Below are 57,671 nucleotides of genomic sequence, written 5' to 3' on the forward strand. Positions count from 1 at the left end.
CGGCCCTGTTCAACCTCAACTTGCTCCAGCGCATCAACCGCGAGCTGGGCGGCTCGATCCCGGTCGGGGAATTCCGCCATGTCTCGCGCTGGAATCCGCTGGCCAGCCGTGTCGAGATGCATCTGGAAGCCCGCCGCGCGATCCGCTTCGAGGTGGACGGCCAGCCCTTCCGCATGGAAGGCGGCGAAACCATCCACACCGAGAATTGCCACAAGTACCGCCCCGGGGAAATGCGCGTACTGCTGGCCGCCAGCGGTTGGCGCGAACTGGAGCACTGGACCGACCCGCAAGGCGATTTCTCGCTGATCCTGGCCAAGGCCGACGGAGCCCGTCAGGAACCCTGACGGCCATCATGCAGGACGGCGTGCGCGGTGGTTCCGCGCACGTCCGTCGCTCCTGCGACCCCTTGCGCAGTCCTGATCCCTCTCAGCCCCGCCGCGCGCCGCGCGCCGCCGTCGGCACCGGGTGGAAGCGCATGCGGAACACGGTGCCGCGCGGGCGGTTTTCGGCGGCCTCCAGATTGCCGCCGGTCCGCGCCATGAGTTCGCTGGCGATGGCCAGCCCCAGCCCCGACCCGCTCTTGAAGTCGCGCCGCGCCGAGGAGAAGCGCGCGAAGAGTTCGTCACCGGCGGCGACGGGCGGCAGGCCCGGTCCGTCATCGGCCACGCGGATTTCGGCGGCGGGGTCCACGGTCACCACCACATGCGTTCCGGCCGGCGTGTGCTTCATGGCGTTTTCCAGCAGGGAATCGAGCGCACGCGCGGCCAGGTGGTGCGCGGCGAAGACGGGCACGCTTTCGGCGCCGACGATCTCGATCTCCTGCCCGCGGGCGATGAACAGCGGCGCAATTCCCGCCACGCGTTCTTCCGCCAAAACGCGCAGATCCGTCACTTCGCCGGGGTCGCAGGCCATGGCGTCCACTTCCGCCAGCAGCAGCAGCCGCTCCACCATGGCCTCCAGCGCGTCGATCTGCCGTTGCAGCCGGGGCACCGCCTCGGGCGCTCCGTCCTGCTCCACCAACAAGCGCAGGATCGCCAGCGGGGTGCGCAGTTCATGGGCCGCATCCGCCGCGAAATCGCGTTCGATGCGGTAGGCTTCCTCGACCCTGTCGAGCGCGGCATTGATCGCCTGGAGCAGCGGCACGACTTCCTCGGGCATGCCCGCCGTGTCCACCCGCTGCTGGAGCTGATAGGGCGAGACTTGCCCCACTTGCCGCGAAGCCCGCTTGAGCGGCGCCAGCGACTGACGCACGATATAGGCGTCCACCGCCAGCAGCCCCACCAGGAACACCGCCAGCAGCACCCCGCCCACCACCGCGATATCGGCGCGCAGGTCGTCGAAGATCACGTCCGGATGGTCGAGGTTCTGCACGATCACCAGCCAGCTGCCCCGCTCGCCCATCAGCGGCATGGAGACGCCGGAATAGATCCGCGGCCCGCGCACCCGCTTGAAATAGGCGGCGCCCGCCCGCATCGGCACTGACAGCGAAGGGTCAGAGCGCAAGTTTTCGATGGCGACGGGCCGTCCCTCGTCCTCGATCCAGAAACTGAAGCTGGAGCCGCCGCCGCGCAGGGCCGAGGCGGTTTCCTCCGAGATCGTCCAGCCGCCCCCCTGCCGGTGGAGCCCGTGCTGCATCTTCTGGGCATATTCGTCCAGGATCTGGCGTTGCAGCCGGTCCCCCGTACTGTCGATCAGCAGCATCGCGCCCCAGGCCGCCAGGACCGCCGTGACCAGCGTGGCCGCGGCATGGAGCAACAGGATGCGGCGCAGGATCGAATGGGTGGGCATCAGGGCGCCGGATCGGGGGCCGGATGGGTGGCCGGATCCGGGGACGAGACTTCAGGTGCCGCTTCCGGCAGCCCCACAGGCAACGCTTCCGGCGCGGCGCGCAGCAGGTAGCCCAGGCCGCGCACCGTCACGATCTCCACCCCCGCCTCCAGCGCCGTCAGCCGCTTGCGCAGCCGGTGCACGCTGACTTCGGCGGCATTGGAGGAGAATTCCTCGCCAAGGCCGAAGAACACGGATTCGATCTGGGTCTTGCGCACCACCTTGTCTCGCTGGCGCATCAGCAGGTCGAGCAACTGGACCTCGCGCGGGGCCAGGACGATGCTGGAAACCTCTCCGTTCCGCCCCACCCGCACCGTCTGCGAGGCCACGTCGTAGCGCAAGCGGCCGCAGGCGATCTCGCTGCCGTTCTCGCCCATGGAGCGGCGCAGCAGCGCGGCCACGCGGGCGATCAGTTCCTCCGCGGCAAAGGGCTTGGGCAGGTAATCGTCGGCCCCGGCATTGAGCCCGGCCACCCGGTCGGCAATGGCCGAACGCGCGGTCAGCACCAGCACCGGCAGGTAATGGCCGGCAGCCCGCAGCGAGCGGAGCAGGGCGATGCCGTCCTGGTCGGGCAGCCCAAGGTCGAGAAGCAGCGCGGCGTGGTTGCCCGCCTCCACCAGGATGCGCGCCTCTTCCGCGGTGGCGACGATATCGTTGCCGAAGCCCCCGTCGCGAAGGTGCATGCCGATCAGCTCGGCCAGCTCGGCATTATCCTCGACGATCAGCAGCCGCATGGCGCGCCTTCGGGGAGCCGCGGGGCGGGAGTGATCGGAGTGCCAGTCATCCCCCCATCTATCGCGGGGATGGAACCAGCGCGCAACAGACATGCGCCCCTTCGCACATCCTCCCACGCACCGGCAGGCTGTAAGGTTGCGGTAAGCCAAGGCGGAATAGCGCGGCGCCGAGCGGCGGGCGGAACGGACCGCGCCGCAAATCGAAACCAGGACATGAAGCCGCAAGTCGAAATCGCGCCCGAAGAACGCCCGTCCCTGCCACGCCCCCTTCCCCCCCGCGCGCCCGCTTCCAGCCGGCGCCCGCGCGTCGCGCTCTTTTCGGGAAACTACAACTACGTCCGCGACGGCGCGAACCAGGCGCTCAACCGGCTGGTCGGCTATCTGGAGCGGCGCGGCTGCACCGTGCGCGTCTATTCGCCGACGGCGCCTGCCCCCGCCTTCGCGCCGGAAGGAACGCTGATATCGGTCCCTTCGGTGAGGATCCCGGGGCGCGGCGACTATCGGCTGGGCCTGGGCCTGCCGCGCCGCATCCGCGCCAATCTGGCCGAGTTCGCGCCGGAGATCGTCCATGTCTCCGCGCCCGACTGGACCGGCACCGCTGCCCAGCGCCTGGCGCGGCAGGCCGGCATCCCGGTCGTCTCCAGCCTGCACACCCGCTTCGAGACTTATGCCGCCTTCTACGGCGCGGGCCTCGTGCGCCCGGCGATGGAGCGGCACCTGGCGCGCTTCTACCGCAATTCGGATCGCATCCTGGTGCCCACCCCCGCCATCGCCGCGGAATTTGCCGAGGCCGGGCTGGCCGGCCGCACGCGGCTCTGGGGGCGCGGGGTGGACCGCACGCATTTCACGCCGCATGCCCGCGACCTGGCCTGGCGCCGCGCGATGGGCGTGGCCGAAGGCGAAGTGGCCGTGCTCCATTTCGGCCGCCTGGTGCGCGAAAAGGGCCTGGCCGCCTTCGTCGCGCTCTGCCGCCGCCTGATCGCGGAGGGCCTGCCGGTCCGCCCGCTGATCGTGGGAGACGGCCCCGAGCGCGCCTGGCTGGAGCAGAAGCTGCCCCAGGCCCGTTTCGCCGGCCACCTCATGGGCGCAGAGCTAGGCCGCGCCGTGGCCAGCGCCGACTTGTTCCTCAATCCCAGCACGACCGAGGCTTTCGGCAACGTCACGCTGGAGGCCATGGCCTCGGGCCTGCCCACCGTCTGCGTCGACATGCCGAGCGGGCGCAACCTGCTGGAGGGCGGCTCCGGCCTGCTCTACGCCCCCGGCGACGAGGAGGGCGCTCTGGATGCCCTGCGCCTGCTGGTGAACGACAGCCGCCGCCGTGCCCGGATGGGCGCTTTCGCGCGCGAGGCGAGCAAGGCCTACGACTGGGACGCCGCCTCGCACCAGGTGCTGGCCTGCTACATGGACGTTCTCGGGCGCAGCCTCTCCCCGGCCGACACTTGCCCCGCCGACCCCCGCTCTGCCGAACCGTGCCCCGCCGAAGCCCTGAGCCGCGCCGCGTGAGCGTAGCGCCGAAACTTGTCTCCGGTGGACGTTCTCCCCGCGGTTTCGGCACGCGCCCTGATCCGGGCGGGGCCTGACCCTGCCATGGAAGGCATGATCGCCCAGGCCAGCGCCTTCGTATCGACCCACGGCATCTGGGCCGGGCCGGTGGTAGGTGTGCTCTGCTTCGGGGAGTCGCTGGCTATCGTCGGCCTGTTCGTGCCGGCCACCGCCGTCATGCTGGCGATCGGCGGCCTCATCGGCGCCGATGCGCTGGAAGCCTGGCCTATCTTCCTCTGGGCCGTGGCAGGATCGATCCTGGGGGACTGGGTCTCCTACGCCTTCGGCAACCGCATCGGCCCGCGCGTCTATCGCCGCTGGCCGCTGAACCGCCACCGTCCGGCCGTGGCGCGCACCCGGCTGTTCTTCCGCAAATACGGCTTCGCGGCGATCTTCATGGGCCGCTTCCTCGGCCCGATCCGCGCGACGGTGCCGCTGGTGGCCGGCGTTCTGGCCATGCCCCGGCGGCCTTTCCAGATCGCCAACGTCGCTTCGGCCTGCCTCTGGGTGCCGCTGATGTTCGCCCCCGGCTACCTCGCCGCCGGACCGCTGGGCGCGGCGCTGGCCATCGACGAGGGCAAGCTGCTGCTGGGCGGACTGGCCCTGGCGGCCACGGCAATGGGGCTGACCTTGCTCGGATCGCGGCTGCTGGGACGGCGGCGGCGGCGCAAGGCGTGACAATTCGGCATGAGACCAATGGACGGGGTGATGGAATGGACAGGACGATGACCGCAGCGGTTTCCCGCAAGACTGCAATTCTCGCCGCCGCGGCCGGCACGGCGCTGGCCGCGCTGTTGGCGGGCTGCAGTGCGCCGAAAGTGGCCGAAGTGCCGCCGCCCCCGCCGCCGCCCGTGGTGGTGGTGCCGCCGCGCCCGATGCCGCCGATGGGCGCCTCTCCCAGCATGGCCATTCCCACCCGCGCCGCCGACGGCGCGCGCCATACCGTCAACAGCGCGCTCTCCCCGGCGCAGGCGATCTGGAACTTGCGCTCCGCCTACAACGTGGCGGCGCTCAACTGCACCGGGGCCGATGGTGCGCCGATCCTGGCGGGGTACACCGAGTTCCAGAAGAAGTACGCCAAGTCCCTGGCGGCCACCAACAAGACGCTCGACAAGGAATTTCGCGCCCGCTTCGGCGCCAAGGCCATTCGCGAACGCGAGGCCTACCAGACGCAGGTCTACAACTTCTTCGCGCTGCCGCCGGTGGTGCCCTCGCTTTGCCGCGCCGCGCTGGAGCTGACGGGCACACTTCAAGCCGTGACCCCCGCCCAGCTCGAAGGCTTCGCGCCCTCTGCCCTGGCCAGTGCCGAGGCCCCGTTCCGCGCCTTCTTCGACAGCTATGAGCAATACCGCAGCGATCTGGCCGCGTGGGAAGCGCAATATGGCGCCGCCCGCGCCGAAGGCATCGAGAGCGCCGACGGTGCCCCGGCGGCAACGGAGTCCGCAGACAGGCTTGGCCCGGCAAGTGTTGCCCTAATGAAAATACCTGTGAAAAACTCCCTGTAAGGATGCCGTAAGCGCGGCTAGGATAGGCCTGCGTGGTCGATCCCGTGCAAAGCGCCGGGAACGCCCGCGGGGGCACACTAGGACGAAACGGCGTGGTAGATCACGAGCTTATTTCAACGGCATGCGTGCCGGCAACCGAAGGCTATTACCTCTCCACCGAGACCCGCAAGGGCCGTGAGCGCACGGATTCGGCCGAGATGGACCAGGTCCTGGCCTGGCGGATCGACACCTTCAAGGTGAAGGGCGATACGGTGCCGATGTCCACGATCACGCCGATCACCATCAACGGCAGCATGGATACGGTGGAATTCGCCATGCTTCGTCCGGACGGCGTGGTCGAATATCCCGACGGCGCCTCCATCGCCGTCGGCGCGGGTGCACGCCTGCGGGTGGTGGAAGACAAGCTCTGACTAGCACGCCCCCGATGGACGCCGCCCCGGCGCGCGTCCGGTAGGGCACATACCCGCAATGTCCATAGCGGCGCTGATCGCCCGGTTCGGCCTTCCCGCCGTGGCGCTGGGCGCGGCGGTGGAAGGCGAGACGGTGGTCATGTCCGGCGGTCTCATCGCGCACCAGGGCCTGATGCCGCTTTCGGGCGTCATGGCCGCCGCCGCCATCGGCTCTTTCGTGGCGGACCAGTTCTTCTTCCTGCTCGGCCGCCGCTTCCGCATGCACAGGCTGGTGCGCAAAGTCACCGAACGGAAGGCATTCGCCCGCGTGCTCAAGCTGCTGGAGCGCTATCCCACCGGCTTCATCCTGGCCTTCCGCTTCCTCTACGGCTTGCGCACGATCAGCCCCATCGCCATCGGCACCTCGAACATCCCCGCCCGCCGCTTCGTGGCGCTCAACGCGCTGGCGGCGGCGGTATGGGGCGTGGTGATCGCCGGGATCGGCTACAGCTTCGGACAGGTCGTGGAGCTGGCTTTCGGCCACCTCCGGCGCTTCGGCCACGTCGCGCTCGCTGTCTTCGCGCTTGTGGCCGTCGCTACCGCGCTGACCCTGCTGTTCCGGCGCCGGCTCAGCCGGGCCATCGATACGGACGAGACCTAGGGCCTCACCCGCATTTGCTGAAGCCGCATTGCGGGCAGGTGAGGCAGCCCTCCATCATGATCGCGGAGTGCTCGCCGCAGTTGGGACAGGTCTCTCCGGCAACCCCCGTGTCGTTCGCCGCTGCAGGCGCCCCGACCGGGCCTTCCGCATGTTCGCGCAGGATGCGGCCGATCAGCGCGATCAGGCTGGGGGCGTAGCGCCCCTTTGTATCGTGCTCCAGAGCCACGAAAGCCCCGCCCTTGGCCGAATGGACGCGCTCCAGTTCCTCGAAGATGAACACCGCGTCGCCCCGGCGGCAGACCGCCGAGAGGGTGCGGGTAAGCGCCGCCATCGTCTCGAAATTCTCGGCCGAACTGGTGTTGATGAAGATTTCGAAGGGAATGCGGCGGCCGTCCGGCGCGAGGTAATCGTTGATGGTGAGGTAGTAGTTCTCGCCATCGACCGGCCACTTGATCTTGATCGTGCGGCCCTGAAGCATTTCCGGGCGCCTGGGCACCGGCGCCTCGCTGGGGAAAGTCGGCGCCGGCGCTGCAGGCTTGGCCGTTTCCCCGGCCGTTTCCTTCACCTGTTCCGCCACCGGCTCTGACAGCACGGAACCGCGCACGCCGCTGGGCCGGTACGTGGTGCATCCCTTCATGCCGGTCTCCCAGGCCTTCAGGTAGACCGCGCGAAACGCCGCGTAGGGCATGTCTGCCGGGCAGTTGATCGTCTTGGAGATCGCCGCGTCCACCCATTTCTGCGCGGCGGCGGCCACGGCGATATGATCCTCCACCGAGAGTTCCAGCGCGGTCACCATGTAGGGCGGCAGCGGCGCGGCCGGATCGAAGCCCGGCAGGCGGCTGTAGAGGTACCAGCCGTAGTCCTCGACGGTGAAGCTTTCCGTGCGCTGCTCGGTGGCGGTCTGCTCCACCACGACGGCGCGGTTGTAGCGCCAGGAGAAGCTCGGCTCGATGCCGGAGCTGACATTGCCGTAGAAGATGCTGGTGGTGCCGGTGGGCGCGATGGTGAGCAGCACGCCGTTGCGGATCCCGTGGCTGGCCACGTCGGCGCGGATGTCCGCGGGGAGCTTGTCCAGCATCGGCGCACGGGCGAACTGGTCCCGGTCATAGGCGGGGAACGGCCCGCGCTCCTTCGCCAGCGCGATCGAGGCGCGATAGGCTTCTGCCGCCATCGCCGCGCAGACTTCCTCCACCATCGGCACGGCAGCCTCGCCATAGCGCAGGCCCAGCTGCTGGAGCAGATTGCCCAGGCCGGTGAAGCCCAGCCCGATGCGGCGCTTGGCCTGCGCCTCCAGCCGCTGGTCCTCGGTGGGGAAGGGCGAGGTTTCCAGCACGTTGTCGAGGAAGCGCACGCCGATCCGCACGGTGGTGGCCAGCCGCTCCCAGTCCACCCGCGCAGCGGCAGTGAAGGGATCGAGCACCATGTTGGCCAGGTTGACGTGGCCCAGATCGCAATCGCCGTTGGGCGGCAGGGGCTGCTCGCCGCAAGGGTTGGTGGCCGAGATCGTCTCGCAGTAGGAAAGGTTGTTGAGCCGGTTCACCCGGTCCACGAAGACCACGCCCGGCTCGGCATATTCGTAAGTCGTGCGGGTGATGAGGTCGAACAGTTCCGCCGCGCGCATGCGGCGATAGACGTACCATGGCTTGCCGTCGCGCTCGGTGACGGCGACATGGCTGCCGTCCGCGCGGGGCACGGAGAAGCCCAGGTCCCAGTCCGCATCGGCTTCCAGCGCGGCCATGAAATCGTCAGTGATCGCCACCGAGACGTTGAAGTTCTTCAGCACGTCCTTGCGCGTCTTGGCTTCCACGAAGGCGATCACGTCCGGGTGCCAGACCGGCAGCATGGCCATCATCGCGCCGCGCCGCGATCCGCTGCTGCGGATCGTCACGCACATGCCGTCCCACATGACCATGAACGGGATCACGCCCGAGGAGACCGAGGCCGTGCGGCCCACCACCGCGCCGTCGGGGCGGATCGTGCCGAAGTCCATACCGATGCCGCCGCCCTGCTGCTGGGTGAAGGCGGCCACTTTCAAGGCGTCCATGATGCCCACGCCCGGCAGGTCCGGCTCGGTATCCATCGAATCCTGGATGATCGGACTGACGAAGCAGTTGATCCAGGTCACCCGCTTGCCGGTGCCCGCGCCCGCGAAGATGCGGCCGCCGGGCACCCAGTCGCGCGCCTCCAGCGCCGCCAGCGCCTCGGCCGCATGGGTGGCATCGTCCCGGGCATAGACGCCCGCCACCACGCGCCGGAAGGTGTCGGACGGGCTCTGCTCATCGGCGTGCCGGTACTTCTCCTTCCAGACGTGCAGGGTGACGGGCTGGTCGAGGGGGCCGGAGGAAGTCAGGCCTGAAGAACTGGGAGCGGACGAGGTCGGGGCGGGCATGGCGGTTCCTTGTCGTGATCTGTCGGCCAGAGATCGGTCGGCCAGATCGGTTGGATGGGCGGCGGGCACGCCTGCAGGCGCGCCGAAGCCTCGGCCGTCATCAGGGTAACGGCCGCGGAGCGGTTTTGGTTGTCGGTATCGGGGAGCTTGCGCGTCAGGCGCCGGGCGGAGCGCGCTCGCAGGTCTGCGGAGACCTGGGCGACGTTCGCGCCTTGGGGACGCGTCTCATCGGGGCGCGAAGCGGCGCCTGGGCAGCGATCATGGCGGCAATCTCCGCCGCGCCCGGCCATCCGGACGCGACGGGATTCAGGATACCGGGCGGTTTCCCGATTACAACCCTTGCGGGAAACTTTCGTGGTGGAGCAGGGGCTTCAGCCGGGAAGCAGGGGCGGCAGCGCCAGCCGCACGAGGTCTCCGGCGCGGGGTGCGGACACGAAGGTCAGGGCCGGGGCGAAGGCGATCTCGAACAGCAGCGCGCCAAGCTGCTCCGGCGCGGCCCGGCACCCCGGGAAGCGGCCGAGCAGATAGCTGCCGAGCTTGCGCCACTGCCCGCGCACGATCTCTTCCTGCCGGCGCAGCGAGTCCTTGCCCTGGGCCACGCGGGCATGTTCCAGAATGGTCAGCGACCATCCCCCGAACCGCGAGCGCTCATCGGCCCAGTCTGCCAGAATGGTCACGATTTCCGCCGTTTCCTCGGCCTTTTCCAGCCGTGCCAGCAATTCCCGGAGGTTCTCCTCGCTTTCCGATTCCAGCACGGCCAGGAAGATCGCCTCCTTGCCCTCGAAATTGGAATAGACCGCGCCCTTGCTGTAGCCCGCCGCTTCGGCGATGCGGTCTACCGAGGTCACGGCATAGCCGTCGCGCCGGAACAGCTCGCGCGCCGATTTCAGCAGCCGCAGACGCGTGAGCGCCTGGCTTTCACTCCGCGTCAGCCGCGTCATATGCCCACTTCTCCTGTCGGTCCGCCTCGTTCGGACGGCCTGGCGTTTCTTGCCGAAGCGGGCCGTCTGCGCGGCCCGCTTCGGGATACTAATCGGTATTCAAAAGAGCGCCGCGCCTTGCCCGCAGCGGCGCCCCGGGATCAGCTTTCGAACTTCTCCGTCGTGTCCGCCGCACCCTTCACCCAGTAACCGCTGGCCTTGAGCCACTGCGGCACATGGCCCAGTTCTTCCAGCACATAAGTGCGCAGCGCCCGCGTCACGGCGCCTTCCGCGGCGATCCAGATGAAACCGTCCCCCGCGGGCGGCACGAACTGGCGCAGGGCTTCCAGCAGCGGTTCGGCATCGATGGCCTGCGCGGCCGGGCGGTGCACCCAGATCGCCTCGTGCTGGGCGGCGGTTGCGAATACCTGCTCTTCTTCCGCGCCTGTCACGGCGACGAGGCTGGTGACGGGGGTTCCGGGCGCCAGTTCCTCGATCCGGCGGCCGATGGCGGGYAGTGCGGTCTCGTCTCCCACCAGCAGCCACCAGTCGAAGTCCTGCGGCACCACCAGCGAACCGCGCGGACCGCCGATGCGCGCCTCGTCGCCCACTTTCGCGCCCGAAGCCCAGGCGGTGACCGGCCCTGCCTCGTGAATCGCGAAGTCCACGATCAACGCGTTGTTTTCCGCGTCGTAGCGGCGCGGCGTGTAGTCGCGCATGGCGGTTTCGCCGTTTTCTCCTTCGGGCACGAAGACCTTGATATGATCGTCAGGCGCGAGGCTGGTGAAACCGGCCAGCTCGTCCCCGCTCAGGGTAAGCCGCAACATGTTCGGCGTGACGTTCTCGACCCGGCTGACCACGAGCGTGCGGCGGTGCAGTTCGTGGCGGACGCGGTTGATCTGGTGCTTCATGGGCTCTCCTGCGAGCGGTTGGCGCGAATGGGCGCGCTCCCTTCCCACCTTTCAGATACTCACTGGTATCCCTGTTCGCAAGTGCTCACGGCGTGGGTTCTCGGGGAGCCGCCGCCGCTTTTGCCGGGGATTTTCCCGATGGGCAAAGGGCGCCCGAACGGAACATCCTCCGGAGGTTCGAACGGAAAGGGCCTGTCGATGGAAGAGGTTCTGCATACTATTGCCGAGTATCTGGCGTTGGCGGTCAACCTGCTGGCGATGCTGGCCATCGCCTTCGGTTCGATCCAGGGCGCCATCGGCCTGTCGCGCCTGCTGCTGTTCAACGGCTCGGAAGAGGAACTGCGCCCGGTCTGGCTTTCGCTCGGGCGCTGGCTGGTGGCCGGGCTGACGTTCCAGCTTGCCGCAGACATCGTGGAAACCACGATCGCGCCCAACTGGGACGACATCGGCAAGCTGGCTGCCATCGCCGTTCTCAGGACTTTCCTGAACTACTTCCTCGACCGCGACATGGATTCGCTTCGTGAGCGGGCCGAGCGCAGGGCCGAAGCGGCTGTCGAAACGGCTGAGGCACGCGCAGCGACATTGGGAACCGCGGCCCACTGAGCGGGCCTTGCACGGGAGAATTTTCGATGGCCACCAAGGAACCTGTCCGCGCAGCCAAGCCCGACTTCCCGAAAGACCTGGGGGCGACGCGCACTATCCTGGCGGCGGATCGCACATTGATGGCGTGGATCCGCACGTCGCTGTCCATGCTCAGCTTCGGTTTCACGATCTACAAATTCCTCCAGGGTCTGGCCGACAGCGATCAGATTTCCCGCGCCGATAGCCCCCAGCACGTAGGCATGTTCCTGGCGGCGGCCGGTACCGGCGCCATGCTGCTGGGAACGGCCAGCTACTGGGTTACCCTGCGCGAAGTGGCGCGGATGGAGCCTTTCAGACTTACCCGATCGGTTCTGCTGGTGGCCTTCGTGATGTCGATCGCCGGACTGTTCCTTTTCATCGCCATCGCCAACCGCCTGGTCTGAGCGACGGTCCCGCCCTCCCGGCGAGGCCCGCACCGCCCCGTAGCCTCGACGCCGCATCCACGCTTTGAACGGAGCCTGTCATCATGCTCATATCCAGTCCGCTCGCCTCCATCCCCGTCGTCATCCTGGGATTGGTGCTTTTCGTTATCGTGATTGGCCTGACCTGGGTGGGAATGAGGCTGGGAACCCGGGTCGACGGCAAGCGCCGCAGCGCCACCACGGTAAGCGGTGATCCCAAGGCGCCCGGCGCGGCCGCTGCCGATACCGACCATCCCGATGACGACGTCAACGGCGCGATCGTGCCGGCCGTACTCGGCCTCCTTGCGCTGCTGCTGGGCTTCACCTTCGCACTGGCGGTGGACCGCTTCGAAACCCGCCGCGGCCTGGTGCTGGAAGAAGCCAACGCCATCGGCACGGCCTATCTCCAGACGCAGATCCTGCCTGACCCCCATCGCGCGCGCCTGAGCGCCCTTCTGACCCGCTATACCGACAATCGCATCGCTCTGGCCGAAGGCCCCTCGCCCGAGCAGCAGCAGCGCCAGCTGGGAGAGAACGACCAGATCATCAACGACATCTGGTCCGCTACCCTGGCCGGCTTCGACAGCATCAAGCAGTACGACGTTTCCAGCACCTTCGTCTCTTCCATCAACGCGGTGATCGACCTCGACACCTCCCGCAAGACGGGTCGGATGGCGCATGTGCCGGAGGAAGTGTTCTGGATGCTCATCATCTACGTGCTGATCGCTGCCTTCATCATCGGCTACATCATCCGCACCCAGGCGAGTTTCTACTTGTCCTGCGTAATGAACCTGCTGGTGGTCATGTCGCTCATGCTGATCATGGACATCGACAGGCCGGCTTCGGGAGGAATTCGGGAATCGCAGCTGCCGATGAAGCTGCTTAGTCAGTCGATGCGCGAACAGTCACGCGCCGGTTTCGATCGCTGGCGCACCCCACCGGCCGTGCAGCCCGTGTCGCGCTAGGATCGGGCTCCGCGTCCGGGCCGGGATCGAGGCGGCGGTAGCGGCTCGGGTCCCGCCGTGCAGGAGTAGGGGTTTCCCTGATGCCTGCCTCGGGATTGGCCCGGATACGCGGGACTCGGCGGCGCCCATATCCTTGCAGGCATATCCTTCGGGAAAACCACGAATTGAGAGCCCGTCACGCGGGTTCTCCCCGCCTTTTCGAAGACCTCATTCACCTTGGGCCGCCTGCCATCGATACCAGGCCGCCTCTGACAGGAGCAGACCATGGAAGCCCAGATTTCCGACGTGGTTCCGACACTCCGCCGAGGTTCCGGAGAAAGCGCGCCTGAGCGGATGCGGACCGCCCGCAACAGACGGCGGATCGCCCTGCTGGCGTCGGCCTGCGCCGCCCTGGGGCTCCACGCCCCCGCCTCGGCCCAGACGCTGGACAACAAGTACTGGGTCAGCGCCATGGCGTTCTTCCCCAAAGTCGATACCGACGTGCGCGTGGCCACCAAGACCCAAGCGGACATCGGCACGGACATCGATTTCGAAAAGGACCTGGCGCTCGACAAGGACGAGATCCTGCCCTCCTTCACGGCCGGCGCACGCTTCGGCCGGGTGATCGTGGGCGCAGACTTCTACAAGCTCAACCGCAATGGCCAGATCGGCCTGGCGCGCGACATCTCGTTCGACGGCGTCGTCTATCCCGCCACTGCCCAGGTGCGCAGCGGTTTCGACAGCGAGATCTACCGCCTCACCGTGGGCTATGCCTTCGTGCAGAACTCCACGGTGGAACTGGGCGCCGCGATCGGCGCGCACGTCACCCGCTTCGAGATGTCGCTCAGCGGCGTGGGCACCGTGGGCGGCGTGACTGGCCAGAGCGAAGTCCGCCGCCGCAACGTGCTGGCACCGCTCCCCACGATCGGCGCCTTCGTGACGTACAAGGTAGCCCCGCGCGTGGAGCTGAACGGCCGGTTCGACTGGCTTTCGCTCAAGGTCGACGACTACGACGGCCGCCTGCTCAACGCCCAGGTCGGCGCCAACTACGCGGTGGCGAAGAACCTCCAGCTGGGCGTCGCCTATCGCTATGTCGACTACCGCCTGGGGATCGACAAGGAGCGCTGGGACGGCCGCGTGCGCTACAAGCTCCATGGCCCGGCGGTGCAGCTCCAGGCCTCGTTCTGATCGCATTTCCGGCAATGAGAAAGGCGGCGGACCGGATCGGTCCGCCGCCTTTCCCTTGCGTCCAGCGCCTGCGCGCCGACGAGCGCCGGCGCGCCGGTCCCCTCAGCGCGGAGGATTGACCACGACGTACTGGACGGACGATCCCGAATACTGCGGCTGATACCAGGTGCTGCCGCATTGGGAGTAGCTGACGCCGTTGACGATGGTCGTGGTGCAGCTGGGCGGCACGCTGCGGACGATGGAGCCCACCACCGCCGCGGTCGTGGCGGCAACGGCCATCGTCGCCACCGGGTGCCAGTGATCGTCCCAATCGTCCCAGTCGTCATGGTGATAGCCGCCGCCGTGATAGTCGCCGTGGACGTTGACATCGACATTGCGGTTCACGTTGCGATTGACGTTCCGGTTCACGTTGCGATCGGCGCTGTGGTTGATGTTGCTGGAGGCGCCGCCGCGCACGGCCGGGCGGCCGCCGGCAGGCCGCGCGTGGGCACCGCCGCCTGCGGGGCGGCGCTGGCCGCCACCCGGCGCAAGCTGCGCCTCGCTTCCCGACACGACCGATGCCGGCAGCATGTCCGGTCCTGCCAGCGACGCGGCCGAGACCCCGTCCAGCCCCAATGCGAGTCCTGCCACGAGCGCCAGAGGCGCGGAGACGATCAGGCTCACTGCCCTTCTCCCTTGGTTGCGGCGGTATTGACGTCCGCCATGGTGATACGATGTGCGTTCGCCGGCGGGGTGAAGGCCAGATCGGCCGTGCCCGGCGTCACTTGCGTGTCCCAGTGCAATACGGCGACATATTGCGGCATGGCGGGATCGTCCTTGTTGGTGATCACCAGCTTGCAGGGCAGCGGCCGGGCGCCGTCCTCGATCCAGATCTGCCAGTCCACTTTCTCCTGGCGGAAGGCATAGTGCATGCACTTGCGGTCACCGATCGTCTCGGGCCGCACGACCATGGCCTCCTTCACGCGCGAACGCAGGGTCTGGTCGGTGCCCCAAGTGAAGAAGTCGGCCAGGGGCAGCTCGATGCCGTAATCGCGCTTGGCCTTGTCGATGGTCAGGCCGATCGAGGAGGCCGCCGGGAAGTCCGCGTAGAAGCCCACGCGCGGGGCGAAGATCGTGAAGGTCTTGCCGTCGTAGTACATCTCGCGAAGCTGGGTGTCGGAATCCGTGACGATCTTGAAGGCATTGGGCCGCTTCGCCAGGATGTTCACCTTGCCGCCGAACTGGATCTTCTGGCCGGTGACCAGAACCTGCTCGGTGGTGGCGTCCGCCGTGACGCGGAAGCTGCCGAGAGTCAGCAGGAAGGCGCTCATGCGGTCCATGGCCTGCATGGCGGCGGGGTCGATGGGGCTGGAGGCGGCATCCGCGGAAGCGGCCTGCGCCCGGGCGGAAGGCGCCACCGGCCCGCATAGCGCCCCTATCCCCGCCAATGCCATCGCGGTCGCCATGAGCGCCGCCTTCCGTGTCGGGCCGATTGAGCCGGAACGTGCCATATAGTCTCTCCTCTAAGGTCGCCCGACGGGCGGCTATGACTATCTGCCCGCGCCGCCAGCCGCCCCATCGGGATTAATGCCGAGTTCGCGCGGGATTGATCCGCCTATTCGGGGAACAGCAGGGTCATGACGAAACGCGCGCCCCATTCCGGGCCGAACCGCGGCCGCTCCGCATAGTAACGCGCGCCCACGCCCAGGCTGACCGGCTGCTTGCCGAACTTCACGACATGGCTGACCGAAAGGTTTATCGGCACGACCCAGTCCTTCGACTTCCAGTCGTAGCTCGTCTCGGTGTTGAGGCCGAAGCTGGTGGAATCGGGCAGGGTCTTGGTGATGAAAGGCTGAAGGAAGGTCTGGCTGATCCCCGGCGCGGAAGACTTGCCCGCGAAAGACCAGATGTGATTGGCGAGAAACCCGTAAGTCATCCCCCCACCCTGCTTGAGAAGCACCGCAGTGGGCCCGGCTCCGAACTTGTCCGAACCGAAGGTGGAATTGCCGGTGGGCCAGAGAATGGCCGGGCCGACGCCCCAGACCACGCCGTTTTTCGCCACCTTGGGCGAAAGGAAGAAGCTCTGCACCGTATCGCCCAGGCCGGTGTCGCCCTTGCCGCCGCGCACGGTGCTCTCCTGGCTGATGATCGGCACGATCGTGCGGGTGATCAGGTTCCAGTCCTGCGAGATGCCCAGCGGAATCACCGGCTGGATGTTCAGGGTATAGCGATCCGCGTCGTTAGGACCGTAGCAGCAGTCGTAGTTGGACTGGAACGGCACCGAGATCAGGCTGGAAACAGGGTTTGCCAACTGGTCCGCCAGCGCCTGGCCTTCGGAGGCCGCGTCTTGCTCCTGCGCCTGCGCGGCACCGGAGGCCGATGCCGCCAGCAGCACGCCGGCCAGACATAACGGGATTCTCATCGCGCGATTCTCCTGCGACAGGCCCAACGGCCCTGCCGGCGAAGGCTCCGCCACCGAAGCGGCGCAGGCTATCGGCGATTCCCTTGTCTTTGCCCGGGGACTTTCCCGAGGCCGCAGGCGGGATGCGGCGTGACGCCGCAGGCAGTGATGAGGCTGCAAGCAGGTTGCGCACCATGTCAGGGATTCGCCGGGGGTTGCCTCGGGAGAGTCCCGATGGCGCAGGAATGGGGATCAGGTACCCGTTAAAGGGTGACGCGCCGATGGAGCCGCCGAACTGCCGATCCGGCGCGTCACATGTTCCTGTCGGGGCGCGTTTCGCGCCCGCCCGGCAAAGCGCGGCAGCGCGGCATGATTAGCGACCCCACGTGAAGGAGACTGGCTGTGGCCCAGAAGGAATTCAAAGGCGTCATCAAGCTCGATATCAGGGATTCGAAGGCGGACTGGGAGCCATTCCTGCCGCCCAAGGCGCCGGAAGGGGCACCGAACGTTCTGATCGTGCTCTACGACGATACCGGCCAGGCCGCGTGGCAGCCTTATGGTGGCGCCATCAACATGCCCACGCTGCAGAAGCTGGCCGACAACGGGCTGACCTACACGCAGTGGCACACCACCGCGCTGTGCTCGCCCACCCGCTCCTGCTTCCTGACGGGGCGCAACCATCACCTGAACGCCATGTCCTGTATTACCGAGGGCGCCAACGGCTTCCCCGGCTGGAGCGGCCGCCTGCCGCATGACTGCATGTCGGTCGGCTACATGCTCCAGGAAAACGGCTACAGCACCTTCTGGCTGGGCAAGGAGCACAACATCCCTGAGCAGGACATCTGCTCGGGCGGGCCACGCTCGGAATGGCCGCTCCAGCAGGGCTTCGACCGCTTCTACGGCTTCCTCGGCGGCGAGACCAACAACTGGTATCCCGACCTGACCGAGGACAACCATTTCATCGACCAGCCCTATCTGCCCGAGGACGGCTACCACCTGTCCAAGGATCTGGCCGACCAGGCCATGCAGATGATCCGCGACCAGAAGGCCAGCAACCCCTCCAAGCCCTGGTTCATGTGGCTCTGCCCCGGCGCCAATCACGCCCCGCACCATTCCCCCAAGGAATATGCCGACAAGTACAAGGGTAAGTTCGACGACGGCTACGACGCCTATCGCAAGTGGGTTGTCCCCCGGATGATCGAGAAGGGCCTGCTGCCCGCCGACACCAAGCTGGAAGACTTCAATCCGATCCCCAAGGACCAGGCCAATCCGGCCGACTACGTCCGCCCGTGGGACGAACTCAACGACAAGGAAAAGCGCCTCTTCTCGCGCATGGCCGAAGTCTACGCCGGCATGTCGGAATATACCGATGCTCAGATCGGCAGGCTGATCGACTACCTCGAACAGAGCGGCCAGCTTGAAAACACCATCGTCCTCTACTGCGCAGACAACGGCGCATCGGGCGAAGGCGGTCCCAACGGTTCGGTCAACGAGAACAAGTTCTTCAACAACTATCCCGACTCGCTCGAGGAGAACCTCAAGTATCTCGACGTGCTGGGCGGGCCGGAAACCTACAACCACTATCCCACCGGCTGGGCAGCGGCCTTCTCGGCGCCGTACAAGATGTTCAAGCGCTATTCGGAATATGCCGGCGGCACCGCCTGCCCGATGATCATCTCCTGGCCGAAGGGCATCAAGGCCAAGGGCGAAGTGCGCAACCAGTACCACCACGCGGTGGACCTGGTGCCGACCATCCTGGACTGCATCGGCATCGAGATGCCCGAGACTTTCCGCGGCGTGAAGCAGCACCCGATTTCCGGCGTGTCGATGAAGTACAGCTTCGAGGCGGACGGACCGACCCGCAAGAAGCGCCAGTACTACGCCATGCTCGGCACCCGTGGCATGTGGGAAGACGGCTGGAAGGCCGCCGCCATCCATGCGCCGCTGACCGGCAAGGGCAATTTCGACAAGGACGAGTGGGAACTCTACCATGTCGAGAAGGACCGCTCGGAATCGATCAACCTCGCCAAGGAGCATCCGGAAAAGCTGGACGCGCTGATCAAGGCCTGGTTCGAGGAAGCAGAGGCCAACAACGTCCTCCCGCTCGACGACCGCAGCGCGGCCGAACTGCTCGGGATGGAACGCCCAACCACCGAAGCGCCGCGTGAACGCTACGTCTACTATCCGGGCACCGCGCCCGTACCGGAAGGCGTTGCCGTGAACGTGCGTGGGCGCAACTACAAGATCATCGCCGATGTCGAAGTGACCGACAGCACCGAAGGCGTGATCTTCGCCCATGGTTCACGCTTCGGCGGGCACTCGCTGTTCATCAAGGACGGCAAGCTGCACTACGTCTACAACTTCCTGGGCATCAAGCCCGAGCAGAAGTTCATCTCGGACAAGCTCACCCCCGGCAAGTATTCGCTGGGCATGGAGTTCATCCGCGAGAAGGCGGGCGAGAACGGAGAGTCGCTGGGCAAGACCACGCTCTACGTCAACGAGCAGGCCGTGGACTCGGGCGACATGAAGACCCAGCTCGGCAAGTTCACGCTGTCCGGCGACGGTCTCTGCGTCGGACGCGACAGTGGCGACGCGGTCAGCGAGGAATACAGCTCGCCGGGCGAGTTCAAGAACGGCAGGATCTACGGCGTCGGTGTATCCGTTGAAAAGGAACAATACATCGATCTGGAAAAGCTCGCCGCGGCGGCGATGGCGGTCGACTGACCCTTCGCGATCGATCGGACCAAAGGATGGATGGGAGCCCGCGCTCCCATCCATTTTTTGTGCCCGCTATCCGGCGTGCTGCGACTGGAGCGAGACTGTCCGAAGGGCGCGCGGCCGCATTCGGCGCGAATCGCTACCCGAACAGGAAGCCGAGCCGGCCCCGTTCAATCCAGGTTGAATGCCCAGGCATGGCCGAACTGGAGGTAGAACACCGCGCCCGAGGGACCATAGGCCACGTCGATACCGGCATCGAGCCCCAGCTTGCGGGCGATGCGATAGCGGAAGCCGCCCCCGCCGGCGATCTTTGCGCCGGAATCGTCGAAGATCCGCGCCCCGCCTGCATCGGTGAAGCCCAGCCCCGCAAAGCCCAGCAGCGCCCAGCGGGGGCTGATCTGGCGGGTGATTTCCAGTTCCGTGCTCACGGCCGTCTCGCCCTGGTAGCGCCGCGCCTCGATGCCCCGCAAGTTGATCGAGGACGCGAAGTAGACCGGATAGTGCCCCCGGATCGCATCGACTTCCACTTTCGCCCCCAACCGCCATTCCGGCGAGAGCTTGTGGAAGCCATAGCCGTGCACGTCGTAGATCTGGAAGTCCCGGTCGCTGCCGAAAGCGCCGTCGTTGAACTTGCCTTCGGCGTAGATGTTCAAGCCCTCGGTGGGGGTCATGGCATTGTCGCGGCTGTCGAAATGGACCCCAAACCCGAGCGCGCCGGTCTTGAGCTTGCGCTCGAAGTCGGAGAAGCGCTCGGGCAGATCCTCGATGTCGAGGTCTATGCGCGAGTGCAGCTTGCGGAAATCGAACAGCGGGCCGAGCGAGAAGCGCGAATCCGCCAGGTGCAGCCGCACCGAGGCGAGCGCGCCATAATCGTACTTGTTGGTATATTCGAGGCCGGACGGCAGGATGTCCGGATAGGCCTTCAGCGTCACTTTGCCGCGGCCCACGCCGAACTTGTAGCTGACCCTGTCATCGAAAGCCGACCCGGACTGGAAATAGCCGTAGCCATAGGAGCCGTTGCCGGTCTTCACCGCCCCCAGCATCCGGCGCGTGGTGCGCTTGGGATCGTCCTTGTTCACGGTGATGAACTGCGCGACCACGCCGAAGCCGCCGTCCACCGCCGGCTCGGTGATGATGACCGGCATCGGGAAGAACCCGCCCTTTGCCAGGAAGTTGGAGAAATCGAGCTTGCCGTCGGTCTCGTCGAAGAAGTTGCGGTGAAATTTCGATTCCTTCTTCACCGGTGGTGCTTGCGAAGGGTCGGCGGGACCGACGGGCTCGGCGGAAGGCGCGGGCGGCGCGGGGACGGGCGCTGGAGGCGCTGGAGCGGGATCGCCCGCCTCCTGCGCCAGGGCGCCGGGCGCGGGCAAGGCAAGGGCCGCCACGGCGGCGATCGAGAACGCGCGGGGGCTCAGTCTCATCGGCGCATGACTCCCTGTCGGACCATAAAATCCTGCAGGATCATCGGCAGAACCACTGCCGCCGGCCATCGGTAGAAGCCTGTAGAAACGCGCCTGAAGTTAGAACCCCACGGTGGCCATCACTGCCAGCCGGGTATCGCGGTCCCGCGCGAAGGGCGCCTTCTGCAGCTGGCGGCCCAGGTCCACTTCCAGGTCGAGGTAGCGGCCGAGCGTATAGTGGACTTTGCCGCCCACGCTCACCAGTTCGGCATTCTTGGGCGAATCCGGCAGGCGGCGCTGCTGCCAGACCTTGCCGTAATCGACGAAGAGGCCAAGCTGCATCTGGTCTGTCAGCGCGCCGCTGCCGGAAATCACCGAGAAGGCCGGCGCATTGAGTTCGGTCTTGAGCAGGAAGCCCTCACTGCCCAGCGCCGTATTGGGATCGTACCCGCGCACGCTGCCAAGGCCGCCTGCCGCCAGTTGCTCGCTATAGGGCAGGTTGCTGGTGGCGAACTGCGCCATGCCGCGCAGCACCCAGCTCATGCGGTAGGGCAGCCAGGTGGTGCGGGTAACGGAAATGCGGTCATAGGCGTAAGTCGCCTTGGCATAAGGCACCAGTTGCTGGAGATCGGCATCGTGGTTGTAGCGGGTCACCCCGCCGGGCGAGAACACCATCTGGTTCTCGATCACCGTCTGGCCCAGCCGATCGTCCACGGTGCCGGTGAAGACCACCGGGAACTGGAAAACCTCCACCGCCGTGTCGAGCACGCGGAAGCCCAGGAACTCCAGGTTATTGTCCGCCCGCTTGTAGTCGATGCCCAGCTGCATGCTGCTCCTGAGCGCGCCGCTGCGCGGCAGGTCGTGGACGAAGCGGGCGCTGACCTGCCCGGAATGGCCCTTGCTGTCGAACAGGTCGGCGATCTTCGGCTTCTGGGTAGCATAGGCGCCGAACACCAGCAGCTTGTCGTTCGGAGAGAGCGGAATGACGTCGCTGGCCGAATGCGAGGTATAGCGGCCCTCGAAGCTGCGGGTGAACTGGTAGGACAGGATCTGCCCGGTGCCCAGCACGTTGCCCCAGTTGAAACCGACAAACCATTCGTCCCTGCCGAGCGTGGCGACGCCCTGGTTGTCATAACCGCCATAGACGCGCAGCGGCAGCCGGTCATGCGCTTCCAGCACCAGGTCGGTCGTGCCGGTGCCCCGTCCGGGCCGCAGCACCCCGTCCACGGTGAGGAAGGAGTTCTGGTTGTAATCGTCCAGCGCCTCGCGCAGGCGCGGCAGGGTGAGCACTTCCCCCGGATCGAGGTCGCTCATGCCGCGGATCAACCGGGTGGAGAAATGGCGGTTGCCGGTCACTTCGATGGCGCCGACGCGGTATTCGGTGACGACCACCTGCACCACGCCGCTCTGCACGTTCTGCGGCGGCACGCTGACGTCCACGAAAGGATGCTCGGTGGCGCGGTAGGTGTCCTGGACGATGCGGACCACGGCGTCGAGATCGGCGCGGGTCAGCGGTCGGCCGAGGTAGGGGCGCACCGCCGCATCGAAGGCCGGACCGGCCAGCAGCGGCAGGCCGCGCACGGAAATGCCGCTTTCCGCACCCTCCGGGGCGATCCCGGCAGGTTGCAGCGCGCCCGGTCCATCGACGAAGACCAGCCCGCGCAACAGCGGCAGGATCGGCGTGGCGTCCGCAGGCGGCGGCGGGGTTTCGGGCGGCACGGGCACTTCGGGCGTGGCGGGGAGCGGCGGGGCCTTGGGCAGGCGCCGCTCGAAGTCCTGCGCCGCGGCCGTGGCGGGCAGCAGGGTGGCCCCGGTCAGCACGGCTACCCCGGCCAGAAGGGCGGCAGGCGCCGTCACGGCCCGCGCGGACCGGCTTCGCAATATCGTGGATCGCATCATTGTCCCCCCATGCCGCCCGGTTCGCCCAGTTCTATCGCCGCAGGCGGCGCTTCGTAGCGGATACGCACTTCCATGCTGCCGCCGCCGCGCGCCAGGATCTGCTCGCTGGAATTGAGCACCGTGCTGCGCTTGGCCACCAGCCAGCCGTCCGCCGTCAGGACCACACCGCCCGGATCGAGGATGCTGGGCATCGCCGCGAAGGCCTGGGTATGGGCCTGGTAGCGCGGGAAGACGCTGGGATAGACCACGTAGAAGCGCGGGAAGGCTCCCGCCGCGAAGCGGGCCAGGTCGGGCGGTTCGGGCAGGCAGGATGCGAGCGAGGTGCAGTTGAACGGTGGGCGGATCGTGCCCGGCCCTTCGGCGCTGTCCGGCAGGTTGTAGTTCGACAGCAGCGTACCGCTATCGGCCAGGTAGTCCGACGGGGAGAGCAGCGCGGTCACCTGGTGGCGGCCGGGCGAAGCCTCCGCATAAGTGCCGGAAGCCTGGGTGATCGTCGCCCCTTCCCCGGCCGCGAAGCCGGTGATCGTGTAATAGCTGGGCACGAGCTGGGCATCGGTGGTGCCGTCCCAGGCCTTGGTGGGATTGCCGGTGATCGCCACCGTCAAGTCCGCGCGGGAGATGGTGCCCGTGCCCGAGGCCAGGGTCGGCAGGACGTAGTTCGCCAGCAGGGTGCCGCTGTTCGGGCTGAAATCACCCTGTGCCAGCGCGGCGGTGACGGTATGCGGCCCGGCATTGGGACCGTCGTAGAGCCCCTGGCCCTGCGTGACGCTGGCGCCCTCGCCCGCGACGAAGCCGGTGAGGGCATAGTTGGCGCTCGTCAGGCGGGCGACCGTGGTGCCGTCGTAGGCGCGGCTGGGGTTGCCGACGATGGCGGCGGTCAGCACCGCGCGTTCGATGGTGCCCGCCCCGCCGGCGCTGGTCGGCAGGGCATAGTTGGACAGCAGCGTGCCGGACTGGGCGGTGAAGTCGGTTTCGGAAAGCAGCGCGGTCACGATCCGCGCGCCGGCATTGGCACTGTCGTAGCGGCCCTGCGCCTGGGTTATGCTGGCCCCGTCGCTGCCGACGAAGCCGGTGAGCAGGTAGTTGCCGGGCGTGAGGCCGATGCCGGTGGTGCCGTCGTAAGTGCGGGTGGGATTGCCGATGATCGCGGCCGTCAGCACGGCCCGCGCGATCGTGCCCGCGCCGCTGGCGCTGGTCGGCAGGATGTAGTTGGACAGCAGCGTGCCGGACTGGGCGGTGAAGTCCGCCGTGCCCAGACCGGCGGTCACGGTCCAGAGGCCCGCGTTCACGCCTGCATAAATGCCCACGGTCTGCGTCACCGCGGCGCCCTCTCCCGGTGCGAAACCGGCCAGGGCGTAGTTTGCGCCGGTCAGCGTGGCGGCATTGGTGCCATCGTAGGGCTTGGTGGGATTGCCGACGATGGCGGCCGAGAGCACCGCCCGCTCGATAGTGCCCAGCCCCGCTGCCGTGGTCGGCAGCAGGTAGTTCGAAAGGACCGTGCCCGCCCCTGCCGCGAAGTCCCCGCTGCCCAGCATCGCCGTCACCAGATGGATGCCGGCATTGGCATCGGCGTATGTGCCCGAAGTCGCGGTGACCGTGGCGCTTTCGCTGCCGATGAAGCCGGTGAGCAGGAAGTTGCCCGGCGTGAGCAGGGCCGCCGTGGAACCGTCGTAGGTCTTGGTGGGATTGCCGAGGATCACGGCGGCCAGCACGGCCTGCGTGATCGTGCCCGCGCCGCTGGCGCTGGCGGGCAGCACGTAGTTCAGCAAGGACGTGCCGCTGTTCGCCACGAAGTCGGCGCTGCCGAGCGCGGCGGTGACGGTGCGCGCGCCGGCATTGGCGCTGTCGTAAGTGCCGACCGTCTCGGTCACCGTGGCGCCCTGCCCGGCGATGAAGCCGGTGAGCGCATAGTTGGCGCTCGTCAGGCTGGCAGCCGTGGTCGCGTCGTAGACCTTGGTGGGATTGCCGAGGATGGTGGCGGTCAGCACGGCGCGCTCGATCAGGCCGATGCCGGTGGCCTGGGTGGGCAGGATGTAGTTGTCGAGCAAGGTGTTCGACTGGGGCGCGAAGTCCCCCGCGCCGAGCGTGGCGGTGATCTGGCGGAACCCGGCATCGGGCGCGGCGAACGTGCCGCTGGCCTGCGTCACGGCGGCGCCCTCGCCCACGGCGAAGCCCGTCATCTGGTAATTGCCCGGAACCAGCGTGATCAGCGTCGTGCCGTCATAGGTCTTGACCGGGATGCCGACGATGGAAGCCGCCAGCGTGGCCTTCCCTATCAGCCCCGCGCCCGTAGCGCTGACCGGCAGGACGTAGTTGTCCAGCAGCGTACCGGCACCCGCGACGAAGTCTCCCGCCGCCAGGCTGGCGGTGACGGTGCGCGCACCGGCGTTGGGGCTGTCGTAGACACCGATGCTGCGCGTCACGCTGGCGCTCTCTCCGGTGACGAAGCCGGTGAGTGCGTAGTTGCCGCTGGTCAGGCGGGCGGCGGCGTTGCCGTCATAGACTTTGGTGGGCGTGCCGACGATGGCGGCCGAAAGCACGGCGCGGTCGATGGTGCCGAGGCCGGCGGCCTCCACCGGCAGGACGTAGTTGGCAAGGTCCGTGCCGGCCCCGGCGACAAAGTCCCCGCTGCCGAGCAGGGCGGTGACCAGCCGGGTGCCCGCATTGGCGCTGCCATAGGCGCCCAGCGCCTGCGTGATGCTGGCGCTTTCGCCCGAGACGAAGCCGGTCAGCTGGTAATTGCCGGAGGCCAGCGTGGCCAGGGTGGTGCCGTCGTACGTCTTGGTGGGATTGCCGACGATCACGGCGGAAAGCGTGGCCTGCCCGATGGTGCCCGCGCCGCTGGCGCCGAGCGGCAGGACGTAGTTCGACAGCAGGGTGCCGGAATTGGCCGTGAAGTCCCCGCTGCCCAGCACGGCGGTGACGGTGCGTGCGCCGGCATTGGCGCTGTCGTAGGCGCCGATGGCCTGCGTGACGCTGGCGCCTTCGCCTGTGACGAACCCGGTGAGCTGGTAATTGGCACCGGTGAGGGCCGCCACCGTGTTGCCGTCATAGGTCTTGGTGGGATTGCCGACGATCGCCGCCGAGAGCACGGCCTGGTTGATGGTGCCCGCCCCGCTCGCGGTGGTCGGCAGGATGTAGTTGGAGAGAAGCGTGCCCGAACCGGCGACGAAGTCACTGTTGGCGAGGTCTGCGGTGACGGTGCGCGCGCCGGCATTGGCGCTGTCGTACCGCCCCGATGCCTGCGTTACCGTAGCGCTTTCGCTGCCCATAAAGCCGGTGAGCTGGTAGTTGGCCGTGCCCAGGATGGCGGCAATGGTACCGTCGTACGTCTTGGTGGGATTGCCGACGATCGAGATGCCCAGCAAGGCCGGGTTGATCGTGCCGTCGCCGCTCGCGCTTGTCGCCAGCACGTAGTTGGAGAGCAGCGTCCCGCTGTTGGCGTCGTAATTGCCGGCGAGCAGCGCAGCGGTAATCGTGCTGATCCCGGCATTGGCGCTGGCATAGGCGCCCTGGGTCTGGTTGATCGTCGCGCCCTCTCCGGTGACGAAGCCGGTGATCTGGTAATTGCCCGCGGCCAGTGTCGCGGCGGTCGTGCCGTCATAAGTCTTGGTGGGATTGCCGATGATCGAGACGTCCAGCCTTGCCGGGGTGATCGTGCCGATAGTCTCGTCCGAGACAAAGCTGGGAATGCTGTAGTTGGCAGCGTCGCCGCCTGCGAGCACCAGCCCCATCAGCGAGACGCTGATGCCGCTCGCCACGTTCCTGTCGGCGTATTCGCCGGTGATCCCGGCCGTATTGACGGTCACGTCATCGCCCGAGACCACGCCGGTCAGGGTATAGGCGGAAGACAGCGTCGGCAGCGTCACGTTGCCGTCATAGGTTTTGGTCACCCCGACCAGCTGGATCTGTGCCTGGGTGATGTCCGCCGAAAGCCCGGTGGGCTGCACCAGCACGTAGTTCCCGAAGTCATCGGCGAGAGCATAGCCGAAGGCGGTCACCGGAATGTCGGTGCCGACGTTGCGGCTGTCGAACGTGCCCGCCGCCCCCGTGGAGACCAGCGAGACGGTGTCTCCGCTCACGACATTGACCAGCGCGGCATTCGTGCTGTTCAGCGTGGCGGCGGTGGTGCCGTCGTAGACCTTGTCGTTCGCCACGACCCCGCTGATCGTCAGTACGCGCTGGTCGATCGTGCCCGCGCCGCTGGCGGAGACAGGCAGGACGTAGTTGGACAGCAGCGTGGCGCCGGTGGCCGAGAAGTCCCCGCTGCCGAGCACGGCGGTGACCGTGCGTGCGCCGGCATTGGCGCTGTCGTAGAGGCCGCCGGTCTGCGTCACCGTCGCGCCTTCGCCCGTGACGAAGCCGTTGATCTGGTAGTTCGCGGAAGTCAGGCTGGCCAGTTTGTTGCCATCATAAGTCTTGGTGGGATTGCCGATGATCGCCGCCGTCAGCTGGGCCTGCGTGATCGTGCCGATGGGGCCGGTCACATCGTTGCTGACGACATAATTGCCCGCGCTGGCGCCCGACAGGGCGAGATTGCGGACCGTCACCGACATGCCGGAGCCGACATTGGCACCGGCATTATATTGGCCCGAGACGCCCGAGGTGTCGGCATTGACGGTGTCGCCGGTCAGGACCCCGGTGAAGCTGTAGCCGGTGGAGGCAGAAGGCAGCGCCGTGGTGCCGTCATAGACCTTGGTCACCGAAGCCAGGATGATCTGGAGCGGGTCGATCCGGGCGGTGAGGCCCTGGGCCTGCACCAGGTTGTAATTGCCCGCATCGGCCCCGGAAACCGTGTAGCCGCTGGTCGTCACGTTCCAGAAGCCGGCGTTGGCGGTGGGATTGCCGGCGCCGTCCACGAAAGTGCCAGTGCTGGCGGCGGTGTCCAGCACGACCACGTCGCTGCCGAGCACGCCGCTGAGGCCGGTGCTGCTGTTGTTCAGCGCGGCGAGCGCGCTCTGGTCGTACGTCTTGTCCAGCGCGGTCGCGCCGATCACGTTGAGGGTTGCGGGCGTGATCGTGCCGATGGCGGCATTGGTTACGCTGGATGCGATCGTGTAGTTCAGCGCATCGGTGCCGGTGATGGCTAGGCCGGACAGCGTCACCAGCTTGCCGGTGCCCACGTTCTTGTTATCGTAATTGCCCGAGATGCCGGCGGCATCGACGCTTACCGTGTCTCCCGCGATGACACCCGAAAGCGTGTAGGCGCTGCCCACGGAGGGAAGGCCGGTCGTGGCATCGTAGACCCGCGTGACGGAGGCAAGCTGGATCGTCGCTTCGGTGATATCCGCCGCAAGGCCCACAGGTTGCAGCACGATGTAGTTCGCCGCATCCGTCCCGGCGGCGGTGTAGCCGGTGGCCGTGACCGGAATGTCGACGCCCACGTTCCTGGTGGCGAACTGCCCGCTTGCGCCGCTGGAAACCAGCGTGACGACATCGCTGCCGAGAATGCCCGTCAGCGAACCCAGCGAACTGTCCAGCCCGGCCAGCGTGGTGCCGTCATAGACTTTGTCCAGCGCGGAAATGCCCACCACCTGCAGGCTGGCCGGCGTGATCGTCCCCGCACCGGAGGCGGAAACCGGCAGGATGTAGTTGGCAAGCTGGGTGCCTGCCCCGGCAGTGAAGTCGCCCGCGCCCAGCGTGGCCGTGACCACCCGCGCGCCGACGTTCTTGCTGTCGTAGGAGCCCAGGGCCTGCGTCACGTCCGCGCTCTCGCCCGCCACGAAGCCGCTGAGGCTGTAATTGGCGGTGGTCAGCGTGGCGGCCGTGGTGGCGTCGTAGACCTTGGTGGGATTGCCGATGATGATCGCGCTCAGCGCCGCCTGGGTGATCGTGCCGGGGCCGGAAATGCTGGTGGGCAGGACATAGTTGGACAGCAGCGTACCGGCATTGGCCCTGAAGTCCGACACCACCAGCGTGGCGGTGACGGTGCGCGCGCCCGCGTTTGCACTGTCGTAAGCGGCCCCCGCGGACTGCGCGATCGTGCCGCCCTCTCCGGTGATGAAGCCCGAAAGCGCATAGTTGGCGGAGGTCAGCGAGACCTGGGTGGTGCCGTCGTAAGTCTTGGTCGGATTGCCGACGATGCTCCCGGTGAGCGCCAGCGGATTGATGTCCGCCGTCAGCCCCGAGGGCTGCGAAAGCGTGTAGTTCCCCGCCTGCGCGCCCGAGATGCCGTATCCGCCCACGTTGACGCGCAAGTCCGTGCCGACGTTGGACTGCAGGAAGGCCGCCGAGAAACTGCCGCCGTCCAGCGCCACGTCGTCCCCCGCCAACACGCCCGAGAGCGTCGCCGCGCCCGAGAGCGTGGCCGCGGTGGTGCCGTCGTAGAACTTGTCGAGCGCGGTGAGGTTGGCAATGGTCAGCCCGCGCGGGGTGATATTGGCCACCAGGCCGCTGGGCTGGAACAGGGTGTAATTGCCCACGTCCGCCCCGGCCACCGTGTAGCCCGAGGCCGTCACCGCGATGCCGTTGCCGACATTGGCCGTGGCGAAAGTGCCGGTGGAGGCCGATGGGTCCAGCGTGACGTCATCGCCGGTAACCAGCCCGTACAGCGTCGCCGTGCCGGCCAGCTGCGCCAGCGTCGTCTGGTCGTAGACCTTGTTCTGGGCGCTGATGCCCAGCACGTTGAGCGGCGCGGGCGTGATCGTGCCGGGGCCCACCGCTTCGGTGGGCAGGGCATAGTTGGTCAGCAGCGTGTTCGCCCCGGCCACGAACTCCGATGCCGAAGCCAGTGCAACCAGGATCGAGCGCGCACCGGCGTTGCGGCTGTCATAATTGCCGACGCGGGACAGCACGGAAATGCTCTCGCCGCTGACGAGGCCGGAAATCGCGAAGTTGCCGGAGGTAAGCCCGATCCGCGTGGTGCCGTTGTAGACGCGCGTGGGGTTGCCGATCACGCTGGCCGTCAGCGGCGCACGCAGGATCGTGCCGATGCCGGTGGCCTCGGTGGGCAGGGTATAGTTGGCCAGGTTGGTGTTGGCGAAGGGATCGAAGTCGGTCGGCGCAAGCTGCACGGTCACCGCCTGCGGCCCGGCATTGGCACTGCCATATTCGCCCACCGTCTGGGTGATCGTGGCCCCTTCGCCGGCGATGAAGCCGCTCAGCGTATAGTCGGCCGGGGTCAGCGTGGCGATGGTATTGCCGTCGTAGACCTTGGTGGGATTGCCGGTGATGTCGACGACGATCACGCCCGGGCCAAGGTTGCGCCGCACGATGGTGCCAAGGCCGGTGACCGGCGAAGGGATGATGTAGTTCGACAGCAATGTGCCGGGATCGGTGGTGAAATTGCTGGCGTCGAGATTGGCCGAAACCGTCCAGATCCCCGCGTTGGACGAGGAATAGGTGCCCTGGCTCTGCGTGACTGTCCCGCCTTCCCCGGTGACCCAGCCGTCCACCTGGAAGTTCGATGGCCCCAGAGAGGCATTGGCATTGCCGTCGTAGGTCTTGGTGGGATTGCCGATGATGGTGATGTTCAAGGGCGCGGGGGTGATCTCGCCCTGGATCGCACCCACCGTGGGGAGGCTGTAGTTCGACAGCAGGGTATTCGGCCCTGCCACGTAGTCCGACGGGCTGAGCGAGACGGCGATGTCCCAGATGCCGACGTTCTTAGAGGCATAGTCCAGCGCGGAGGCCTGATTCAGCGTGATGGATTCGCCGGAAACGAGATTGCCCAGCGCCACTTGCGAGGATGTCACGATGGCGGAGGTCGACCCGTCGTAAACCTTGGTCGGCATGCCGCTGCCGGTTACCGACAGCGGACGCGGCGTGATCGCGGCGCTCAGCGTGGACGAGAAGCTGAGGTCGTAATTGCCCGCATCGGCCCCGCTCAGGCTGAGGCCGTCGATCGTCACCGGAATGCCCGTGCCGACGTTCTTGGTGGCGAAAGTGATCTGCGCGCCCGGACCGGCGACGGGGATGATGTCGTCCCCCGCGAAGAGGCCGGAAACCTGGAGGCCGCCCGTGTTGACGCTGCCGAACAGCGTACCGTCGTAGACTTTGTCGTTGGCGGTGAGCCCGGACACCACCAGCGCGGCGCGGGTGATGTTGGCAGCCAGTCCGCTCGGCTGCGCCACCACGTAGTTCCCCGCGTCCGCGCCGCTCAGTACGACGCCGGTGGCCGTCACTGCGATCGCATTGCCCACGTTCTTGTTCGCAAAGACCCCGCTCGAACCGGAGAAGTCCAGCGTCACGTCATCGCTGCCCACCACGCCGAAGATCGTGGCGGAGCCGGTGTTCAGCACGGCCGCCGTGGTGCTGTCGTAGACCTTGTCGTCCGCCACGATGCCGCTGACGATCAGCGAGGCCGGGTCGATCTGCCCCGCGCCGGTGCCGATGGTGGGCAGGATGTAGTTCGACAGACTGGTCCCTGCCCCGGCGGTGRAGTTGGGCGCCGCGAAGGTGGCATTCACGGTGCGCGCACCGGCATCGGGCGCATCGTAGGCCGCCGTGGCGGCGGCGCCGACGGCGATGGACTCTCCGGCCGCCACCCCGGTCAGCTGGAAATTGGCCGAAGTGAGAGAAACCGCCGTCGTGGCGTTGTAGGTCTTGGTGGGATTGCCGATGATTGCCGCGGTCAGCGCCATGCGGTTGATCGTGCCCGTTGCGGCCGTGACGCTGGGCGTCGCCACGGCATAGCCGAAGACGGGAATGCCGCCGTGGGTCGCTTCGAAATTGGTGGCGGTAACGGCAATGCCGGTGGCGGCGTTCTTGTCCGCATATGTGCCGTCCAGCGTCCAGTCGTCGCTATTGATGAGGCCGGTGACAGTGACGTTGCCATCGTCGAGGAAGGCAGTGGTGGTGCCGTCGTAATCCTTCACTACCGGCCCCAGCGCGAAGCTCACGCTCGGCGCTACCCGGTAGAAACGGCCATTCCCGGAAGCCGGAAGCACGCTGACGTTGTCATAGTCGTAGGCATAATAGTCGGGCGTAAGGCCGCCATCGCTGTCGCCGGCCGGATCGTTCGAGGCCACGAACCAGTTCGCCCCGCTGGAAGATATGGCCGAAGCGCCGCCGTTATTGATGAAAGTGCCGGTTTCCAGCGCGATGACACCGCTGGCGCTGACCGACCCACCCGCGCCGATGGTCAGCACGCCCGGCAGGAAGGCGCCCACCTGGCTGGCGGAAACGGCAGCGCCGATCGAAACGTCACGCTGCGCGTTGATCGTCAGTCCGCCTMCGCCCGAGATGGGCTGGTCGATCAGGACATCGCGAAAGGCATCCAGCGTCAGTCCGCCGGTACCTGTCCAGATGATCGGCGCGGCCACGGTGATATCACCGAAACCACCCGTGCCGCCGGATGTCGTCTGTTGCAGCACGTCGGTGCCAAGGTTCAAGGTGCCTACGATGGTCGAGGCGGCCGCGGCATCGATCAGGATGTCGTCGGGGTCCACCAGCCATTGGCCACCGACCCCGGCGGCAATTGTGGCCGCCCCCAGGTCGAACTTCCGTCCCGAGGTCTCGATCCGGCCGGCCCCCTGCTGACCTCCAGCATAGATCTGCGCGCCATGGGCGATCTCGGTAACCTGAGCGATATCTGCGCCGCTGGCATAGCCTGAGGTGCCGATCAGCACTTCGCCGCCCCGCGTGCCGGTGGCGCTGATGGCCGCCGCCGAAGTGAGACGGACTTGCGCCCCGTTAACGACCACTTTCCCGCCGCTGCCGTCGGCCGCCCTGGCCGCCAGCGTTCCGTCCACCACCACCGTGCCTGAAGGCGCCGTCAGCCACAGCTCGCCGTCGATCGTGGCCGTGCCGGTGGCCTGGACCAGGCCCTCGCGGTTGCCCGCCAGCGCGAAGACATTGCCGTTCGCCGCCTTGAGCGCGGCCGCAGCCGCCTCGATCCGGCCGGTCTGAGTCACGTCGCCGCCCGTGCCGGTCCCGGCTGCGTAGGAGACGTAAATCCCGTCCGCCTTGCCATCGGTGGTCGCCAGCAGCACGTCGTCGGCCGCAGCCAGCGTCACGCGCCCGTTCGCCGCGGTGATGAGACCGCTGTTGGTCACCGAGCGGGCGATGAGGACCACGCTGCCCCCGTCCTGACCGGCGCCTACGCCCGCGGTAATAGTGCCCTGGTTCTCGATCCCCCCGGCCGAAGTCCCGCGCGCGCGCAGCGCCCCGCCCGCCATGAAGGCCGCCGGATCGATCGCCCGCGTGGTGCCCACAAAACTGCCGCCCGTCAGCACTTTGCCGCCCGGTCCCACGATCATCCCGGCCGGGTTCATCAGGTAGACCGAGCCGCTGGCCGAAAGTGTGCCGTCTATGCGCGAGAGTTGCCCGCCCATCACCCGGTTGAGCGTCGCGCCCGCGGCATTGTCGATGCGGACCTTGCGGTCGGTGCCGATGGAAAAGTCGCCCCAGTCGATCACCGCCCGGTTGGAGCCCTGAGTGATCGTCATCGTCGTGCCGGCGACGGAGATCGTGCCCGATCCGCCCGTGAACACCCCGCCCGTCGGCAGCCCCGGCGCCTCGGCCAGGGCCGGTGCGGAGAGCAGCAGCGCCGGAGCCAGCAGCGGCAGGAGCATGGGCCGCAGGATGGGCCGCAGGACGGGCCGCAGGACCGGCCGAAGCCCTGCCGCGGGGAGCCGCCCCAGTGACGTGGTCCGGAGCATGTTCGAACGAATGCGTGCAGATCGGTGCATAAAACCTCGCTGCCCACCCGACTCGCTTGGTACGATCCGCCCGCCCCGCGGGACATCGGGGATTCCCCCTATTGGTTGGGGTAAATGTCGGAGAAGCGGATCAATTCACCGTGCCTGTAACCGCTGGAAATGGCCTCTTCCGCGCGCCGCACCGCCTCTCGGTGGGGGTGACGGGCTGCGGAACAGCGGAGTGGATGACGCGAATTCGCGGATCGCGCCCATGGCGGCGTCCGAGTTTCGCCAGCCCGGTATCCTCGGGCATCATCGCCTGCCCGGTTGGAGCCTTCCAACACGCGGCGAAGTCACGGAGAGCTCAAGCTTAAGGACGCGGGATCGCTCATCGCGTCTCCTCTTCGGCCGAGCGGTCCTCGCGAAAGCCGAGCCGCATCGATCCGCCGCTCAGGCCCGCTATCGCCGCTTCCAGTCCTGCACCGTCCAATGCCACCAGCCCCCGCTCCGCCGCGCGGCGGGCCCTGCCCTTGACGATCGCGCGCACCGCCGCTGCCGTCAGCGCCTGCTCGCCGATGGCATAGTCGACGCGCGCGGGCCGCGCCATGCGGGCGCCAAGACGGCCCTCGCCCTGCCGGTGGTTCCACGCCAGCTTGCGCAGCGGCACGGCATCGGCGCCGCTGCGCGCCTTCACCCGCCGCACCGCCACCCGGCGAAACAGCGGGCCCTCGCGCAGATCCGCTGCCGCGATCCAGGCACGGAGCCGCCGCAAGGTATCGGCCGACAGCGGAACCACGCGCACCGTCTCACCGCCTTTCCGAGGGGGAATGCGCAATTCCTCCGCCTCCAGCGCAAGATCGCTCAGCGTCAAGGCGACGAGTTGGGAAACCCGCAGCCCGCAATCGCTGCCCAGAGACAACAGCGCTGCATCCCTCAGGCCCGGCGGATCGGCCTCGCAGGCCGCCAAGAGCACCGCCAGCGTGATCGCCCTGCCCTGCCCCGCCCCCTCACCCCCGTCGCCGGAACGGAGCGCGGCCAACTGCCGTTGTCCGGCCTTGGCGCGCCCTTTCATCGCCAGCAAGGTACCGCGCACTCTGTCGGCCACCGCGGGATTGGCGCATCCCAGCATCTCGTGAACCGCCCCCAGCGAGGCCAACCGCCGCGCTGCCGTGGCGGGCTTGAGCCCCCGTGCTTCGCAGTCCTCGATATAGCGCACCAGACGCGCCTCGCTGGCCGGAAGCCCGGTCAGGCGCCGTTCCCGGCAAAAGGTGGCGTAATCGTCAAGATCGCTCGCCAGCGCCTTCACGCTCGCCGCGGCCCGGGGAGCGATGGCAGCGCGGAAAGCCGTAGCATCCAGGGCGTGGTGCGAGCCCGCCAAACTGCCGACAAGCGCCAGGAGCTGAGCATTGCGATCGATGGCGCCACCAGCCCGGCGCTGGGGTAGAGACTGCCTTCCGGCCGCATGGACGGTGACGATCGCATCGTCCTCCCCGCTGCCCGCCGCCGACATCCCGGCGGCACGAAATGCGGCCCCATCGCCTTTGCCGGCCTGATGCAAGTCATGCTCCTCCATCGGGCGAGCGCCCGAGTTCAGCCCGCCCTCTTCCATCGCTACAACCTGCTCACCTCGCCCGTGCGCTGTAATGGCACCCACACTCCTTCGAAGCGCCCCTCAAAAAAGGGCGGAATTCCGCCGCCAGCGAGACTATCGGCAAGGTGGCGAGCGGCATCGAGCGCCGCTTCCTTACCGCAGTTAACGGCGCGTCCGACCGCTGCGCGCCCGAGGATCGCGCCTGCCTTCCGCACCTTGACTATACCACGTTTCGATTATCGATAGTGAAGCAAATCTTGACACCAGCAGGTGCAAAGCTAACTTGATTTAAGTTTCACTTGGTGCAGTCCGTTGTTTCAAGGGCGTTTTATGCAGCCGGATCCATCACACCCCCTGGAACCCGCCCCGATCACGCTCTGCGCCCTGCTTCTGGGCCGCACCCAGATCGGCATTTCGCGGGCCAGTGACGCCGCCCTGCCGGTTCTGGCCGCCCGGTCGATCCGCGAAAGCCTCCTGACCGCGCTTCGACAGGAAGGCCACGAATTCACCGAAAGCCGTTTCTTCACCTGGTTTGCCGGGCTGGACACGCTTTCGGAGGGCTCGCCCGCCAGTTTACGCCCTCCCAAGGCCCTCTGCCAAGCCATTCTAACCGAATTCCGGCACAATCCCTGGCCTCCCCTCGCCCTGGCCGCCGAAGCCCTTCTGCGGGCCTTCCTCGCCCCCAGCGACGTCCACCTCGGAACCGAGCACGAGGACGCCCATACCGCGGTCCAGGCGGCGCACGCGCTGATCGCCGCCATCGACGGCCCGGAGGACGCCCTCCCCTTTCATGCGGCCGCCCGCCTGTTCGCTGCCGCGGCCCGCTCGCCGCACTTCGCCCGCCAGATGCCCAGCCTCGCTCTGGTTCGCGGCATGGCCATGGAACAGCGCCCTACCGGCCATGCAGGCTGGGCGTTGGACATCCTCGCCGGGCGCTACCTCTCGCCGCGTCACGGGCTCCCTGCCGCGCTGCCTCTACCGGGCCTCGTGGTGCTACCCGCGGGACTTCCCGATGGCGATGACCCCGATGTTGCCCAGGAGGCGATAGCCGCCCTGCACGGCGCCTTTTCGCGGATCGATCGCTGGCTGACCGAAGCCGAACGCGACGGCGCGCGCATCTCGGCAGGCTTGCACGACCGTCGCAGTTCCGGCCGCGCGCGGGAACTGGCCGGCTATCTCGCCGGGTTCGGCCCGCTGCGCGGCGCGCAGATCGAAGCCCTGATCGGCGTCTCGCGCCCCGGCGTCCGCGTCCTGACCACCACCTTGAGCGAAGCCGGCCTCATCGAGACCCATGTTTCGCGCAACGCCGCGCGCGTCCACGCCTACCTGCCCTGGGAACCCGAAGCGCCCGCACCGCCACCGGCGCAGGAGAAGTTCACCCCCTCGCGCGAGGCCATCGACGACTACGAAGCCTCCATGCGCGCCATCGAAGACCTGCTGAACCGCACCGCCGCCCGAGACGATGACGGCTGACGCCGACGGGTGACTATGCCCTCGGTCGACGGCGGCGCTCTTTGCAATCGCCACCGTTCGCCTCGGGGGCGCCCGGCTTAACGGCTTCTGCCGATCCAGGCAGGTCGCATCGCAAATGTCACGGCCCAGAGGGATGACCCGGGTTGTCCGTCGCCGCGCCTATTCGCGGGAGGGTGACGAGTTTGCCGGCGAGGTAGCAGGTTGATCTGACCTGGGCCGATTTCTGGAGGACCGGGGCGAAAAACGGCCTTCGGGACCGATTCCAGAGGCCTTCGCGCGAATTTTCGCGGAAAATCGCGGTTTTCCAGCGCCCTGAAAGCGGCCTTCGTAGAGCGCCGAAACAGGCCTGGGGTAGGGTAAGGGTCCACCAAGGACCTGAAAGCGCTCTACGGGCTTCTCAGGGCAAAAATTTGACATGCCAGACGCGTGACGGGCCCTCGGGCGCTGCGGTTTGAATCAATATGCGCCTGAAGGTCCGGAAATTGATTCAACTCGCGTTTCCGCAGCCAGCAAGCGGCGCCGCCGGGCGGATTCATCCGGAGTGGCTCTGGACGCGAGGCAGCGGCGGGAAAGGCCCGCACTCTTGGCACCCCTTTTCAACCAGGCGCAGCCCCCTCCCCCATTTCTCCCCAAAGGCAAACTTCGTGCGGAGCGGTTAGAAAGGTGTTTAGAGGGATTCTGTTAGAAGAAGTTAGACCGCCGGGATCTGCGCTGCAGCGCCGCGAGTCCCGCGATTCGCATTTTCGGGCCATTCCCGAAGTGTCGTTGCTTCGTTCCCGAAGTGTCGTAGGACCTGTTCCCGAAAGGTCGAATGCGTGTTCCTGAAAGGTCGACGTGCTGTTCCCGAAGGGTCGAAACATGCGGTTTGGGCGTTCCCGGTGTGTCGAAGGCCTGAATTTCCGTCGGATATTTGAATCACTTTCCAAAGGGGTCGGTGTGGAAAGGTTCAATCGCGCCGCTCTTGCGCCAGCCTTCGTCGCGTTGCCGCTTCGCTTCACCTCCAGACGCGACACTTCGGGAACGGCCCGATCGGCGAACGACCAGAGACAGACGCGAGACGAAGGGACGCGGTGAGAACGGGCGCTTGCGGGCGCCAGGATGACCTGCGCAAACGGGCCTATGTGCGACTGGGAATCTCGAGTTCCTTTCCCCACCGAGAGAGGTCCTCGGGCCGCTTCATCACCTTCCCTCTACTTGGGAGCAATCGCGGTTGGCGTCGAGATGAAGGAGGGGCGCCTGCCGCCACATCCGCGCCTTGCCGAATAGGGCGTGTCCGGGCCGCAAAGACGGGGAGCGCGCAGCGATGCTGGGCCAGAGCTGGTGCGGGAATGGGCAAAGAGAAGGGCCCCGAAGCGGTTGTCGCTTCGGGGCCTTCGGTCTGAGGTCTGCGGCAGGATCGGGGAGCGGTCAGCCCCGCAAGTTGCGACCGTGCTTTTCGTGGTGGCGCTTGACCCAGCCCACGAAGGCGCGCTGCCAGTCGGCGGGGGTGCGGTCGGGAGAGGCGGCGATCCAGCGTTCGAACTCTGCATGCAGGGCGTGGAGGTCCCAGCCCGGGCACGTGCGGCGCAAGTGGTCGATGGTCTCGTCGGTCATGAAACCGCGGGTCGCGGCTTCCGACAGGCCGATGACGGTGCGGCGGATGAGGTGGCTGGCGTCGACCACGGGTTCATTCGGCGCGCCCGGGTGGGCGGCCGGAGACGTTGCCGAGACAGCTTGGGATGCGGCCGGTTTCCCCGGGGAAACGGCGGTGCGGGCGGCGGCTGTCGCGGTGACCTTGCGGGGGCGGGCAGGGGCCTTGGGAGGCGTCGCCGCCTCGGTGGGTAGGGGTGCGCGGGGGGTGGCGAAGGCGCGATCGATGGCCTGCTCCATTTCGTCCTCGTTCGCAGCGGGACTGGCAGGCAGTCCCTTTTCCGCGCCGCCCTTGCCGTCGACGCGGCGCATGCGGATCATCGGCTCCCCGTCGCGCGCGGTTTCCAGCGACAGCGCGTAGCCGGGGAGGTCGTCCTTCTCGACCAGTTTCAGCATCTCGAACTTGAAGCGGCGGTATTGTCCTTCCGCGCCGGACTTCTCGAAGAGCACCGGCATGGAAATCGCAAAGCCGCCCTCGCCCGCGCCGCCGGCGTGCTTGCGCGCGACTTTGTAGAGCCAGCGCTCGCGGCCGCCGGTGATGTCGAAATAGGCCCGATCGATGGAGAGCACGCCGCCCTTCATCATCACGCCTTCCCAGAACCAGTTCGACAGTTCGATGGTCATGCCGCGCGAGCGTTCGGTGCGCTCGTCCACCAGCTGGGTCCAGCCATCGAGCCAGGAGAAGGTCGCTTCGCGGCGGTTCTCGGCACGGATGTTGGTCTTGATCGTCGTGGCCACGAGCCGATCGAGCGCCTGGCTGAGCAGTTCGTAGGCGCGGCCCGTGGTCGGCCGGCCGATGGCGCGCAGCAGGTCATAAGGCATGAGGTGCAGCTTGCGCGGCACATCGTTGACGCCGCGGCGTGCCATATCGGCGAGCATGCTGGCGCAGTAGATCAGGATGTCGGCATCCCAGATCGTGGCCATGCCGTAGTCCGGGTTGGCCGAGACGTGGACCCAGAGCTTGCTGTCGGGGCTGGTGTAATCGATCGGCTTGACGCGCTTGGACTTGGCGAGGCTGAAGAAGGGACGCTCCATCATCTCGCGCTGGTCGCGCATCGGCAGGTCCGCGATATACGGAAGGAACAGGTCGAACTGTTCAGAGGCCGTCTCTTTGCGTGGGCGACTCATTATCTCATTCCGAAGTCAGGACGGTGGACACAGGTTGACCCGGACACGGCGTTTCCCTGTTTCCCCGGGGAAACAAGAATCGGCGGATTCGGGTGATTCCCGGCATAATGGCGGCGCGCGCGGGGCTGGGCAAATGGCCGGAACGCTTGCTTGTGCAGAACTTGTGCGTGGTTTCGGGCGCTTGTGCGGGGGGCCGCGAGCGAGTCCGGACCGGCGATGGCTCCTCGGCTCCGAGCCGGGGGCGAGGGCAGGGGGGTGTTTCCCCGGGGAAACATCGAAAGCGCAGCGGGTGCGGACATGAAAAAAGCAGGGGTGGCGCCCCTGCTTTTCGATCCGTCTTCCGGCAATGGAGGGAAGAGGGGGGCCGTTTCGACGTTCTCGAAAAGCCAGGCCGCCTTCTTCCCTCCCGGTGTCATGTCTGCAGCCCGCGTCCCTCGCCATCGAGCTGGATGAGCAGGTTGCGCACGGCATTGACCACTTCGTCGCGGCTTGCGCCCGAACCCGCGTGGAGGCGGAGCGTCACGCCCTGGCGGTTGCTGGTCTGCACCGAGGCCATCGTACGGCCATGGCGCGATACGATGACCATCGGATCCGGCTTCACCCGCTCGGCGTCGGGCGCCGAGAGCAGGGCCTTGAGAACGTCCGCGGCGGGAAGGGTAGGGCGTCCATCGGCGCGGCGACCGGCCTGCTCACGCGCGAGGCGCGCCGCTTCCTTGCGCACGGCGGCGGCCTTGTCCTTATCGTCGAGCAACTGGGCCAGCGGATAGGCGGGCTTGAGCTGCACGTCGGCCGGCGAAGCGAAAGCCGAGAGCACCGCGTCGGGAATGGCGGCGACCTTGAGCATTTTCGACAGCCAGCCCTTGGAGAGCTTCAGCCGTTCGGCCATGCGGGTCATGTGGTTGCCGTAGTGGTCGCGCAGGGCCTGGGCGTAATTGCGGGCCCGTTCGAGATCCGAGACGTCCTTGCGTGCGCGGTTTTCGAGGTCGGCCAGGCGGAACGCGGCTTCGTCATCCAGTTGGGCGACTTGCGCCACGAACTGCATGTCCGGATAGGAATGGCCGCGCAGCCAGGAGATCGACCAGTGGCGGCGGGTGCCGGCGATGACTTCGTAGTCGTGATCGGCATCGCCTTCGACCCGGCGCACGACGGCAGGGACTTTCTGTCCCCCTTCGGCGATGATCGAATCGATCAGTTCCTGGCAGGACTCTTCCGAGAGGTGGGCATAGGAACGGGCATTGCCCGGCCAGATCCGCACGCGTGCCGGATCGAGCAGGAGCTGGGTGACCTGCCGCACTTCGCCGGTGGCGACACGGGCGAGGGCACTCTCGCGCCCCAGCAGCGTGGTGCCGCGCGTCCTTTCGGTGCGGGGCCTGCCTTCCAGGCCGCCTGTGTGCCCGGATACGTGCCCGGATGCGGAAAGGGCCGATTGCGCAGTGGACGAGCCATCCTCAGCCGCGACATTGGCGGCGGGCGCCGTGTCGTCATCCAGGTTCAGGTCGTCGTCGGAAAGCAGGGCGGCGAGATAGTCGGATTGCTTGCGGGCCATGGCTTACCTCAAAGATAGCTGGCGAGAAGAAGGGCGAGAATCGCGCCGGAACATATGACGAACAAATTCCCTGTAGGAAAACGTTTTTTCGTCCGTTGCGAGGAGCTTAGCCATTGACCAGCAAGTCCTCGTCCACCCGCTGCGAGCGGCCCCATCCGGTGCGTACCAGTTGTTCGATCTGGCCCAGGGCCTCGTCGAGATTGGCCTTGCAGCGCTTGTGCGTCCGCGGTGTGCCGATGGCCTTTTCCAGCTCGTAGACGGTCATCATGCGCAAGGCGGCATGGCTGATCTCGGCACTTTCCAGGATCGGCACCGGCAGCAGGGCCGGGCCGAACGTCTGCTCCATGATGGAGCGGACCATCTCGTGGCTGGGATCGTTGCCGTCGAACTTCGAGCAGATCAGGCGCACGAAGGAATAGTCCACCGAGATGCCCGCGCCCACCAGCTGTTCGAGCACCTGGTCCATCATCGAGAGGAACTGCACCGTTGAACAGAAGTCGGGCGTGGTGGCGGCCAGCGGCACGAGCAGCGCATTGGCGGCCTGCATCACCGCGAGCGAGATCGTGCCCAGCGCCGGCGGCGGATCGAGGATCACCACGTCATATTCGCGCGCCAGATCCATCAGGCCCTGCTTCAGCTTGCGGAAGCGTGCGGCCAACACCGACTGACCATCCGCACCGGCCGCGGCGAGTTCATATTCGACGTCGAAGAGTTCGAGGTTCGAAGGGATCAGGTCGACATTGGGCCAAGGCGTCCGCTTGACCGCGTAGAGCAGGTCGGCCTGGGTGGGGTCGATCGAGAGGTAGGGGTAGAGCGTCTCTTCCCGCGTGATGTTGAAGTGCGGGTTGAAGCCGAACAGCGTGGTCGTGGTGGCCTGGCTGTCGCAATCGACGACGAGCACACGGTAGCCCTGCACCGCGAAATAGTGCGCGAGGTGCGTTGTGACCGTCGACTTGCCGACGCCGCCCTTGAAGTTCTGCACGGCGATCATCGCCGGAACATCGAGCGGCGCGCGGGCAGGGGAGGCGCCCAGAACTTCGCGCATGTGGAGCATTTCCTCCACCGTGTAGCCCAGGCGGCGACCGTTGCCGGCGGCGGGCGGCGGCGGCAGGCGCCCGTCGTCCTCGGCCATGCGAATCCGGTTGGTGGAGCAGCCGAGCAGTGTCGCGGCTTCGGCAATGCCGAAACGAACGTTGAGGCCCTTGCGGCTTTCGGGCAAGAAGGCCTTGCGCCGCAGCCGTTCGATCATCTTCTCTCCGGCTTGCGCCATTTCCGAGATACGGTCGACTTGTGAATGCATGTCCCGCCTGCAAAATACTTTTGAACGAGTTTGCAGGTATATGCCTGGGGCGATGTTCAGTCGAGCGCAAAAATCCGGGAAAGCATGACTATCTGTGGGTTTCTGGGGCGTTGCGTCCGATCAGTGCGGCCATGGGGCAAAGGTCTCGGCAATAAACCGCGAAGCGGCGGAAGGATTCAATTGCCGGCCGCAGTGACGCACCGCGCGATGTCACAAGGTGATTCGCACGCCGCTACCAGTCCGCGCCATTGACGGTCTTGCCTGCGACTCTTTCCAAGCGCCCCCGCTTGGCGAGGTAGAGCCGGGCATCCGCCTCGTCGAGCAAGACGGTCAGATCCTCCCTGCCGTTGCTGGTCACGACGGTGCCGATGGATGCGGTGATCGCCAGCGTCAGATCGCCCACCAGGAAGGGCTGGGCGATCGCCGCCACCAGCCTTTGCGCCAGGAACTCCGCTTCCTCGCCGCGGTGAAGGCCATATTGGAGCACGGCGAATTCGTCTCCGCCCAGGCGGGCGACGATGTCTCCGCTGCGGATCGCCCCGCGCAGCCGGTCTGCCACGAGGGCGAGCAACATGTCGCCGATGCTGTGGCCGTAATCGTCGTTCACCGGCTTGAAGCCGTTGAGGTCCAGATAATGCACCGCGATCAGCCCGGAAGACGAGATGAGGCGCGTGTTCTCGTCGAAGTATTCGCGCAAGGCAAGGCGATTGGGCAGGGCGGTCAGGCTGTCGCTGCGGGCCAGCGAGACCGAGAGCAGGCGCTTGCCGATCTCCGCCTTGACGATCTCGAAGCGCATTTTCAGCGCCTGCATCCCGCCGACCAGATAGGCCGCGGTGATCAGGGCCGTCCCTATATATAAAGGTGTGCCGTGCAGGGCGGCCGTGACGACGATCGGTCCCGCCGCCGCCAGCATCGAGAGATTGGCGATGGCCGGCCTTCGCCCGACGCCCGTGACCACGCCCGCGCAGAAACCCATGACGGTGCAGATCACCAGCATGTGTGCCTGCGGGTCCGGCAGGGCGAAGACCCGCGCGCCGAAAGTCCCCAACAGGATCGCGAAGCCGACATAGGGAACGGCAAAAGCCACTTCGAGCCGCCGCGCCTCGGCCTTGGCGATCACCCCGGTCAAGGCGCGTTGCCGGAAGCGCCGGGCCACCTCGATGCGGGCGATCCAGGTGAGCAGCGCGGCCGAGCCGACCAGCAGAACCGCGCGGTCCTCGCTGGAATGGTAGACGAGAACGAAACAGACGAGAAAAATCACCAGCATGTAGAGCGCCTGCGCGATCGTCTCGTAGAGACTGCGCACGAGTTCGACATAGGCCCGCTCCGCCAGGCTTTCGACAGGCACCGTCTCCGCGGATGACGTTTCGCCCGGTGACGGGGTCATGGCTCTCTCCCAATTCCGCTTTGCGGATATTCTCTCTTCACCTCGTTGAAATCGTCGAGCCCCTCGGTAGTTGCCCGGGGAGCGCCGACGGCGAGGCGACTGGCTGCTATACTTATAGCGCCGCGGGATGAACGGATCGCTTATCATTTCCGGGGCGGGCGATGGGCTTTGCATGTCCGCCGGAGCAGTGATCGGCGCCGAACGGGCAGGGCGCTGCCTGCGTCCAAGGGCTAATTTGTAGCCGAAACGACCTATATCCGCTTTCCGGCGCCTTGCGGGCCTTTCCCCGCCGGACAGCCGGTTGGAGCCGACTTGGCGGCGATTTGCGTAACTTGTCCGAGGTCGTTTTTGGGGCTCTCCTCGGCCCTCATAGTCTAAAATAGTAACTATAAATCAGAGAGTTATTGAATTCATTCCGATGATCGCCATCGCCGCGATCAATCCTGGCGAAAGCCCGGATATGGTTACCGATTTCCTGCCGGCCCCGCCTTTTTCCGCGCCCTGAAGCCGGCTTTGCGTAGCGCCGGTGACGGGGCTTCCCCGACCGTCGGCCAGCAAACCCGCATAACCGCCTCGAAGCAGCCGCTCCGGCTCCAGTTCGGGATGCCGGGCGAGTCCATGTTCTTCATCTTGCGGGGAAAGCTCTTCCGACACTTCACCCCCGCAAACACCATCAGGCGATCACGAACCATGACGGCTTCGGCAATTCCCTCACCCCCAAGCCGGTCCCGGAGGCTGGCGCGAAAGCTGGGCCTGCTGATGGCGGGCCTCTTGCTTCCGTCGATGCCGTTCCAGGCCGCGCAGGCGCAGATCGCCGCGCCGTCTCCGCAGGCCCCGATCATCGACCGCGACCGTGTCGACCGGCAGGATCCCGACGTGCCGCGGGTGCCGGCGCCGGCGCAAGTGCCGCAGGCGCAAACCCCGGTGGTCGCCACGCCAGCGGCACCTTCGGGCGGAGCCGGCGTCGCGCTGACCGGCCTGCGATACGAAGGCTCCACCCTGCCCAAGCCGCTGCTCGACAAGGCCGTCGCCGCTTTCATCGGCGCCCCGTTGAACCGGGACAACCTGCAGAAGATCGCCAACGCCATCAGCACTACTTACGGGCAGAGCGACATCGCCTTCTTCGCCGTGTCGATCCCGCAGCAAGTGCCCACCGGCGGCGTGCTCACGGTCCGCGTGCTGGAAGGGCGCATCACCCGTTACACGCTGGACGGCAAGACGCGCAGCACGCCGACGCGCCTGATCGACGCGCAAGTGAAGCGTCTCCTGCGCGAGACGCCGACTCACAAGTCCACCATCGAGCGCACCATTTCCCTGCTGCGCGACATTCCCGGCCAGACCGTGCAGGCCAGCCTGAAGCAGACGCCGACCCCCGGCGAGCTGGCGCTCGACCTCAAGGTGGACCGCAAGCAAGTGGACGTCACGCTGAACGTCAACAACAACGGCATCGTCAATGTCACCACGGGCGTGCAGACCCAGCTTTCGGCCGCGGTGAACGGCGTGCTGCGCGAAGGCGATACCACGCGCTTCTCGGGGAACCTGCCGTTCAACCCGGATCGCTACCAGTTCTACTCGCTGAGCCACGCTACGCCGATCGGCTCCAACGGCACCACGCTGGGCGTCAGCGGCGCCTATGTCCGCACCAAGACCCGCGACCTGAACATCATCGGCGAAGCGAAGCAGGGCGGCATCGCCATCTCGCACCCGCTGATCCGCTCCTATCGCCGCAATCTCTCCCTGAGCCTTTCGCTCGACGGGACGAACAGCACCAATTACTTCCTCGATACGGCGTTCGGCGGTTTCAAGACGCGGGCTTTGCGGCTCGGCACGGTATGGTCGTCGATCGACAAGACCGGCGGCTATGCCATCTCCACCAGTCTGAGCCAGGGCCTGGACGCCTTGGGCGCGCGGCCGATCGAGGGCTATTCCGATGCCTCGTTCCGCAAGGCCAACGTGCAGCTCACCGCGATCAAGGAATTGACCAAGGCCGTCTCCGTCAAGGCCACGCTGCGCGGCCAATATAGCGGCGACCGGTTGCCGACCACCGAGCGCTTCCCCTTGGGCGGCGAGGGCGCGGGCATGGCTTACCGCATCGGCATCATCACCTCGGACAAGGCAGCCGCAGGCAGTCTGGAACTGTCCTGGCGCGTCGCGGGGAAGCCAGCGGGTGCCACGCGCGGCCTGACGGTCTTTGCCTATACCGATGGAGCGCTGGCGCACAGCTACGAGCGACCAGCCTACCGACTGGCGGCTCAGGACTTTTCGCTGGCGACCGCAGGTGCCGGGGTACGGGTAACGCCGGTCAAGGGCTGGACTGCGACTGCACAAATTGCAGTACCTGTCAAGTCTCCATCGGAGTTCTACAGTAAAAAGGCGCGGTTCTTCTTCAGCGTCAACCGGACGGTCTGATTTGCGCTTTTGCGTGTACGCAAAACGCCCGGCGCTCTCCGTGCGCGCCTTTTCACTGGATCATGAAATTCACGCGTCGAAGGAATGGGGCGGACGATGAAGAATGTTTGGGAAGTCTGGACCAGTGCGTTCACCGATGCCGAGTGCGACGCCATCATCAAGCGTGCCGAGGGATATGCGGAACAGGACGCAACGATCGGGTTCTCCGGCAACTTGCGCAGCGATCTTGGGCATCGCACTTCGACAGTCCGCTGGTTGGACGCCGGGCGCGAGAAGGACATCGTTTCGCGCGTCATGGATTTCGTCCGCCCCTCCAACCGCACGAACTTCGGCGTGGAGATCGAAGCGCCTTACGAACTTCAGTTCACGGAATACCGCGCCACGAACAAAGGGCATTATGATTGGCATCAGGACGTGTGGCTTGAATCCACCCGGCCCTTTGCGCGCAAGCTGTCGGTCGTCGTCCAGCTATCCAACGCTAGCGACTACAACGGCGGTGCGTTCGAGTTCTTCGGGATCGCCAACCCGGCCGAGCAATTCGCGCCGCGTGGCAGTCTGCTGATCTTTCCGTCCTTCCTTCAGCACCGCGTATTGCCCGTCATCGAAGGGACACGGCGCAGCCTTGTCACCTGGGTCGAAGGCCCCAACTGGCGTTGATCCGGGGCGGCGAAGGCAACGGGGCGGGCGTCGAGAGTGCCTGCAGCCGCGCAGGGGACCGTAACCGCACCGAAGTGGTGCCATAACTCCGCCGATACGAACATTGTTTAACACCCGCTTTGCGAAAAGCGCGGATATGAAAAGGGCTTGGTCAGAGGTTGTGGAGAGTGACATGGGCGGGTTTGTACGGGACATTTTGACGACCTTGTCCTACGAACCTCATCCGGCCGAAGCGGCGGGCGTGGACGGTGAAGCGCTGTCGCGGCTCGATCAGCGCCTTGCCGGATTTGCGCAGGGCAGCGGCAGGGCCCGCACGGCGATTTCCATTCGCCCTTCCGATTGCAGCGTCTGGGATGGCAACCCGCGCGATGTGCCCGGCCTCTCGGCGGAAAGCTGCCGCTCGCTGATCGAATCGATCGCGCAGGAAGACGGAAATCGCATTCCCGTGCTCGTCCGCCACAATGCACCCGGCGCCGATCATCCCTATCAGTTGCTGGTCGGTAGCCGCAGGCGCTTCTCGGTGGACTGGCTGAATCACAATGGCCGGCCGGAGATTCGCCTGACAGCGCTCATCGTCGATCTCACTGACGAAGAAGCGTTTCGCCTCGCGGATATCGAAAACCGCGAGCGGGAAGATATCACCGAACTGGACCGCGCCCGCAGCTATCAGAATGCGGTCGACAGGTTCTACGGCGGGGTGCAATCGCGCATGGCCGAAGCGCTGAACCTGTCGAACAGCCAGTTGAGCCGCCTGCTGTCCCTCGCGCAAATGCCGGACGAAGTCGTCAATGCCTTCGCCACGCGTGACGAACTGCGGGTGCGCCACTCCGAAGTGCTGACGCCGCTGTTGCGCCGTGCCGAACAGCGGGAACGCCTGCTGGTCAGCGCACGCCTGATCGGGGAAGAGCAGCAACGCCTCGCCGCCGGGGGAGAGCGAATGATCCCGGCCGCCACCGTTCTTGCCCGTCTGAAAGACGCCGCCAAGGAAGGCGACATCCGGCGCGGCAACGACCGGCCCCTGGTTCTCGGTGATGCACGCGTGGGCCGCATCCGGGCCGGAAGGGAAGGGCTGGCCGTGGACTTGCTCGTTTCCGAAGAAACCGACATCGACGCCTTGCTCGTTACCTTGCGGGACGCCCTGATCGACAGCCGCCGCCTTCTCTCGGTAGAGCCGGAGCCGGCCGCCTGACCGAGCGGGCCATAGCGGCTTCCGTGGCCGTTCGCGGCGGTGAAGGGCAACTCGTTGGCGCTGACGGGGTGACCGGGTATATCGTTACTCCCTGGCGGGGCGGGATTTCTCCCTAATCTTTCAGCCTCTGGCTGGGCCGATTCGCCGGCTGACCGGCGGGGCTGCGAAGGTGGCGGCGGTTGAATTCGTGGCTGACAGATTTTCTCCAGCCATGACAGGCGTCGTCTTCGGCAGCCTGTTCCAAACAATAGTCTTTTCGGTTCTAACCGCTCGGCAGGCGGTTTGGCCGACTTGCGCGCCTTGCGTACTTCCTTCCCCTCCGATCCGACGATGAGCATGGCCTTTGCGTGGCGCCAGCCCCGCAAAGGCCCGATTTTCCGTGCGCGACAGCACCTTTGCTCATTCCCGATGCGGGACTGTCGCAAGTCCGGGATCGGCAGTTTCAGGCCGGTTCCATCTGGCCGCGAAGCGCCTCCGAACTGTGCCTAGGCTCCGACGCAGTGGGCATTTTCATGGAGGTTAACACGATGCCGCGTCAACAATCGCGCCGATCCGCCAGGCACCTTCTGCTTTGTGCGACGGCTATCCCGCTTCTTCTCCTGGGCGCCTGTGCCGATGGCGTCGGCTTCCGCGTCGGCGCGGGTGGCGGTGGCTCGCCCTCGGGCCCAAGCGGTCCAACCGGACCCACAGGCCCGACCAGCCCCACAGGCCCGACTGGCCCATCCGGCCCCAGCGGCCCTTCCGATCCCAGTGGCCCCACAGGCCCTACCAATCCGAGCGGCCCTACCGGTCCGACGGATCCGAGCGGCCCGACGGGTCCGGCCGGTCCGACCGGTCCCACAGGACCCACCGGGCCAACCGACCCCAGCGGCCCCACCGGTCCCGCTGGCCCCACCGGTCCCGACGGCCCTAGCGGTCCGACTGGACCAACCGGCCCCACCGGCCCCACCAGCCCGACTGGTCCAGCAGGCCCCACCGGCCCGGCAGGTCCGACCGGTCCAACTGGTCCTACCGGCCCCGCAGGCCCGACGGGACCGACCGGCCCGACTGGTCCCACCGGACCCACGAGCCCGACCGGGCCCACGGATCCCAGCGGCAGCACCAGCTTCACCGGACCGATTGCGGGCGTGAACGTCGGCGGTGGCAGCCTGCTCGGCCAGAGCGGTTCGAGCACGCTGATCGACGTCAATGTCGCGCCGGATACCGCCGCCACCAGCAGCACCGGCCTGGCCGTCGACTTGCTCACTGGAGACGGAAAGGCCGTGCAGGTAACGCTGCCGACCACCGCGGCGCAGACCCAGCAGGCGCTCGCGCCGGTCGGTGCGTTGGCCGGGGCCCTGCTCGGCGATCAGGCCGGAACCACGGTGACGCAGCTCACCAACGGACTGGCGCCGACGGTGGCCACGCTGACCTCCACGGTGGACGGCGTCGCCTCGCCGCTGCTCGATACCGTGAACGGCGTGCTCTCGCCCGTGCTGGGTGAGACCGGATTGCTGGCCCCTGTCACCGGCCAGGTCGGCGGTCTCGTCGAGGGACTGACCGGCTCGCTGGGCGGTGCGGGCGGCCCGGCACGGACATATGACGGTCCGCTGCTGGGTGTGGACCTAGGCAACACGGCTCTGACCGGGGCGAGCACCGGCGACACTCTGGTGGGCCTCAACGTCCTCGCCGAAGGGGCGGGCCAGACCACGGGGCAGCTCGTGACGGCCAGCGTGCTGTCCAATGGCAACATCGCGGAACTGGGCCTGCCGACTACGGCGGAAGGCGTGGCTGCCGGACTTGCACCTGTCGGCAACCTGGCCGGTGCCCTGCTGGGCGAGCAGGCCGGCGGCGCGGTCGACCAGTTGACCAGCGGCCTTGCGCCAGTGGTGGCGCCGGTGACGGCCGTCGTGGACAGCGTGACATCGCCTCTGCTGGGCACCGTCAACAGCGCACTTGGCGGCGTTGTCGGCGGTGTGACGGGAGGCGTGACCGGAGGATTGGGATCGGGTGACGGCGGCGCGGCAGCGGTGCTGGCCCCTGTCACCGGCGCGGTCGACTCGCTGGTCGGCGGCCTGGCGGGCGGCGCGACGGGCGGAGCCGGGGGCGTTTTGGCGCCGGTCACCGGACTTGTCGAAGGCGTCGTCGGCGGCTTGACGGGCAGCGGAACGGGGGCAGGCGCTGTCCTCGCGCCCGTGACAGGCGCGGTCGATACGTTGCTGAGCGGCACGAACCAGGGCGGCGCCCTGGCCCCGGTAACAGGCGCCGTCACGGGCGTGGTGCAAGGCGTGGTCGGCGGCCTGACCGGCGGCACGGCCGAAAGCACGGCGCCGCTCGCTCCCGTCACGGGTGCGGTCAACGCGCTGGTGGGCGGTGTCACCGGTGCGGCAACGGGTGCCGGCACCGGAGCCGGGACCGGGACCGRGACCGGGACCGGGGCGTCCAATGGTCTGGGCTCCGCACTCGCACCGGTCACCGGTCTCGTAGGCTCGCTGCTCGGGGGGCTTGGCGCCCGCACGAACTGATCGTCATGCGTGCCCGGCGCCCCACAACCCCATGGCCGGGCACGCGAACGACCCCCGCCTTCTGACCGAAGGGGGGTGGGGGAGAAGAGGCAGTCCCGGCGACGGGGCTGCCTCTTCGATTCTGGCCGCCCAAGCCGCCGCCCAAGCCGCCGCCCAAGCTGCCGCCCAAGCCGCCGCCCAAGCYGCCGCCCAAGCCGCCGCCCAAGCCGCCGCCCAAGCCGCCGCCCAAGCCGCCGCCCAAGCCGCCGCTCGATCCCCGCTACGGCCGCCGCTGCAAACCGTGATCAGGCCTATCGGGGGCTATCGAAACGTAACGAAAATGAACCGGACTGAGTGCTTAACCATAGGGCAACTTCCGCGGCCCGGTTTCCTCCCTCTCCCTTCCAAAGCCGCCGATTTTCCCTCGGTTTGCGCGGATTTCCGGTGCTTTGCGTGTTTGCGCAGGCCTCTTCCGCGAATTTTCCGGCTTGTTCCCGAACGACTTTCCGTTCTGCCGGCCCGCCCGGATGCGGTCAGGTCCGAGGCGGCTGCTTCTGGGCGCGGTGCTTCGGCGGGGCCGACCTATCATCTCTTCAACAGGCCGATCGCGGCTGAGATCACGTTGGAGAAGACCCATGCCGACCCGTCATTACCCCTCGTTCAAGCGACACGCCCTCCTGGGCACGGCCACGATCCCGCTGCTGCTGGTAGCGGCCTGCACGAGCGGAATGGACTTCCAGGCCGGCACCCCTTCCGGGCCGACCAGCCCCAGCACGCCCAGCGGTCCCAGCACGCCTTCCGGCCCGAGCACCCCCTCCGGCCCGACGGGGCCGACCGACCCCAGCGGTCCCACCGGCCCGACCGGTCCCACGGGTCCGACCGATCCCAGCGGCTCGACCACCAGCTTCACCGGCCCGGCCGCCGGTGTGTCGGTGGGCGGCACCGATCTGCTCGGCCAGAGCGGATCGGGCACCCTGGTCAATGTGAACGTGAATCCGGACAAGGCGACCACCGACACGAGCGGCGTGACCGTCGATGTCCTCACCGGCGACGGCAAAGTGGTGCAGGTCACGCTTCCCACCACCGCGGACGATACCAAGCAGGCGCTCGCCCCGGTGGGCACGCTGGCCGGCGCCTTGCTGGGCGACCAGGTGGGCGGCACGGTGACGCAAGTGACCGACGGTCTCGCGCCAACGGTGGCCACGGTCACTTCGGCGGTGAGCAGCGTCACTTCCCCGCTACTCGACACGGTCAATGGCGTGCTCGCGCCGATCGCCGGTGAGAACGGCGTGCTGGCGCCCGTCACCGGGCAGCTCGGCGGGCTGGTCGACGGCGTTACCGGCAGCCTGGCCGGTGCAGGGGGGGGCGATGGCTCTGGCCCGGCACGGACATTCGACGGCCCGCTGCTCGGCGTCGACCTCGGCAACAATCCCGTCACCGGGCCGAGCAACGGCGATACCCTGGTGGGCCTGAACGTCCTGGCCGAAAATCCCGGCCTGACCACCGGCCAGCTGGTGACGGCCAATGTGCTCTCCGACGGCAAGGTGGTCGACGTGGCGCTGCCGACGACGACCGAGGGCGTGGCCGCCGGGCTGGCGCCGGTCGGCAACCTGGCCGGCGCCCTGCTGGGCGAGCAGGTCGGCGGACTGGTGGACCAGGTGACGGGCGGTGTCTCGCCGGTCGTCGCGCCGGTCACGGCCACGGTCGCCACGGTGACCGCGCCGGTCCTCGATACGGTGAATGGCGCGCTCGGCGGTACGCTGGGGCAAGTGACGGGCGGCCTTGGCGCCGGCACGGGCGCCGGATCGGTGCTGGCGCCGGTCACGGGTCTTGTCGAAGGCGTGGTCGGCAGTCTCGGCAATGCCGGAGCAGGCGGAAGCGGTTCGCCGCTGGCGCCGGTGACCGGTCTTGTCGAAGGCATCGTCGGCGGCCTGGCGCCGGGATCGACGGGCAGCGGTGCGGCAGGTTCGGTGCTGGCGCCGGTGACGGGCGCGGTGTCCTCGCTGGTCGGCGGGCTGACCGGCGGCCTTGGTGGCGGCCTCACGGGGGGCGCCTCGGGCAGCGCTTCCGGTGGGGCATCGGCAGGCGGCGCGCTGCTCGGCGGCCTGCTTGGCGGCGCGTCGGGTAGCTGACCCGATCCGGCCCCCGGCGCGGGATCTCCCCCACCCGCGCCGGCTGGGCCCAACCGCTCTCCCCCTCCCGGCGGTCCTTTTCCCCCGGCCGCCTTTCCCTCTCGAAGCTCTTGGACCCGACCGATGATCGACCTCGCCAGGATCAGCCCGCCCAACCGCTGCTGCAACACCCTGCTTGTCGCACGTCTCGACAATGCCGAGGCCATTGCCGCGATCCACGGCGAGGATGGACTCCGCGCCGCGATGGCGCACCTGGCCGGCGCGATCGAGCGGAACCTCAACCCGGTCCGCTTCCACAAGGCCGAGCGGGACCGGATGACGCTGCTGGCCCATGCGGCGATGCTCGAACCGGACTTCGTCTGCGCCCAGATCGAGGCGCTTGGCATGCAGCTTTGCCTGGACCCCCTGGTCCATGGCGCGGGCCGCATCCTGCTCTCGGTCTCGATCGGCCATAGCGACCCGGTGCCCGGCGTCCTGGGCGAAGACCTCTCGGCAGCGCTCGCCGCGGCCTGCGCCCGGCTGGAGCGACTGGCCGCGCCCGGCCATACGGCCAGCCTTCACCTGGCGAACGAGGCCAGTGCCCAGATGCTCGCCCGCTACCGTGACGACATGGCGCGGGCCGAGCGGCTGCTCGGCCAGATCGCGCGGGGCGAAACTTTCTTCGCGTGGCGGCCGATCTTCGATCCGCGCCATCCGGACCGCCTGTTCCAGCACGAGGCGCTGCTGCGCTATGCCGGGGAGCGGGGCGAGCAGTTCGACTGCACCGCTGCCTATGCGGCGCTGGAGCGGTTGGGCATGGCTCACCTGCTGGATCGCAATCTGGTGCTCCGGGTGCTGGACGCCCTCGAAGCCGATCCGCACGCGCATTTGTCCATCGCGATCTCGCCGCAGAGCCTCTCCTTCGACCTTGGCGGCGCGGATGCGGCCTGGACCGACGTTCTGGCGCGGCTGGAGCGCCGGCCCGAGCTGGCGGAGCGGCTCGTGCTCGAATTCCACGAATCCGCAGCCTGCCGGTTCTGGCCGGGGACGCTGACTTTTCTCAACACCCTGCGCGAGCTGGGGGTGGGCCTGGGGCTATACGGATTCGGTTCGGGCCATGCTTCGGTGCGGCAACTTGCCGTGCTGCGGCCTGACCAGGTCAAGCTGGACAGCGCCTTTCTGCGCACCGCCTTCCTTTCGGAGCGCAACCGCGCGCGCGTCGGCCGGCTGGCGCTGGAAGCGCGCACGCTGTGCCGCACCGTGATCCTCACCGGGGCCGAAACCCCGGCGCAGATCCGGCTGGCAGCGGAGGAGGGCGCGGAATGGATTGCCGGTGCGCGGCTCGGCCGCGTCGGCACACGGCGGGTGTGGTCGGCGCCGGATCGGGCGGCTCAGGACCGGATCCCGCGGGCACGAACGGTCAGCGCCCCTTCCGCCCTCGAAACCGCCGCGCCCGAACCTGCCTGTTTCAGGCCGCTGTCCTGGCCGCTCGCGGCACAGAGCCCCGTTTTCTGATCACTCATAATCAAACGAAAAGACTGGAAAGGAAGCCGAGATGACGAACGACAAAGTCCAGCACGCCCGCGAACTCCTGCGCATCGCGCTGGACATGCTCGACGAATGCGAAGCGCGCGTGAGCGGTGCTCTCGTGGCCGGCGCGCTCGATGCGCTGGGCGGTTCGCATGCGGAGTCGCTGGATGATTTGCCGGCCGGCGCCCCGCCGATCGAGGCCATGGCCCTGGCGATCCAGCGCGGCCGTCCCGCCTACTCCAGCATCCGCAGCTGCGCATGACCCGGCCCCTCTATTCCGATCAAGGAGAGCATGCCGATGAAGGAGGCCCGATGAACTGGGGCAACCAGAGCCTGCCCGCCCGTTTCGAGCGCGATGCGCGGTCGAACCTGCCGCGCTTCAGTCTCCTGCTCGATGCGCAGGTACGGGCCGACGGGCAGGAGGCGGACGTGGTGGTGCACAACCTCTCGCAGGGCGGCCTGCTGGTCGAAAGCGACGTCGAGCTGACGGTCGACGATGTGATCGAGATCGACCTGTCGGAGCACGAACGCGTGCGCGCGCGGGTGATGTGGCACAGCGAGAGCTTCTACGGCTGCCGTTTCGAGACGCCGATCTCCGCGGCGGTGCTGGGCGCGGCCCGGCTGCGCGCGGCGCCGCTCGCGGCCGAGGAAGCGGAAGAGGAGGACGCTGCCGATGCCGCGTCCGATACCGATGACGATGCGCAGGAATCGCTGGCCCGGCGCCTGCGGCGGCTGCGCAAGCAAAACGGCTTCAGCCAGGGCGAACTGGCCGAGCGGATCGGCGTCAGCAAGCCGACGGTCTGGGCCTGGGAGCACGGTCGCGCCCGTCCGCAGGATGCCCGCTTGAAGGGAATAGCCGAAGCGCTGGGCACCACGGTCGACGAACTGGACGGCCTGCCGCGCACCGATAACCTGGCCTTTCTCATGGCCCAATATCGCGATCAGATCGCGACCCACTTCAATGTCGCACCGGCGAAAGTGAAAATCGTAATCGAGTTCTGAATTCGATTGCAGGCATTTTTTTAAGCCGTTCGAACGGCTTGACGTGAAAGTTCGTGCATCCCGCTTTCATTTATTGATAATGTCCCGCGCTTATAGGAGTAACGATGTCCAGTGGCGATCCACCAGTGGCTGCTGGTGGCGGACGTCACACGGAGGAACGGGATCGGATGCGGGACGACCAGGCCAGGGTACTTGTTCTCGATGATTTTTCGGCCATCGTCGAAGAGTTGCTGACCCTGATGTCGCTTCACGGCATTCCCGGCGTCGGTGCCGCCAATCTCACCGAGGCCGTGGACATGCTGGAGCGCCATCCCGCCGTCAGCGTGGTCGCCTGCGACTTGCGGCTGGACCGCGAATCGGGGCTCGACATCGTATCCCGCGTCCGCAAGCACCCGAAGCTGGGCGCGCGGGAATTCGAATATGTCTTCATCACCGGAGACCAGATGCGCGAGGATCTGGTGGCCGGCACGTCGCATTACACGTTCCTGACCAAGCCGGTGCAGCCGCAGGCGCTGATCGGCACGATCCGCAAGATGCTGGCCAACGGTGTCGGTGCGTGACGGGGACCGGCGATGATGCGGCCGCGGCGAGCGGCCTGATAGAGGCTTTGCGCGAGCATGTCGGCCTGCGGGTCGTCAGCGACCTGCGCCTGGATGCGGCCGCGAAGACGATCCTGTTCCGCCGCGAGAATGCCGGGGAGGGCGAGCAGCCCGAGGCCCTGGCGATCCATTCCGAGGATGTCCTGCACCTTGCCGCGCTGAGCGGCCGCTCGGACGTGACGACCGACCTTCGCACCGGCCCGCGCAGCACTTTGACCGTGATCCTGCGCGGCAACCTGGGCGGCATGCATTGGGCCAGCGCGGTGTTCTTGAACGCGCCCGAGCCGCGCGTGTCCCACGAGGAAATGGGGCACGAGGCCATGGCCGAGCGCGCCCGCATGGCGGATCTGGGCGAAAGGGCGCTGACCCTGGCCCATGAACTGCGCCAGCCCCTCTTCACGATCTCGATGGCGAACGAGAGCCTGCGCCTCATGCTGGACCGGCCGGACACCACGCGCTCGCGTCTTCAGACCAGCGCCTCGCGCATTGCCGAGCAGGTCCTGCGCGCCCAGGTCATCATCAAGCGCACGCTGGGTCAGGCCGCGGACGAAAAGATCGTCGCCCGCCACACCGACGTGATGGAAGCGGCCGCCAGCGCGGTGGAGTTCCTGGAAGCGCTGTTCGAGCGGGCGGAGATCGCCGTCGAGCTGGAACCCACGGGCCTTTCCGCCTGTGTCGCGTTGGGGCGGGTGGAGCTGGAGCAGGTCTTCGTCAACGTCCTGCGCAACGCCGCCGACAGCATCCAGTCGCGCCGCGCGGCAGGCTGGGACGGGGAGGGGCGGATCGCCATCGCCCTGGAAGGCAAGCCCGGCCAGATGCGCTGCGTGGTGACCGACAATGGCGCGGGCCTTTCCGCCGATCTCGAACGGCTGGCCTTCGAACCGTTCTTCACCACCAAAGCGCAGGACGGCACCGGGCTGGGCCTGCACATCTGCCGGCAAATCATGGAAAAGGCCAAGGGCGGCATCCGGCTGGTGTCCAATCAGGGCGTGGGTGCCCGGGTGGAAATCTGCCTGCCTTCCGCGTCGGGCAGGCCGGCAACCTCAGATGTCGTCGCGGCCTAGGCGGATCACGAAACGCGTGGGCTGACTGGATCGCAGCATCGAGCGGAAGTCCCCGCCCGCCTCGATCGCGACCTGTTCGACCAGCCAGAGCGTGGCATGGTCCAGCTTGCAGCCGGGGGCAGGCGCCTCGTTCTCGTCGATGCACTGGACCGTCACCACGACGTGAACCGGCGTCATGGCGGCGCGCAGCAGGACTTTGCCCTTTCGCTTCTCGCTGCCCGGCCCGATGAAGCTGCCGAAGGCACTGAGCAGCGCGGCCACCGCCATCATCTCCAGCGCGCCGTGATGTTCGGGCAGGAGATGGTCCAGGGCATTGCCGTCCAGTTCCACCGAGACGCCATGGTGCCTCACGTTGGACTTGGTGGCGGCCACGGCCCGCTCCAGCGCGCTGCGCACGCTGAGCGCGCTGCGCTCCTTGTCGCCATCGCGGCCGAACCACCGGAACAGGCTGAGGATGAAGGCCGCGGCCTCGGTATGCGTGGAAATGCGGGCGACCCGGTCCAGCAATTGCTTGCGGCTCTCTTCGCCGATGTCGAGCTGCTCGACGATATAGCGCATGTTGCCGTTGGCCATGGAGATCACGTTCAGCGGCTGCGCCAGGTCGTGCAGCATGCCCGCGGTTACGCGCCCGAGCAGCAGGTCGCGGGTGACGGGCACCAGGCCGTCCTCGCCCCAGGCCAGCAGCCGGGCGTCGACCATGGCGAGGTGCCGCGCGAGGCCGGCACCCAGGAACGCGGCGCTCAGCGATCCGGTGAAGACCGCAACGGTCGCCGGCAGGCCGGGGGCGATCAGCGTGGCGCAGAAACTGGCCATGGCGACCAGCAGTGCCAGCACCCAGGTCCAGCGCGGCGCGCGCAGCAGCACGGTGACGAGGCTGCGCGGGAAGAACCCGGCCGCGGCGACCATGCCCAGGGTGGTCCAGTAGGCGGGCGCGATCCGGGCTTCGGGAATGAGGTAGAAGCCCGCGCTGAGGGCGGCGGTGACCAGCGCGGCCTTGATCGTCTTGTGCAGGACGAAGAGAGCGCCCGCTGCCGCCGAACCGATCACGCCGGCGGCGGGGGCATGGCTGGAAACGAGTCCGAGGCAAAGCGCGCAGAGCGCGATGGCGCCGGGATAGAAACGCGTGCCGTCTTCCCAGGCGCGCAGCCGCATGGCCAGTTGCGGTGCGAAGCCTGCGCCGCGGGAGGCGCTCTTGCCCCCCGGCAGGCCATCGTCGTTGGCCCCCGGTGCTCCCGACGACCCGGCCCCGGAAGAATTGGTCCCCGCCGGAGCAGCCGGCGGAAATTCCACGACGTTGTTGTTCGGCACTATCATTGCAGTCTGGCCCCCGAGCCCGGATCGGACGCCCTGCGTCTGCGAGTCCGGACGGATCGATGATTGCCAGCCCGACGGGTTTTCGCAACCGCGAAATAAACCTGATAGAAGGTTTTATGCGGTCGTAAGTAAATAGACTAACAAAGCGCCGTTCAGCTGGATCCGCAAGCCGCTTTCAGAATGTTAATCCGGCGATAATCTTCGCAAATGTCGGCGGAAGCCGAAGAGA

40 protein-coding genes (1 of these 40 cut by a window edge) are annotated in these 57,671 nt (G+C 67.3%); 22 read left to right on the forward strand and 18 right to left on the reverse strand.

The genetic code is table 11. The annotated features are described in order from the left end of the window. Positions 1-344 carry the final stretch of an L-histidine N(alpha)-methyltransferase gene (egtD, locus tag AB4Z00_RS06885; protein WP_431567917.1) on the forward strand. It extends 667 nt beyond the left edge of the window, so 344 of the gene's 1,011 nt are visible here — the last part of the coding sequence; its start codon lies beyond the left edge, outside the window; it ends in the stop codon at positions 342-344. Between the two features lie 82 nt (positions 345-426). Here egtD and AB4Z00_RS06890 read toward each other — a convergent pair whose 3' ends face one another. Continuing rightward, positions 427-1,788: an ATP-binding protein gene (locus tag AB4Z00_RS06890; protein ID WP_134093315.1), complete on the reverse strand. Its 1,362-nt coding sequence runs from the start codon at positions 1,786-1,788 to the stop codon at positions 427-429. Further along, on the reverse strand, positions 1,788-2,561 hold the full coding sequence (locus AB4Z00_RS06895; RefSeq protein WP_442045424.1) for a response regulator: 774 nt from the start codon (positions 2,559-2,561) through the stop codon (positions 1,788-1,790). The genes AB4Z00_RS06890 and AB4Z00_RS06895 overlap by 1 nt, the downstream gene beginning before the upstream one ends. A gap of 213 nt (positions 2,562-2,774) precedes the next feature. Here AB4Z00_RS06895 and AB4Z00_RS06900 point away from each other — a divergent pair, with 213 nt between their 5' ends. The 5 genes from AB4Z00_RS06900 (at position 2,775) to AB4Z00_RS06920 (ending at position 6,658) form a co-directional block, all read left to right on the forward strand. Then, entirely contained in the window at positions 2,775-4,064 is a 1,290-nt protein-coding gene (locus AB4Z00_RS06900; RefSeq protein ID WP_442045425.1) for a glycosyltransferase family 4 protein, read from the forward strand. 24 nt (positions 4,065-4,088) lie between these two features. Next, positions 4,089-4,781, forward strand: coding sequence for a DedA family protein (locus AB4Z00_RS06905; RefSeq protein WP_243840883.1), 693 nt, complete (start codon positions 4,089-4,091; stop codon positions 4,779-4,781). A gap of 47 nt (positions 4,782-4,828) precedes the next feature. Next, positions 4,829-5,608 (forward strand): hypothetical protein, encoded by a 780-nt coding sequence (locus AB4Z00_RS06910; protein ID WP_442045426.1) that lies wholly within the window; start codon positions 4,829-4,831, stop codon positions 5,606-5,608. A 125-nt stretch (positions 5,609-5,733) separates the two neighbouring features. Further along, a complete protein-coding gene (locus AB4Z00_RS06915; RefSeq protein WP_132267766.1) occupies positions 5,734-6,018 on the forward strand; it encodes a hypothetical protein in 285 nt (94 codons plus the stop codon). Positions 6,019-6,076: 58 nt separating this feature from the next. Continuing rightward, positions 6,077-6,658 carry a DedA family protein gene (locus AB4Z00_RS06920; RefSeq protein ID WP_431567912.1) on the forward strand — a complete coding sequence of 194 codons (582 nt, stop codon included), beginning with the start codon at positions 6,077-6,079 and terminating at the stop codon, positions 6,656-6,658. A gap of 4 nt (positions 6,659-6,662) precedes the next feature. Here AB4Z00_RS06920 and AB4Z00_RS06925 read toward each other — a convergent pair whose 3' ends face one another. From AB4Z00_RS06925 to AB4Z00_RS06935, 3 genes are all read right to left on the reverse strand, one after another. Continuing rightward, positions 6,663-9,047, reverse strand: a complete 2,385-nt coding sequence (locus AB4Z00_RS06925) for an adenosylcobalamin-dependent ribonucleoside-diphosphate reductase (RefSeq protein WP_442045427.1) — start codon at positions 9,045-9,047, stop codon at positions 6,663-6,665. Positions 9,048-9,418: 371 nt separating this feature from the next. Further along, positions 9,419-9,988 (reverse strand): TetR/AcrR family transcriptional regulator, encoded by a 570-nt coding sequence (locus AB4Z00_RS06930; protein WP_132267772.1) that lies wholly within the window; start codon positions 9,986-9,988, stop codon positions 9,419-9,421. Positions 9,989-10,128: 140 nt separating this feature from the next. Continuing rightward, complete coding sequence (locus AB4Z00_RS06935; protein WP_132267773.1) at positions 10,129-10,878, reverse strand: siderophore-interacting protein; 750 nt, start codon at positions 10,876-10,878, stop codon at positions 10,129-10,131. A gap of 198 nt (positions 10,879-11,076) precedes the next feature. Between AB4Z00_RS06935 and AB4Z00_RS06940 the strand changes: the two genes are divergently transcribed. The 4 genes from AB4Z00_RS06940 to AB4Z00_RS06955 all read left to right on the forward strand — a co-directional run bounded on the left by AB4Z00_RS06940 (position 11,077) and on the right by AB4Z00_RS06955 (position 14,053). Next, positions 11,077-11,481: a DUF1622 domain-containing protein gene (locus tag AB4Z00_RS06940; protein ID WP_442045428.1), complete on the forward strand. Its 405-nt coding sequence runs from the start codon at positions 11,077-11,079 to the stop codon at positions 11,479-11,481. 26 nt (positions 11,482-11,507) lie between these two features. Further along, positions 11,508-11,903, forward strand: coding sequence for a YidH family protein (locus AB4Z00_RS06945; protein ID WP_442045429.1), 396 nt, complete (start codon positions 11,508-11,510; stop codon positions 11,901-11,903). Between the two features lie 83 nt (positions 11,904-11,986). After that, the gene (locus tag AB4Z00_RS06950; protein WP_442045430.1) at positions 11,987-12,886 is read left to right on the forward strand and encodes a bestrophin-like domain; all 900 of its coding nucleotides are present in this window, start codon (positions 11,987-11,989) and stop codon (positions 12,884-12,886) included. Positions 12,887-13,150: 264 nt separating this feature from the next. Beyond that, positions 13,151-14,053, forward strand: coding sequence for an outer membrane beta-barrel protein (locus tag AB4Z00_RS06955; protein WP_442045431.1), 903 nt, complete (start codon positions 13,151-13,153; stop codon positions 14,051-14,053). A 102-nt stretch (positions 14,054-14,155) separates the two neighbouring features. Here the strand turns inward: AB4Z00_RS06955 and AB4Z00_RS06960 are convergent, their stop codons facing one another. The 3 genes from AB4Z00_RS06960 to AB4Z00_RS06970 form a co-directional block, all read right to left on the reverse strand. After that, complete coding sequence (locus AB4Z00_RS06960; protein ID WP_442045432.1) at positions 14,156-14,716, reverse strand: hypothetical protein; 561 nt, start codon at positions 14,714-14,716, stop codon at positions 14,156-14,158. Continuing rightward, the gene (locus tag AB4Z00_RS06965) at positions 14,713-15,543 is read right to left on the reverse strand and encodes a DUF2092 domain-containing protein (RefSeq protein WP_442045433.1); all 831 of its coding nucleotides are present in this window, start codon (positions 15,541-15,543) and stop codon (positions 14,713-14,715) included. The genes AB4Z00_RS06960 and AB4Z00_RS06965 overlap by 4 nt, the downstream gene beginning before the upstream one ends. A 104-nt stretch (positions 15,544-15,647) precedes the next feature. Then, positions 15,648-16,454, reverse strand: coding sequence for a hypothetical protein (locus AB4Z00_RS06970; protein ID WP_132267780.1), 807 nt, complete (start codon positions 16,452-16,454; stop codon positions 15,648-15,650). Between the two features lie 381 nt (positions 16,455-16,835). On the opposite strand from AB4Z00_RS06970, the gene AB4Z00_RS06975 reads away from it, so the two are divergent. Beyond that, positions 16,836-19,157: an arylsulfatase gene (locus tag AB4Z00_RS06975; RefSeq protein WP_134093303.1), complete on the forward strand. Its 2,322-nt coding sequence runs from the start codon at positions 16,836-16,838 to the stop codon at positions 19,155-19,157. A gap of 164 nt (positions 19,158-19,321) precedes the next feature. On the opposite strand, the gene AB4Z00_RS06980 is transcribed toward AB4Z00_RS06975, so the two are convergent. The 4 genes from AB4Z00_RS06980 to AB4Z00_RS06995 form a co-directional block, all read right to left on the reverse strand. Continuing rightward, entirely contained in the window at positions 19,322-20,572 is a 1,251-nt protein-coding gene (locus AB4Z00_RS06980) for a hypothetical protein (protein WP_442045434.1), read from the reverse strand. 99 nt (positions 20,573-20,671) lie between these two features. Beyond that, positions 20,672-22,408, reverse strand: a complete 1,737-nt coding sequence (locus AB4Z00_RS06985) for a ShlB/FhaC/HecB family hemolysin secretion/activation protein (RefSeq protein WP_442045435.1) — start codon at positions 22,406-22,408, stop codon at positions 20,672-20,674. 38 nt (positions 22,409-22,446) lie between these two features. Beyond that, positions 22,447-33,051, reverse strand: coding sequence for a YDG domain-containing protein (locus AB4Z00_RS06990; protein WP_442045436.1), 10,605 nt, complete (start codon positions 33,049-33,051; stop codon positions 22,447-22,449). 367 nt (positions 33,052-33,418) lie between these two features. Further along, positions 33,419-34,684, reverse strand: coding sequence for a tyrosine-type recombinase/integrase (locus AB4Z00_RS06995; RefSeq protein WP_442045437.1), 1,266 nt, complete (start codon positions 34,682-34,684; stop codon positions 33,419-33,421). Between the two features lie 267 nt (positions 34,685-34,951). Here AB4Z00_RS06995 and AB4Z00_RS07000 point away from each other — a divergent pair, with 267 nt between their 5' ends. Beyond that, positions 34,952-36,094 carry a hypothetical protein gene (locus AB4Z00_RS07000; RefSeq protein WP_442045438.1) on the forward strand — a complete coding sequence of 381 codons (1,143 nt, stop codon included), beginning with the start codon at positions 34,952-34,954 and terminating at the stop codon, positions 36,092-36,094. Between the two features lie 1,407 nt (positions 36,095-37,501). Here AB4Z00_RS07000 and AB4Z00_RS07005 read toward each other — a convergent pair. The 5 genes from AB4Z00_RS07005 to AB4Z00_RS07025 all read right to left on the reverse strand — a co-directional run bounded on the left by AB4Z00_RS07005 (position 37,502) and on the right by AB4Z00_RS07025 (position 43,738). Then, the gene (locus tag AB4Z00_RS07005) at positions 37,502-38,851 is read right to left on the reverse strand and encodes a replication initiator protein A (protein ID WP_442045439.1); all 1,350 of its coding nucleotides are present in this window, start codon (positions 38,849-38,851) and stop codon (positions 37,502-37,504) included. 412 nt (positions 38,852-39,263) lie between these two features. Then, a complete protein-coding gene (locus tag AB4Z00_RS07010; protein WP_442045440.1) occupies positions 39,264-40,397 on the reverse strand; it encodes a ParB/RepB/Spo0J family partition protein in 1,134 nt (377 codons plus the stop codon). Between the two features lie 106 nt (positions 40,398-40,503). After that, the gene (locus AB4Z00_RS07015; RefSeq protein WP_132267795.1) at positions 40,504-41,697 is read right to left on the reverse strand and encodes an AAA family ATPase; all 1,194 of its coding nucleotides are present in this window, start codon (positions 41,695-41,697) and stop codon (positions 40,504-40,506) included. Between the two features lie 232 nt (positions 41,698-41,929). Then, entirely contained in the window at positions 41,930-43,084 is a 1,155-nt protein-coding gene (locus tag AB4Z00_RS07020; RefSeq protein ID WP_442045441.1) for a diguanylate cyclase domain-containing protein, read from the reverse strand. Between the two features lie 393 nt (positions 43,085-43,477). Further along, positions 43,478-43,738: a hypothetical protein gene (locus AB4Z00_RS07025; protein WP_442045442.1), complete on the reverse strand. Its 261-nt coding sequence runs from the start codon at positions 43,736-43,738 to the stop codon at positions 43,478-43,480. Positions 43,739-43,843: 105 nt separating this feature from the next. Between AB4Z00_RS07025 and AB4Z00_RS07030 the strand changes: the two genes are divergently transcribed. From AB4Z00_RS07030 to AB4Z00_RS07075, 10 genes are all read left to right on the forward strand, one after another. Next, positions 43,844-45,493, forward strand: coding sequence for a ShlB/FhaC/HecB family hemolysin secretion/activation protein (locus tag AB4Z00_RS07030; protein WP_442045443.1), 1,650 nt, complete (start codon positions 43,844-43,846; stop codon positions 45,491-45,493). A 96-nt stretch (positions 45,494-45,589) separates the two neighbouring features. Next, entirely contained in the window at positions 45,590-46,150 is a 561-nt protein-coding gene (locus AB4Z00_RS07035; protein ID WP_132267801.1) for a 2OG-Fe(II) oxygenase, read from the forward strand. 172 nt (positions 46,151-46,322) lie between these two features. Beyond that, positions 46,323-47,339: a ParB/RepB/Spo0J family partition protein gene (locus AB4Z00_RS07040; RefSeq protein ID WP_132267803.1), complete on the forward strand. Its 1,017-nt coding sequence runs from the start codon at positions 46,323-46,325 to the stop codon at positions 47,337-47,339. Positions 47,340-48,466: 1,127 nt separating this feature from the next. Continuing rightward, positions 48,467-49,843: a hypothetical protein gene (locus AB4Z00_RS07045; RefSeq protein WP_442045444.1), complete on the forward strand. Its 1,377-nt coding sequence runs from the start codon at positions 48,467-48,469 to the stop codon at positions 49,841-49,843. A gap of 614 nt (positions 49,844-50,457) precedes the next feature. Beyond that, positions 50,458-51,954 carry a hypothetical protein gene (locus AB4Z00_RS07050; RefSeq protein WP_442045445.1) on the forward strand — a complete coding sequence of 499 codons (1,497 nt, stop codon included), beginning with the start codon at positions 50,458-50,460 and terminating at the stop codon, positions 51,952-51,954. Positions 51,955-52,077: 123 nt separating this feature from the next. After that, positions 52,078-53,448: an EAL domain-containing protein gene (locus tag AB4Z00_RS07055; RefSeq protein WP_442045446.1), complete on the forward strand. Its 1,371-nt coding sequence runs from the start codon at positions 52,078-52,080 to the stop codon at positions 53,446-53,448. Positions 53,449-53,488: 40 nt separating this feature from the next. Next, entirely contained in the window at positions 53,489-53,725 is a 237-nt protein-coding gene (locus AB4Z00_RS07060) for a hypothetical protein (protein WP_134093291.1), read from the forward strand. A gap of 50 nt (positions 53,726-53,775) precedes the next feature. Continuing rightward, positions 53,776-54,465, forward strand: a complete 690-nt coding sequence (locus AB4Z00_RS07065; RefSeq protein ID WP_165921469.1) for a helix-turn-helix domain-containing protein — start codon at positions 53,776-53,778, stop codon at positions 54,463-54,465. A 167-nt stretch (positions 54,466-54,632) separates the two neighbouring features. Next, entirely contained in the window at positions 54,633-55,025 is a 393-nt protein-coding gene (locus AB4Z00_RS07070) for a response regulator (RefSeq protein WP_132267811.1), read from the forward strand. Further along, positions 55,022-56,128: a sensor histidine kinase gene (locus tag AB4Z00_RS07075; protein WP_442045447.1), complete on the forward strand. Its 1,107-nt coding sequence runs from the start codon at positions 55,022-55,024 to the stop codon at positions 56,126-56,128. The genes AB4Z00_RS07070 and AB4Z00_RS07075 overlap by 4 nt, the downstream gene beginning before the upstream one ends. Here the strand turns inward: AB4Z00_RS07075 and AB4Z00_RS07080 are convergent. Next, the gene (locus AB4Z00_RS07080) at positions 56,108-57,442 is read right to left on the reverse strand and encodes a hypothetical protein (protein WP_243840878.1); all 1,335 of its coding nucleotides are present in this window, start codon (positions 57,440-57,442) and stop codon (positions 56,108-56,110) included. The two genes, AB4Z00_RS07075 and AB4Z00_RS07080, sit on opposite strands and share 21 nt — an antisense overlap. Between the last annotated feature and the right edge of the window lie 229 nt (positions 57,443-57,671).

It is taken from the genome of Novosphingobium sp. YAF33, from assembly GCF_052113265.1.
Lineage (GTDB): Bacteria > Pseudomonadota > Alphaproteobacteria > Sphingomonadales > Sphingomonadaceae > Novosphingobium.

Excerpts from the sequence above, each read along its gene's own strand:
- AB4Z00_RS06890 (WP_134093315.1), bottom strand. The coding sequence starts at position 1,788 with ATGCCCACCCATTCGATCCTGCGCCGCATCCTGTTGCTCCATGCCGCG.
- AB4Z00_RS06895 (WP_442045424.1), bottom strand. The coding sequence starts at position 2,561 with ATGCGGCTGCTGATCGTCGAGGATAATGCCGAGCTGGCCGAGCTGATC.
- AB4Z00_RS06900 (WP_442045425.1), top strand. The coding sequence starts at position 2,775 with ATGAAGCCGCAAGTCGAAATCGCGCCCGAAGAACGCCCGTCCCTGCCA.
- AB4Z00_RS06910 (WP_442045426.1), top strand. The coding sequence starts at position 4,829 with ATGACCGCAGCGGTTTCCCGCAAGACTGCAATTCTCGCCGCCGCGGCC.
- AB4Z00_RS06920 (WP_431567912.1), top strand. The coding sequence starts at position 6,077 with ATGTCCATAGCGGCGCTGATCGCCCGGTTCGGCCTTCCCGCCGTGGCG.
- AB4Z00_RS06925 (WP_442045427.1), bottom strand. The coding sequence starts at position 9,047 with ATGCCCGCCCCGACCTCGTCCGCTCCCAGTTCTTCAGGCCTGACTTCC.
- AB4Z00_RS06930 (WP_132267772.1), bottom strand. The coding sequence starts at position 9,988 with ATGACGCGGCTGACGCGGAGTGAAAGCCAGGCGCTCACGCGTCTGCGG.
- AB4Z00_RS06940 (WP_442045428.1), top strand. The coding sequence starts at position 11,077 with ATGGAAGAGGTTCTGCATACTATTGCCGAGTATCTGGCGTTGGCGGTC.
- AB4Z00_RS06945 (WP_442045429.1), top strand. The coding sequence starts at position 11,508 with ATGGCCACCAAGGAACCTGTCCGCGCAGCCAAGCCCGACTTCCCGAAA.
- AB4Z00_RS06950 (WP_442045430.1), top strand. The coding sequence starts at position 11,987 with ATGCTCATATCCAGTCCGCTCGCCTCCATCCCCGTCGTCATCCTGGGA.
- AB4Z00_RS06955 (WP_442045431.1), top strand. The coding sequence starts at position 13,151 with ATGGAAGCCCAGATTTCCGACGTGGTTCCGACACTCCGCCGAGGTTCC.
- AB4Z00_RS06965 (WP_442045433.1), bottom strand. The coding sequence starts at position 15,543 with ATGGCACGTTCCGGCTCAATCGGCCCGACACGGAAGGCGGCGCTCATG.
- AB4Z00_RS06970 (WP_132267780.1), bottom strand. The coding sequence starts at position 16,454 with ATGAGAATCCCGTTATGTCTGGCCGGCGTGCTGCTGGCGGCATCGGCC.
- AB4Z00_RS06980 (WP_442045434.1), bottom strand. The coding sequence starts at position 20,572 with ATGAGACTGAGCCCCCGCGCGTTCTCGATCGCCGCCGTGGCGGCCCTT.
- AB4Z00_RS07000 (WP_442045438.1), top strand. The coding sequence starts at position 34,952 with ATGCAGCCGGATCCATCACACCCCCTGGAACCCGCCCCGATCACGCTC.
- AB4Z00_RS07005 (WP_442045439.1), bottom strand. The coding sequence starts at position 38,851 with ATGAGTCGCCCACGCAAAGAGACGGCCTCTGAACAGTTCGACCTGTTC.
- AB4Z00_RS07010 (WP_442045440.1), bottom strand. The coding sequence starts at position 40,397 with ATGGCCCGCAAGCAATCCGACTATCTCGCCGCCCTGCTTTCCGACGAC.
- AB4Z00_RS07015 (WP_132267795.1), bottom strand. The coding sequence starts at position 41,697 with ATGCATTCACAAGTCGACCGTATCTCGGAAATGGCGCAAGCCGGAGAG.
- AB4Z00_RS07020 (WP_442045441.1), bottom strand. The coding sequence starts at position 43,084 with ATGACCCCGTCACCGGGCGAAACGTCATCCGCGGAGACGGTGCCTGTC.
- AB4Z00_RS07030 (WP_442045443.1), top strand. The coding sequence starts at position 43,844 with ATGGCGGGCCTCTTGCTTCCGTCGATGCCGTTCCAGGCCGCGCAGGCG.
- AB4Z00_RS07035 (WP_132267801.1), top strand. The coding sequence starts at position 45,590 with ATGAAGAATGTTTGGGAAGTCTGGACCAGTGCGTTCACCGATGCCGAG.
- AB4Z00_RS07040 (WP_132267803.1), top strand. The coding sequence starts at position 46,323 with ATGGGCGGGTTTGTACGGGACATTTTGACGACCTTGTCCTACGAACCT.
- AB4Z00_RS07050 (WP_442045445.1), top strand. The coding sequence starts at position 50,458 with ATGCCGACCCGTCATTACCCCTCGTTCAAGCGACACGCCCTCCTGGGC.
- AB4Z00_RS07055 (WP_442045446.1), top strand. The coding sequence starts at position 52,078 with ATGATCGACCTCGCCAGGATCAGCCCGCCCAACCGCTGCTGCAACACC.
- AB4Z00_RS07060 (WP_134093291.1), top strand. The coding sequence starts at position 53,489 with ATGACGAACGACAAAGTCCAGCACGCCCGCGAACTCCTGCGCATCGCG.
- AB4Z00_RS07065 (WP_165921469.1), top strand. The coding sequence starts at position 53,776 with ATGAACTGGGGCAACCAGAGCCTGCCCGCCCGTTTCGAGCGCGATGCG.
- AB4Z00_RS07070 (WP_132267811.1), top strand. The coding sequence starts at position 54,633 with ATGCGGGACGACCAGGCCAGGGTACTTGTTCTCGATGATTTTTCGGCC.
- AB4Z00_RS07080 (WP_243840878.1), bottom strand. The coding sequence starts at position 57,442 with ATGATAGTGCCGAACAACAACGTCGTGGAATTTCCGCCGGCTGCTCCG.